This is a genomic window from Bradyrhizobium sp. Kon58 (assembly GCF_055807455.1).
Window position 1 is genome coordinate 1 of record NZ_JBVVOT010000034.1, and the last position, 57671, is coordinate 57671.

Annotated in this window: 48 protein-coding genes and 1 pseudogene (1 of these 49 running past the window's edge); 30 read left to right on the forward strand and 19 right to left on the reverse strand. The window is 59.7% G+C overall.

Features of this window, described 5'->3' with window-relative positions; all coding sequences use genetic code 11:
* A partial coding sequence (locus AC0L20_RS33960) for an ABC transporter substrate-binding protein (protein WP_473294835.1) occupies positions 1-968 on the reverse strand: 968 nt, incomplete at its 3' end.
* A 313-nt stretch (positions 969-1281) separates the two neighbouring features.
* On the opposite strand from AC0L20_RS33960, the gene AC0L20_RS33965 reads away from it, so the two are divergent.
* Genes AC0L20_RS33965 through AC0L20_RS33975 form a run of 3 tightly spaced genes read left to right on the forward strand, consistent with a single transcriptional unit; the run spans position 1282 to position 1938 of the window.
* Positions 1282-1491, forward strand: a complete 210-nt coding sequence (locus AC0L20_RS33965) for a hypothetical protein (protein ID WP_473294836.1) — start codon at positions 1282-1284, stop codon at positions 1489-1491.
* 60 nt (positions 1492-1551) lie between these two features.
* The gene (locus AC0L20_RS33970; RefSeq protein ID WP_473294837.1) at positions 1552-1785 is read left to right on the forward strand and encodes a hypothetical protein; all 234 of its coding nucleotides are present in this window, start codon (positions 1552-1554) and stop codon (positions 1783-1785) included.
* A 21-nt stretch (positions 1786-1806) separates the two neighbouring features.
* Positions 1807-1938, forward strand: coding sequence for a hypothetical protein (locus AC0L20_RS33975; protein WP_473294838.1), 132 nt, complete (start codon positions 1807-1809; stop codon positions 1936-1938).
* A gap of 507 nt (positions 1939-2445) precedes the next feature.
* On the opposite strand, the gene AC0L20_RS33980 is transcribed toward AC0L20_RS33975, so the two are convergent.
* Together AC0L20_RS33980 and AC0L20_RS33985 are read right to left on the reverse strand one after the other, a co-directional pair.
* Positions 2446-4065, reverse strand: a complete 1620-nt coding sequence (locus tag AC0L20_RS33980) for an MDR family MFS transporter (protein WP_473294888.1) — start codon at positions 4063-4065, stop codon at positions 2446-2448.
* Positions 4066-4108: 43 nt separating this feature from the next.
* Positions 4109-5245, reverse strand: coding sequence for an HlyD family secretion protein (locus tag AC0L20_RS33985; RefSeq protein ID WP_473294839.1), 1137 nt, complete (start codon positions 5243-5245; stop codon positions 4109-4111).
* 358 nt (positions 5246-5603) lie between these two features.
* Between AC0L20_RS33985 and AC0L20_RS33990 the strand changes: the two genes are divergently transcribed.
* Complete coding sequence (locus AC0L20_RS33990; RefSeq protein ID WP_473294840.1) at positions 5604-5912, forward strand: hypothetical protein; 309 nt, start codon at positions 5604-5606, stop codon at positions 5910-5912.
* A 274-nt stretch (positions 5913-6186) separates the two neighbouring features.
* On the opposite strand, the gene AC0L20_RS33995 is transcribed toward AC0L20_RS33990, so the two are convergent.
* Positions 6187-6579, reverse strand: a complete 393-nt coding sequence (locus tag AC0L20_RS33995; RefSeq protein ID WP_085350962.1) for a nuclear transport factor 2 family protein — start codon at positions 6577-6579, stop codon at positions 6187-6189.
* Positions 6580-6712: 133 nt separating this feature from the next.
* Between AC0L20_RS33995 and AC0L20_RS34000 the strand changes: the two genes are divergently transcribed.
* From AC0L20_RS34000 to AC0L20_RS34010, 3 genes are read left to right on the forward strand one after another with little or no spacing between them, the layout of a single operon-like run.
* The gene (locus AC0L20_RS34000) at positions 6713-7327 is read left to right on the forward strand and encodes a sugar dehydrogenase complex small subunit (RefSeq protein ID WP_473294841.1); all 615 of its coding nucleotides are present in this window, start codon (positions 6713-6715) and stop codon (positions 7325-7327) included.
* Positions 7328-7358: 31 nt separating this feature from the next.
* On the forward strand, positions 7359-9005 hold the full coding sequence (locus tag AC0L20_RS34005; RefSeq protein WP_473294842.1) for a GMC family oxidoreductase: 1647 nt from the start codon (positions 7359-7361) through the stop codon (positions 9003-9005).
* A 2-nt stretch (positions 9006-9007) separates the two neighbouring features.
* The gene (locus tag AC0L20_RS34010; protein WP_473294843.1) at positions 9008-10432 is read left to right on the forward strand and encodes a c-type cytochrome; all 1425 of its coding nucleotides are present in this window, start codon (positions 9008-9010) and stop codon (positions 10430-10432) included.
* Positions 10433-10686: 254 nt separating this feature from the next.
* On the opposite strand, the gene AC0L20_RS34015 is transcribed toward AC0L20_RS34010, so the two are convergent.
* Positions 10687-11310 (reverse strand): TetR/AcrR family transcriptional regulator, encoded by a 624-nt coding sequence (locus tag AC0L20_RS34015; protein ID WP_473294844.1) that lies wholly within the window; start codon positions 11308-11310, stop codon positions 10687-10689.
* Between the two features lie 248 nt (positions 11311-11558).
* On the opposite strand from AC0L20_RS34015, the gene AC0L20_RS34020 reads away from it, so the two are divergent.
* Genes AC0L20_RS34020 through AC0L20_RS34030 form a run of 3 tightly spaced genes read left to right on the forward strand, consistent with a single transcriptional unit; the run spans position 11559 to position 15137 of the window.
* The gene (locus tag AC0L20_RS34020; RefSeq protein WP_473294845.1) at positions 11559-12686 is read left to right on the forward strand and encodes an HlyD family secretion protein; all 1128 of its coding nucleotides are present in this window, start codon (positions 11559-11561) and stop codon (positions 12684-12686) included.
* Complete coding sequence (locus AC0L20_RS34025; RefSeq protein ID WP_473294846.1) at positions 12683-14167, forward strand: MFS transporter; 1485 nt, start codon at positions 12683-12685, stop codon at positions 14165-14167. Before AC0L20_RS34020 ends, AC0L20_RS34025 begins: the two co-directional genes overlap by 4 nt.
* Before the next feature lie 22 nt (positions 14168-14189).
* Positions 14190-15137 (forward strand): aldo/keto reductase, encoded by a 948-nt coding sequence (locus AC0L20_RS34030; RefSeq protein WP_473294847.1) that lies wholly within the window; start codon positions 14190-14192, stop codon positions 15135-15137.
* Between the two features lie 89 nt (positions 15138-15226).
* On the opposite strand, the gene AC0L20_RS34035 is transcribed toward AC0L20_RS34030, so the two are convergent.
* Both AC0L20_RS34035 and AC0L20_RS34040 read right to left on the reverse strand, forming a co-directional pair.
* The gene (locus AC0L20_RS34035) at positions 15227-15823 is read right to left on the reverse strand and encodes a redoxin domain-containing protein (protein ID WP_198959246.1); all 597 of its coding nucleotides are present in this window, start codon (positions 15821-15823) and stop codon (positions 15227-15229) included.
* A 49-nt stretch (positions 15824-15872) separates the two neighbouring features.
* Positions 15873-17633: an MOSC domain-containing protein gene (locus tag AC0L20_RS34040; protein WP_473294848.1), complete on the reverse strand. Its 1761-nt coding sequence runs from the start codon at positions 17631-17633 to the stop codon at positions 15873-15875.
* 230 nt (positions 17634-17863) lie between these two features.
* Here AC0L20_RS34040 and AC0L20_RS34045 point away from each other — a divergent pair, with 230 nt between their 5' ends.
* Complete coding sequence (locus AC0L20_RS34045) at positions 17864-18517, forward strand: VOC family protein (protein WP_473294849.1); 654 nt, start codon at positions 17864-17866, stop codon at positions 18515-18517.
* 39 nt (positions 18518-18556) lie between these two features.
* Positions 18557-19130, forward strand: a pseudogene (locus AC0L20_RS34050) (NADPH-dependent FMN reductase).
* A gap of 30 nt (positions 19131-19160) precedes the next feature.
* On the opposite strand, the gene AC0L20_RS34055 reads toward AC0L20_RS34050, so the two are convergent.
* The 5 genes from AC0L20_RS34055 to AC0L20_RS34075 all read right to left on the reverse strand — a co-directional run bounded on the left by AC0L20_RS34055 (position 19161) and on the right by AC0L20_RS34075 (position 23820).
* Positions 19161-20066, reverse strand: a complete 906-nt coding sequence (locus AC0L20_RS34055) for an alpha/beta fold hydrolase (RefSeq protein ID WP_473294850.1) — start codon at positions 20064-20066, stop codon at positions 19161-19163.
* 41 nt (positions 20067-20107) lie between these two features.
* Complete coding sequence (locus tag AC0L20_RS34060; RefSeq protein ID WP_085350973.1) at positions 20108-21040, reverse strand: heme-binding protein; 933 nt, start codon at positions 21038-21040, stop codon at positions 20108-20110.
* A gap of 47 nt (positions 21041-21087) precedes the next feature.
* Complete coding sequence (locus AC0L20_RS34065) at positions 21088-21957, reverse strand: enoyl-CoA hydratase/isomerase family protein (protein ID WP_473294851.1); 870 nt, start codon at positions 21955-21957, stop codon at positions 21088-21090.
* Positions 21929-22960, reverse strand: coding sequence for a DUF4331 family protein (locus AC0L20_RS34070; RefSeq protein ID WP_473294852.1), 1032 nt, complete (start codon positions 22958-22960; stop codon positions 21929-21931). Before AC0L20_RS34070 ends, AC0L20_RS34065 begins: the two co-directional genes overlap by 29 nt.
* 146 nt (positions 22961-23106) lie before the next feature.
* Positions 23107-23820, reverse strand: a complete 714-nt coding sequence (locus tag AC0L20_RS34075; protein WP_473294853.1) for a type 1 glutamine amidotransferase domain-containing protein — start codon at positions 23818-23820, stop codon at positions 23107-23109.
* Positions 23821-24132: 312 nt separating this feature from the next.
* Between AC0L20_RS34075 and AC0L20_RS34080 the strand changes: the two genes are divergently transcribed.
* The 8 genes from AC0L20_RS34080 to AC0L20_RS34115 all read left to right on the forward strand — a co-directional run bounded on the left by AC0L20_RS34080 (position 24133) and on the right by AC0L20_RS34115 (position 31720).
* Positions 24133-25188 (forward strand): alpha/beta fold hydrolase, encoded by a 1056-nt coding sequence (locus AC0L20_RS34080; RefSeq protein WP_473294854.1) that lies wholly within the window; start codon positions 24133-24135, stop codon positions 25186-25188.
* A gap of 29 nt (positions 25189-25217) precedes the next feature.
* Complete coding sequence (locus tag AC0L20_RS34085; protein WP_473294855.1) at positions 25218-26567, forward strand: epoxide hydrolase family protein; 1350 nt, start codon at positions 25218-25220, stop codon at positions 26565-26567.
* A 63-nt stretch (positions 26568-26630) separates the two neighbouring features.
* On the forward strand, positions 26631-27479 hold the full coding sequence (locus AC0L20_RS34090; protein ID WP_085350977.1) for an enoyl-CoA hydratase/isomerase family protein: 849 nt from the start codon (positions 26631-26633) through the stop codon (positions 27477-27479).
* 77 nt (positions 27480-27556) lie between these two features.
* Entirely contained in the window at positions 27557-28027 is a 471-nt protein-coding gene (locus AC0L20_RS34095) for a (2Fe-2S)-binding protein (protein ID WP_085350978.1), read from the forward strand.
* Between the two features lie 2 nt (positions 28028-28029).
* Positions 28030-30204, forward strand: a complete 2175-nt coding sequence (locus tag AC0L20_RS34100; RefSeq protein ID WP_473294856.1) for a xanthine dehydrogenase family protein molybdopterin-binding subunit — start codon at positions 28030-28032, stop codon at positions 30202-30204.
* Positions 30205-30238: 34 nt separating this feature from the next.
* Positions 30239-30664: an OsmC family protein gene (locus AC0L20_RS34105; protein ID WP_085350980.1), complete on the forward strand. Its 426-nt coding sequence runs from the start codon at positions 30239-30241 to the stop codon at positions 30662-30664.
* Positions 30665-30701: 37 nt separating this feature from the next.
* Positions 30702-31130, forward strand: a complete 429-nt coding sequence (locus AC0L20_RS34110) for a cupin domain-containing protein (RefSeq protein WP_473294857.1) — start codon at positions 30702-30704, stop codon at positions 31128-31130.
* Positions 31131-31198: 68 nt separating this feature from the next.
* Entirely contained in the window at positions 31199-31720 is a 522-nt protein-coding gene (locus tag AC0L20_RS34115; protein ID WP_473294858.1) for a Dps family protein, read from the forward strand.
* Between the two features lie 215 nt (positions 31721-31935).
* Here the strand turns inward: AC0L20_RS34115 and AC0L20_RS34120 are convergent, their stop codons facing one another.
* Positions 31936-37386 carry an AAA family ATPase gene (locus AC0L20_RS34120; RefSeq protein WP_473294859.1) on the reverse strand — a complete coding sequence of 1817 codons (5451 nt, stop codon included), beginning with the start codon at positions 37384-37386 and terminating at the stop codon, positions 31936-31938.
* 505 nt (positions 37387-37891) lie between these two features.
* On the opposite strand from AC0L20_RS34120, the gene AC0L20_RS34125 reads away from it, so the two are divergent.
* Genes AC0L20_RS34125 through AC0L20_RS34135 form a run of 3 tightly spaced genes read left to right on the forward strand, consistent with a single transcriptional unit; the run spans position 37892 to position 40708 of the window.
* Positions 37892-38950: an ABC transporter substrate-binding protein gene (locus AC0L20_RS34125; protein WP_473294860.1), complete on the forward strand. Its 1059-nt coding sequence runs from the start codon at positions 37892-37894 to the stop codon at positions 38948-38950.
* A gap of 5 nt (positions 38951-38955) precedes the next feature.
* Positions 38956-39891, forward strand: a complete 936-nt coding sequence (locus tag AC0L20_RS34130; protein ID WP_473294861.1) for an ABC transporter permease — start codon at positions 38956-38958, stop codon at positions 39889-39891.
* Complete coding sequence (locus tag AC0L20_RS34135; RefSeq protein WP_473294862.1) at positions 39884-40708, forward strand: ABC transporter ATP-binding protein; 825 nt, start codon at positions 39884-39886, stop codon at positions 40706-40708. The genes AC0L20_RS34130 and AC0L20_RS34135 overlap by 8 nt, the downstream gene beginning before the upstream one ends.
* Positions 40709-41038: 330 nt before the next feature.
* Here AC0L20_RS34135 and AC0L20_RS34140 read toward each other — a convergent pair whose 3' ends face one another.
* Positions 41039-42826 (reverse strand): PAS domain-containing sensor histidine kinase, encoded by a 1788-nt coding sequence (locus AC0L20_RS34140; RefSeq protein WP_473294863.1) that lies wholly within the window; start codon positions 42824-42826, stop codon positions 41039-41041.
* A gap of 45 nt (positions 42827-42871) precedes the next feature.
* On the opposite strand from AC0L20_RS34140, the gene AC0L20_RS34145 reads away from it, so the two are divergent.
* Positions 42872-43138, forward strand: a complete 267-nt coding sequence (locus AC0L20_RS34145) for a hypothetical protein (RefSeq protein WP_143275390.1) — start codon at positions 42872-42874, stop codon at positions 43136-43138.
* 11 nt (positions 43139-43149) lie between these two features.
* Here the strand turns inward: AC0L20_RS34145 and AC0L20_RS34150 are convergent, their stop codons facing one another.
* Both AC0L20_RS34150 and AC0L20_RS34155 read right to left on the reverse strand, forming a co-directional pair.
* Positions 43150-43791, reverse strand: a complete 642-nt coding sequence (locus AC0L20_RS34150) for a response regulator transcription factor (RefSeq protein ID WP_085394894.1) — start codon at positions 43789-43791, stop codon at positions 43150-43152.
* 128 nt (positions 43792-43919) lie between these two features.
* Positions 43920-44660, reverse strand: a complete 741-nt coding sequence (locus AC0L20_RS34155) for a sensor histidine kinase (RefSeq protein WP_085394893.1) — start codon at positions 44658-44660, stop codon at positions 43920-43922.
* A gap of 798 nt (positions 44661-45458) precedes the next feature.
* Between AC0L20_RS34155 and AC0L20_RS34160 the strand changes: the two genes are divergently transcribed.
* Together AC0L20_RS34160 and AC0L20_RS34165 are read left to right on the forward strand one after the other, a co-directional pair.
* Positions 45459-45827, forward strand: a complete 369-nt coding sequence (locus AC0L20_RS34160) for a response regulator transcription factor (RefSeq protein ID WP_473294864.1) — start codon at positions 45459-45461, stop codon at positions 45825-45827.
* Positions 45828-45998: 171 nt separating this feature from the next.
* Positions 45999-52040 carry an AAA family ATPase gene (locus tag AC0L20_RS34165; protein WP_473294865.1) on the forward strand — a complete coding sequence of 2014 codons (6042 nt, stop codon included), beginning with the start codon at positions 45999-46001 and terminating at the stop codon, positions 52038-52040.
* A 1280-nt stretch (positions 52041-53320) separates the two neighbouring features.
* Here AC0L20_RS34165 and AC0L20_RS34170 read toward each other — a convergent pair.
* Both AC0L20_RS34170 and AC0L20_RS34175 read right to left on the reverse strand, forming a co-directional pair.
* Positions 53321-53674: a VOC family protein gene (locus AC0L20_RS34170; protein ID WP_473294866.1), complete on the reverse strand. Its 354-nt coding sequence runs from the start codon at positions 53672-53674 to the stop codon at positions 53321-53323.
* 178 nt (positions 53675-53852) lie between these two features.
* A complete protein-coding gene (locus AC0L20_RS34175; RefSeq protein ID WP_473294867.1) occupies positions 53853-54224 on the reverse strand; it encodes a DUF488 domain-containing protein in 372 nt (123 codons plus the stop codon).
* A 191-nt stretch (positions 54225-54415) separates the two neighbouring features.
* On the opposite strand from AC0L20_RS34175, the gene AC0L20_RS34180 reads away from it, so the two are divergent.
* The 3 genes from AC0L20_RS34180 to AC0L20_RS34190 all read left to right on the forward strand — a co-directional run bounded on the left by AC0L20_RS34180 (position 54416) and on the right by AC0L20_RS34190 (position 55925).
* Positions 54416-54937 carry a DUF4142 domain-containing protein gene (locus AC0L20_RS34180; RefSeq protein WP_473294868.1) on the forward strand — a complete coding sequence of 174 codons (522 nt, stop codon included), beginning with the start codon at positions 54416-54418 and terminating at the stop codon, positions 54935-54937.
* Between the two features lie 8 nt (positions 54938-54945).
* The gene (locus AC0L20_RS34185) at positions 54946-55263 is read left to right on the forward strand and encodes a cupredoxin domain-containing protein (protein ID WP_473294869.1); all 318 of its coding nucleotides are present in this window, start codon (positions 54946-54948) and stop codon (positions 55261-55263) included.
* A gap of 86 nt (positions 55264-55349) precedes the next feature.
* Positions 55350-55925, forward strand: coding sequence for an FUSC family protein (locus AC0L20_RS34190; protein WP_473294870.1), 576 nt, complete (start codon positions 55350-55352; stop codon positions 55923-55925).
* Positions 55926-56036: 111 nt separating this feature from the next.
* Here AC0L20_RS34190 and AC0L20_RS34195 read toward each other — a convergent pair whose 3' ends face one another.
* The gene (locus AC0L20_RS34195) at positions 56037-56486 is read right to left on the reverse strand and encodes a hypothetical protein (RefSeq protein ID WP_473294871.1); all 450 of its coding nucleotides are present in this window, start codon (positions 56484-56486) and stop codon (positions 56037-56039) included.
* Between the two features lie 903 nt (positions 56487-57389).
* On the opposite strand from AC0L20_RS34195, the gene AC0L20_RS34200 reads away from it, so the two are divergent.
* A protein-coding gene (locus AC0L20_RS34200) for a catalase family protein (RefSeq protein WP_473294872.1) crosses the window boundary here: on the forward strand, positions 57390-57671 show its 5' portion. 846 nt of this gene lie beyond the right edge of the window; the window shows 282 of its 1128 coding nt (coding positions 1-282); it begins with the start codon at positions 57390-57392; the stop codon falls past the right edge of the window.

Genomic DNA, 57671 nt, shown 5'->3' on the forward strand with positions numbered 1-57671 from the left:
AGACCCGCGACGTTGTTGACGTCGGCATTGGGCAGGCGCTTCTTCATGAAGTCGATATAGGCCGTCATCGCCGGATCATCCTTCGGCACCTCGACGAACGGCTTGAGCGAGCCGAGCGAGAGCACGCCCTTGCCGGCATCGAGGCCAGCCGGCACCATCACGGTCGCCTTGTTGGCGCAGCCAGAGGCAAGGAAGCGCGTCGCCTGCCAGCCGACCTCATGCGCTTTCCGGATCGCCTGCGCGCAGGCCCGCGGCGTGACCGAATAGATCATGAACACGTCTGCCTTGGTGTTGGCGAGCGTCAGCACCTGGGAATCGACGGTGGGGTCGGCTACCTCGAAGCTCGACGCCATCGCGATCGCCTTGTCGGCGTCGGCACCAAGCGCCTCCTTGACGCCGCGCAGATATTCCTTGCCGGCGTCGTCGTTCTGATAGAGCACCGCGAAGCGCGCGTTCGGGTTCTTGGCGCGGGCATAGGCGACGTCGATCGCGGCCTCGCTGGTGTAGTTCGGCGCCCACGGCAGCGCCATCGACCACGGCATGTTGGCGGGGTCGTTCCACTTCGAGGCCGAGCTGATCAGAAACAGCTGCGGCACCTTGTTGCTGTTCAGATATTTTGCGATCGCCGAGCTCGGCGCGGTGCCCATGGTCGCGAAGATGAAGGCGACGCCATCGCCCTCGACCAGCCGGCGCGCCGCTTCCACGGTCTTCGGCGGCGAGAAGGCGTCGTCGAGCGACAAGAGATTGAGCTTGCGGCCGTTGACGCCGCCCTTCTCGTTGACCTCGTCGAAATAGGCCGAGATCACCCTGCCGGTGATGCCAAGCGGCGATGCGGGGCCGCTATAGGGCATAGTATTGCCGATCTTGATCTCGGTGTCGCTAACGCCGGGCCCATAGGATTTTTGCGCGGAGACGGGCGTGGACAGGCAAGCAGCCAGCGCTGCAGCCAGGACCAAAGCGGTTTTCATGGTTTCTCCCCGGTGATGCTCGCCGCGACTCGGAAGGCGCGGGGTGCTGCTTTTTGCCAGCATGTCAGATCAACGGAGTTCCGCAAGGCGATCTTGCGTCGATTTGCTGACGGCGCTTGCGGCCCGGGACCGGAATAGACCACCCCCTGGCCGGCAAGACAACGGTCGCGCCTGCCGCTTCGCTACAAGGCGTCATGTCAGAAAAGAGGTAGTGCTGTCCTGATCCGCAGGATGCCCTTCCCTTTGCGGAGCGATGCTCCATTGGCGAATAGTGACCAACAATCAGGCCGCTTGCAAGCAAGGAGATTGCGCCATGTCTGAGATCTTCGCCGGCATCCGCATGCCTGACAGTGCCATTGCGCGCCCCGCTACGCAGCTCGTGCGCGACAACAAGGAGGCCCTGCTCTACAACCACAGTTGCCCTGTCTTCGTTTGGGGCGCGCTTACCACCGAGCGCCACGTTGTGAAGTACGAGCCGGCGCTCCTTTACCTTTGGCGCGATGTTCCACGACTTGGCACATAGAGAAGTACCAGCCCCGACCTGCGCTTCGACGTCGACGGCATCAATGCCGCGCGCGATTTCATGAAAAGCAACGGCCTGCCGGAGCGTGAAATCGAGGGCGTCTGGACCGCCATGGCGCTCCACACCACCCGGGGTATTCCGGAGCATATGCGGGCCATGATCGCGCTGGTGACCGCTGGCGTTGAAATGGACGTGCTTGGCATCGCCTATCCCGACATTTCTGCGTTCATCATCCCGGGAGGAAAACATCAGCATCAAGAAGCCGCTCACGACGTTCGGCAACGTGAATGGTGACGTCCTCCGAGGACATGACCTATGTCCGCCAGAACTTTTGTCAACGGTGCCGTGCTCGAGGTCGACGGCGGGCTCACCGCCGCTTTCGTGACCCACCGTCACGGAGCCGACTTCGCGCGCGCCGGCGGCAATCCAGAAAACATGAAACCATGACAGAGCCTTCTGCCCAGCCGCCGCTTGCGCTCGTCACCGGGGCACTCGCGGCATCGGCAAGGGAATGGCGAGCCGGCTGGCTCGCGACGGATTCCAGGTGCTCGTCATCGACTTCGATCGCGCGGCGGCCGAGGCCTGTGCCAGCCAAATCTCGACGGCTACCGTGATGTCACGCGCGGCCGCCGTCGCTCTGCGTCAGCACGGGTTCGGGACGCCGGATTGGCAGGACCATCTAACCTTCCGGTCCTCTCCTCCACATCCACATTCATTGCTGGCGTTTGCACTTTTGTTCTCGGATGGTCACCTCTGGTCGACCATCCCATCCGTTCAGACCGATGCTTCAAATGACATGATTGCAGGGCCGCGATCCCCAGAAGGCCGCGATCTCCCCGCTGCAAAGAGAGCTCCAGACGACGGGCCGAAGAAGCGCCGTCCCGGCCGCCACGTTGTTGCGCCAAGGCGCGGATCCGGTTCTCGTCGTGCTCGTTGGGACAATGCTGCAAACCTCTAGTGTCCACTGTGGGCATCGAGGCGATCAGCCTTCTTGAGCAGCAGGCTCGCCACCATCGCAACTATCAGCGCCGCGCCCAGTGCGTAGAAGGTATCGCTGAAGGCAAGGATATACGCCTGCTTCTGCACAATATGACCGACCGCGACATATGCGCGGTGCGCTGCATCAACGCGATCAATGACGCCGTGGTTCATGAAATACTGCGTGAGCTCCTCGATCCGGGTGCGGATCGCCTGTTCCAGCACTGACACCGATTGCGACAATATATTGGAGTGATACTGCTCGCGTTTGGTCAGCAGTGTCTGCAGTCCGGCAATGCCAATTGCGCCGCCGAGCTGGCGCATCATATTGAACAACGCGGACGCGGACCCCGCATTGGCGGCCTCAATGCCCGCAGTTGCGACCGCCGAGAGCGGGGCGAACATCAGGGCCTGACCAACGGCACGGACGACGTTCGGCCAAAACAGCTGATCGGCGGCATAGTCGTTGCTCATGTAAATGTTCATGAAGTTGGAAACGGCGAATAACCCAAATCCAATGGCAATCATGATGCGCGGATCGATGCGGTTCATCAACCGTGGCACCAGCGGAATCAGCACAAGCTGCGGCAGCCCGGTCCAGGCCAGTACCGCGCCGATTTGCTCGGAATTGTAGCCCTGGACGCGCGAAAGATAGACGGGAAGAATGTAGACCGAACCGTACAAGGCAACGCCGAGCAGGAAGTTGGCGAGAACGCCGAAGCCGAAATTGCGACGAAACAGCAGGCGCAGGTTCAGCAGCGGTTTCTTGCTGGTCAGTTCGATGAGAACGAACAGCGGCAGCGTGATCCCCGCAATGACGGCGAAGCGCACGATGAAGGGCGAACCGAACCAGTCATCCTTGTTACCTTCTTCCAGCACGGTCTGCAGCGCGGCAAGTCCGATCGCCATGGTGACGATGCCCAGCCAGTCGCCGTCGCGCAGCAGCGACAGCTTCATCGGCGATGCTTCCAGCGAGAAATAGAGCATGCCGATCATGATCGCGCCCGGCACGATGTTGACGTAGAAAATGTATTGCCAGCCCCAGTTCTCGGTGAGATAGCCGCCGATCGTCGGCCCGATGGCCGGCGCGAACGTCGCGGAGATCGCAAACAGCGCCTGGCCGATCGGCTGCTTCGCCTTCGGCAACAATGTGATGATCAGCGTGAACGCCAATGGGATCAGCACGCCCCCGGTGAACCCCTGCACGGCACGTAACGCGATCATCTGCGGCAGGTTTTGGGCAAGTGCGCACGCCGCCGAGAACACCAGGAAGAGGATGGCGTTGGTCAGGAGGTAGATGCGGATAGAGAACACCTGGGCAAGCCAGCCGCTCAAGGGGATCACCACGATTTCGGCGATCAAATAGGAGGTCGAGATCCAGCCGCCATCATCGATCCCCGCGCCGATACCGCCCTGAATATTGGCAAGCGAAGCATTAACGATCTGGATGTTGAGCACTGCCATGAAGGCGCCAAGCGTGGCTCCGATCACTGCGAGCCAGGTCTTTGCTGAGACGGCAGGAGCGGCTGCAGGTACGACGGTTGCCTCACCCTCGCTGGCAGAACTTATGTCGACGGTAGTTTGCAGTGTGGTCATCATTGTCTGCTCGCGTCCGAGGGCGCATTCGTTCAGGTCTGGACTAGGGGCCGCCCGACGCGAGCCGCTTCTCGGCCTCGCGCTTGGCGACCGCGGCCGATTTGGTGTTGACAGTCGGCACAGCCGACATGCCCGGGCGCAGTAGGCCTTTCAGGCTCGGATCGTCGAGCACGATCTTGACTGGCACGCGCTGTACAATCTTCGTGAAGTTACCAGTCGCGTTGTCGGGCGGCAGCAGCGTAAATTCCAGGCCGCTCGCCGGCGCCAAGCTGTTGACATGGCCCTTCAGCCTCGTCGACTGGAAGCTATCGACGTACAGATCCACCGGTTGATCGTTGCGCATATGAGTGAGCTGGGTCTCCTTGAAATTGGCGACGACATAGACCGCATCCAGTGGCACAACCGCCATCAGCTGGGTTCCGGCCTGCACATATTGTCCCACCCGGAGGGAGCGCGCGCCGACCGTGCCGTCCACGGGCGCGGTCACCTGCGTATAAGACAAATTCAGGACCGCCTGCTGCTCGAGGGCGCGGGCATGGTCGAGCTGCGCAACCGCCCTCGCACGCTCAGTTGACAGTACTTCGACCTTTTTGTTGGCGGCGATCAGACCTGACCTCCCCTGCTGTAGTTGAGCGGACTGCGCACGCAAGGCGGCATCGGTCTGTTGCGCGCGCTGCACGGTGCCTGAACCCGACTTCATCAACCCGTCGTAACGGGTGCGTTCTTCCTGCGCGAACTTCAGATTGGCTTCGGACGCATCGACCTCGGCCGCCTGCTGCTGGATCAGCGGCTCCTGCAATTCGATCTGCGCGTCGAGGTTCTTCACCGCGGCTGCGGAGGCCGCAACGTCAGCCTTGGCCTGGTTCAGCGCGGTCTTGAAGTCGCGGTCGTCGATTCGGGCCAGAGGCTGGCCGGCCGCAACCTGCTCGTTGTCGGCAACAAGTACCTCGGAAATGTATCCGGAGATTTTCGGTGCGATGATTGTCGAGTCTGCTTTGACATAGGCGTCGTCGGTCGTTTCCAGATAACGGCCGGTGGTGAGGTAGTAGTGACCGAAATAAGCGGTTCCGGTGAGGCCGAGCACTACGGCAAGCGCGACCGCTGCCCGCCGGATCCCTTGCCGAGACGGGCGAAGGCTGGCTTTGGCGTTCTGTTCAGCAGCAAAGGAAAGGGTCGACATGGCATCCTCCGAAACCTGAAGGCGGGGCTTCAGCTCAATCTGAATAAAGGACATCTCTAAGGCGATTACATACGTCTTAGCGGACAGAGCGCGCGGGATTCACTCATACATTTAGCCCCGATCAGTCATACGTTGATGTGAGCGAGATCTTCCGATCGTCGGATGGACAGAAAGAAGCGGGCGTTCATTATTTCTGGAGTGCCGCGGTTGTCCTGACGTTGGTGGTTTGATGCGCGTCGCCGCGGCATTACCGAACGGGATGGGAGGGCCGGCGAAGTGAAGCAGAAGTGGCGCAACCGCGCGGGCAAAATGCCGGGAGGATTGTTCGATGAGGAGCATAGGAAGCAGGGACGGCAGCATGAATGAGCCGACTATGTCGGCGCGCCTGGGCGTTGCCTCATGGATCATTTTGATTGTGCTGGTATCGCTTTTGCTTGCCACCTGTGTTGTTGCCTATCTGGGCTGGAGGCTCGCAGATGGCGTCGATGTGCCAATCTCGGGCTATATCGCGATGGCAGTCGGAGTTGTTGTTTCTCTCGCCGTTGGTTTTGGCCTAATGGCACTTGTTTTCTACAGTAGCCGAAAAGGATACGATGAAGGTCCGGTACTAGTTGTTCCGGAGAATGATCCCAAAGAACACGGCTCTCCTTCGAACAAACTGGATTAGCCAGAGTTCTGGATCTCGATCCAGACGCATATCTAGTCTTGACGACGGTTTGAGCTACATGCGCGTGTGGTAATCGAAAGGACGTCACAGCGCGGCCCCATCTCGGGCGGTGCGGGGCTCGGAACGTCCGCCCACGAGCCGCACATTCGAGCGGACAATGAGTTGGCCCTTGGGAGACTGGGTTCAGCCTCGCACTCCCCACAATAGCGGGGGCAACGCAGTTCAGCGCTCTCGTAGATCGCTATCGATGCTCCGGGCTTAGGTCTTAGTGATCCTAAGGGTTTGTGGTGACGAATCGCTCAACAAGATGTGCACGCGAGGGGCCGGGGTCGAATCCGCCGGCGAAATATTGCGTTTCGTTGGCTACCAATCCGTCGCGAAATTCCATGATGCTCACCGCGTAGGATGGTATGCCGTCATAGGTAAGCACGAATTCAGTGACCCAGAGATCGCCGCCCCCGATCATTCGCCGGATTGTAAAACGCTTCTTATTTGGCTGGACGGTTCGGCTCTCCTGAATATTGTGCTGGCCGCGGATCCGCTCTCCCGATTGCGGATAAACAAGCACGGCATCGTCACGGTAGATTTCGTGTTCGACCTTGAAATCGCTGGCGTCCGAAGCCGCCCAATGACGCTCCAGCGCGATACGTACAGTTCGATCATCCATCTCATCCTCCGACCTTCGCTTCGCGCTACAATCCCTGGTACCTCGCACGTAGGGCGCTGTTATCGATCGCGCCAGTCGTCGCCTCATGATGTCCGCTCATACCTTGATATGATCGCACTCCGCTGAGGGTTGTATGGCCGAACACGCCAGTGGCTTGCAGGATCGAACAGCGCCATGGCTCTTAACAGCGAGGTGTACGGATATGCGCGACCGGTACCGCGACGATTCCCCTTCGGCATTCAGTCTCGCTCGCCGCGAGCTGCTGGTGGGTGGGCTGCTAGTCGTCGGGACTGCCGCGCTCCCAGCGGTGCCCGCCCTTGCGACGCCGACCTCGTCGCCCGATCAAGCTGCGGCGCGGTTCATGGAAATTTCGTCACTGCTGGTTCCGCACCGTCTCAACGCCGAGGTCGGGAAGCGCATGGCGGCCGCGATGGGCGCGCTGAATCTGTCGCTGTCACCGCAAATCGACGGGCTCCTTGCGATCGCACGAGAGAGGAACGCGCGAGTCGTTGAGGACTTCTTTGCCGATGTTCCGGACGGCCCGCTGAAAGATGCCGCGCTTTCGATCATTTCCGCTTGGTATCTCGGCGTCGTAACCGACGCTCCGGATGCCGAGGTGTTCGCTTACGAATATGCGCTCATGTATCAGCCGACCAGGGACATCATGACCATTCCGTCCTACGCGATCTCCGGACCGAATGGATGGACGGCTGAGGCGCCCCCACTGAGCAATATGCCTGAATTCTGAACGCGGCGCTCTCGAGAGAGGAATTATCCAGATGGCGAGCGAATACAGTGCAGACATCGTCGTCGTGGGAACCGGGGTTGTCGGTTGTCTGATCGCGCAACAGGCCCAAGACGCCGGCTTGTCCGTGCTGATGCTCGAAGCCGGTCCGCGCGTCGATCGCTGGCGAGTTGTCGAGAATTTCCGGAATCTGCCGCCAAGCCTGAGGCTGTTTCATTGGAATGCGCCGTATCCACCGAAGCCGTGGGCGCCGCATCTCGAAACGCGGACGGCCAAAGAGCACGAGCAATACCTTCAACTGGAAGGACCGAATGCCCGGGCGTATCTCCAGGGTTATGTCCGCTATGCGGGAGGCGCGACCTGGCACTGGGCCGGAATCTGCTGGCGTCTGACGCCCGAGGACATGCGTCTGAAAAGCCTATATGGGGTCGGCCGGGACTGGCCATTCAGCCACGAAAATATCGAGCCCTACTACACGCGCGCGGAATACGCGATCGGCGTGAGCGGTCCATTCGACCCGACGCTGCAATGGCCGCCAAATGGCAGGCGCTCAAAACCCTATCCGATGGGACCAATTCCCTTCGGTCCCGGTGAGCATCGTTTTACCGAGGCCGCCGCGAGAATTGGGATGATCAACCTGCCGGCGCCTCAGGCTCGCAATAGCGGCGTCTCGTATGACGGCCGGCCGGCGTGTTGCGGCAACAACAACTGTTTTCCGGTATGCCCGATCGCCGCCAAGTACGATGCGGCGACGGCTTTGCCAAAGATCGAGGCCAAGGGCGGCAAAATCCTGGCCAATGCGGTCGCTTATCGAATCGAGACAGGCGAGAAGAATTCGGTCGAGGCGGTTCACTATTTCGACCCGGACAAGCGCTCGCACAGGGTTACGGCCAAGATCTTCGTGATTGCCTGCAACGGTATTGAGACGCCAAAGCTGCTTTTGCTGTCAAAGAACGAGCGCAATCCTAACGGTGTCGCGAACAGCTCCGATCAGGTTGGTCGCAACATGATGGATCAGCCGAAGCTCACAGCGGAGTTGGAGCTCAAAGAACCGCTGTGGACAGGCGTCGGTCCGGTTCAGAGCAGTAGCATCCTCAATACCACGCAGGGCGAATTCCGCAGCCGCTACGCCGGAGCGATGTTCCGGATGGAGAATTTCGCCCGCAGCCCCCTCGGTGCGGCGGCCGCGCTGAAAAAAGGTCTGGTTGGCAAGGCTCTGGATAGCGAGATCCGGCGGCTTTCCGCTTGCACTGCAAGGTTGACCGTGGAGCATGAGATACTGCCTTCCGCAAACAACCGTTTGACGCTGTCCAGCAAGAAAGATTGGCTCGGCATCAACAAGCCGAATATTCATTACGACGTCGGCGATTACGTGCGCCTAAGCGCCAAAGAATACACCGTGCCGCGGCTGCAGCAATTGGCTGACGAACTCGGCGCTACCAAGTTCCAACTGTCGCCCGAGTTTCTCAACAGCGACCACATAATGGGCGGCTGCATCATGGGGGCGGAAGCGGCGACAGCGGTGGTGGATGCCGACTGCCGGGCGCACGATCACCCCAACCTGTTCCTGCCTGGCGGCGGCGCGATGCCCAGCGCAACGGCTTCGAACAGCACGCTGACCATGACGGCGCTGGCGCTGAAGGCGGCTGACGCGATCACCAATCAACTCAAGCATGGCTGATCATGGGCAACTCCAGTCGACACCCCGGCGCGCTGCTCATCTGTTTTGCCACGATCGCGGCGACCGGCATTTGTCAGGCGGCTGATTCGCCGGAGCAAGCGGCTGCTGCGATCAGACGCGGGCAATATCTGGCGGTTGCCGCTGACTGCGGCGCCTGCCACACGGTACCACGAGGCAAGCCTTTCGCTGGGGGGCTGGCCATCTCGACGCCGCTCGGAACCATTTACTCGACCAATATCACACCGTCGCTCGATTTCGGGATTGGCCACTACACCGAGGAAGAATTTTCGCGGGCGCTCCGTCGCGGAGTTCGACGCGATGGCGCCAACCTCTATCCTGCGATGCCGTACACGTCCTATACCAAGTTCACGGACGACGATGCGCATGCGCTTTACCTGTACTTCACACTGGCGGTGAAGCCCGTCGAACAGCGCTCGCCGCCGACCCAGTTGCCGCTTCCGATGAACGTCCGCGCGTCGATGATAGGCTGGAACCTACTGTTCCTGGGCACGGCAACCTTCGTGCCGGATCCGCATCAATCGGCGGAATGGAATCGGGGCGCCTATCTCGCGCAGGCCGCCGCGCATTGCAGCACCTGTCACACGCCACGCGGCTTTCTGATGCAGGAGGACGCGAGCCGCGCTTTTTCCGGCGCACAAGTCGGCGCCTGGTACGCGCCGAACATCACGTCGGACCCGATAAGCGGCATTGGAAGCTGGACCAAGGAAGATCTGGTGGTGTATCTGCGCACGGGACATCTATCCGGAAAAGCGCAGGCGGCCGGAAGTATGGCGGAAGCAGTCGAAAACAGCTTTCAGCACCTTGCGGCCACGGACCTCGATGCGATCGCGACCTATGTAAAGAGTATTCCGGCCGTCTCGGACCCTGCGGTCGACACTTCCCGCTTCGCGGCTGGAAAGATGTCCTCTGAGCTTGGACGGTTGCGCGGACGCACCGCCATCAGGTCCGATAGCGAATCCGCTGCCGGCGGCGCAGAGCTGTTTCGAGGCAATTGCACCTCCTGCCATTCGGCTGAAGGCCAAGGCAGCAAGGATGGCTACTATCCGAGCCTGTTCTGGAACTCGGCCACTGGCGCGAAGAACGCGACTAACCTGGTTGCGACGATTCTCTACGGCGTGAATCGGACGACGTCGGGAAGACGGGCCTTCATGCCCGGCTTCGGCGGGCGCACGACTGACGCCAATGCACTCAGCGATCTCAACATTGCGGCGCTAGGCAATTATGTGCTCGCCCAGTATGGGGCAGCCGATAACATCATCACTGAACAACAGGTCGCCGAGGCGCGCTGCGGCGGTCCTTCCTCTCCGCTGCTGGCACTCGCGCGTTTCGGCATGATAGCCGCAGCCACCCTCGCGTTTCTTGGCATTGCTTTTCTGATCTTCCTCAGACGAAGACGTGTCGCCTGATATGTCGCGCGCAACGCGCCGTGTGCGTGGCGCTCGGCGCTTGGTATTGTCATGCAAGCGGCTGACGCTTGCCAATCCGGTTCAGCAGCAGCGGCGTTCATACGTTGATATGACCGGCGTCCGCCGAGGGTTCTATAGCCGCGCACGCCCAGCGGCTTGCAGAATGCGTTGACCCTTCAGCGGAGGAAGAACGACAATGTACGAGCCATCCTCATCGCGTAACGGGCAACGGTTGCTCGACGCTTCACGGAATCTCATCCGCAGATTATGGTCACCGCCTTCCGGGCAACCTCACTCAGTTCGGCACGGCGAGCGCCGGCACGGGCGCGGATCGCGATGGTGTGCATTGTGGCTGATGCGAGGACCGCAAGTGCGGTGGGATCCGCATCGTGCTTCAGCTCACCTCTCTCAAGCGCCGTGCGGAAACGGGCTTCAAAATCGGCGTCGATGGTCCGCAGTCCCGCCGCAACAATGTTCCGGATCGCGGCGTCGTCGACGGCTTCGGTTAGCGCGGTCCCGATCACAAAGCAGCCCCGCGCGCTGCCCTTTCCAGAAAAATAGATCGACAACGCCGCCCCGAACGCAAGCATTAGACTTTCACCTAAGGGACGGTCTTGTGCGAGAGCCTCACGCGTGGCGGCGAGGCTCTCCTCCCAATAACGGGCGAGCGCCTCCAGATACAGCGCGTGCTTGTTGCCGAATGCCGCATAGAGGCTCGGTGGATTCATGCCGGTTGCGGCAGCGATGCTGTCGAGGGAAGTGCCGGAGTAGCCGGTCTTCCAGAAGGTTTCCGTTGCCTGCTTGAGGGCTGCCTGTGTGTCGTAGGCCCGGGGCCGCCCCCGGCGAACTGGTGCCGTTTCGCTCTTTTTACGTGCCATATCGCAAAACACCCCGGTCGATGCCAGTAGGTCTCATATTTATATAAGTCGTTACAAAATTCAATGGCAAGGACCCTTGATTGCTGCTCCGTGGTACAATATTTGTAATGAACGCTACAAATATATTGAGGTGAGGGCTTTCGATGCAGCTAAGTCTTGCGCCAGTTGCCGGCGGGATGGGCGACCGGAAGGAGGTCCGCGAGGTTGCGGACATTCGTGTTGGCTCTACGTCCGCGGGACACGCAGCGGTGGAGACGCAATTCGATCGAGTTATCGATGACGTCGCACCGGTCCCCGTGGCGAAACCGCCCGAAAGAAGCCTCAGGAAGCGGCTGCGCCGGCCGCTAATGCTTATCGTGCCGATCGTGGTGGCCGGTATCGGCGCCGCGGTGTACCTCGCTGCCGAGCCTTACGTCTCGACCGACAACGCGTTCGTTCGCGCAGCGAAAGTGACCGTCAACGCGCGGGTTGCCGGACAGGCGGTTGAAATCGCCGTCGAGGACAATCAGCGAGTCCGGCAGGGCCAGGTCCTGTTCCGGATCGATCCGGAGGCCTACCAGATTGCGATCGATCAAGCCGACGCGCATCTCGGCAGCGCGCGCCTTCAGATCGAAGCGCTGAAGGCTACCTATCGCCAGCAGCAGGCCGAACTACAGTCGGCCAGGGATTCGGCGGCTTTCGACGAGCGCGAGTATGACCGCAAGAAAGCGCTGGTCGCGTCCGATTTCACCCCGCGCGCGGTCTACGAGCGCGCCGAGACCAATCTCAAGGTCGCCCGTCAGCACATTTCGTCGATCGAACAGCAGATCGCCAGCACCGTCGTTGCGTTGAATGGCGATCCGGACATCGATATCGACCGCCATCCGACGGTTCGCGCCGCCAAGGCGCAGCTCGACCGCGCCCGGCTTGATCTGTCCTATGCGACGGTGAGGGCGCCCGACGACGGCATCGTGACCAAGGTCGACGATTTGCAGGTTGGCGGCTTCGTCAATGCGGGGGCGCCCGTGTTCTCGCTGCTGTCGAGCCGGCGCGTCTGGATCGAGGCGAATTTCCGCGAAACCGGCCTCACTCACATGCGTCCAGGCCAGGAGGCGACGATCGACGTCGATGTTTATCCGGATCGCACGTTCAGGGCTCATATCGTCAGCATGAGTCCGGGCACCGGCTCTGATTTCGCGGTGCTGCCGCCCGAGAATGCGACCGGCAACTGGGTCAAGGTCGTGCAGCGTCTGCCGGTGCGCCTCGAGCTTGATGAAGTCGATCCGAACCGGCCGTTGTTCTCCGGCATCAGCGTGACGGCGCGGGTCGACACCGGCCATCGCCGTACCTGGCGCCATCCGCTCCAGCTCGTGCTCGCGACGGAGGCGGGCAGATGAGTGCGTCGCTCGTAGCGAGCACTGCAACCGGGACCATCACAGTGGCGGCCCTGATGGCGACCTACATGGAGGCGGTGAACATCTCGCTGCCGAATGCGGCGCTGCCGCACATCCAGGGCACGCTGTCGATGGGCAACGACGAGGTCGGCTGGGTATTTACGGCCTATATGGCGGCAGGCGCCGCCGTCATGCCAATGGCGCGCTGGCTCGCGGGGCGCTATGGCCGCAAGACGGTCTATCAGGTGGCACTCGCTGTCTTCGTGGTCGGCCTCATCCTCAACACGCTGGCGACGACGTCCCTCCAGTTCGTGTTCGCCCGGATGGTCCAGGGAGCCGCGAGTGGCGCATTCGCGCCTTTGTCTCTGGCTACCCTGCTGGATGTTCTGCCGCAGCCGCGTCATGCCCGGATCACGTTGGTGTGGTCGGTGTGCATCGTGCTCGGCATCAGCAGCGGCGCCAGCATCGGCGGCTGGCTCAGTGAATATCACGGCTGGCACTCGATCTTCTATTTCAGCCTGCCGATGGCAGCATTCATCTCGCTGACAGTGGCACTGTTCCTTCCCGAGAAAAGAGCGGAGCAGAACCCGCGCTTCGATTTCTTCGGCCTGGCGACCTTATCGATTGGCATGATCGGCCTCCAGATGGTGCTTGACCGCGGCGAACGCCTTGAATGGTTTGCCTCGGCGGAAATCTGGACCGAAGCCGCGGTCTCGATGCTGGGATTCTATCTTTTCATCGTGCACGTCATGACGACGGACGTGCATTTTCTCAACAAGGCGCTGTTCAGGGATCGCAACTTCATTCTTTCGACGATCATGTTCTTTGCCGTCGGCTTCGTCCTGCTGCCGACCCTGGCGTTGACCTCGCCGATGCTGGAGGAGTTGCTGGAATATCCGGTTGATACCACCGGGTACATGACTCTCGCACGCGGTGTCACGCTCGTGGGCACGGTGACGCTGATGGGCTTCGCCCCGGCACGAATCGACAACCGGCTATTCATATTCGGCGGCATGGCGGCGGTGATCTATGCCAATTCGCTGATGCTCGGCTATTCACCTGTGATGGATCAGCGACTGGTGGTCGCAGCGACTCTGCTTCAGGGTACCGGTCTCGGCATGTTGCTTCCGTCGCTCGGCAAGGTGGCGTTCAGCGCGCTCGATCCGAAATTCCGCCCCGAAGGCACTGCCCTGTTGAGCCTGTCGCGGGTCTATGGAAGCACGATCGGCATCGCGGTCGTCCAGATATTCTTCTACGATAACACCCAGGCCATGCATTTGGCGCTGGCCAAGAACCTCACGCCTTACCGCGCCGCAGCCCATGTCGCCGGTTCAATCGCCAAGTCAGATCTTGCCGCGCTCAATGGCATGATCACCCAGCAGGCGGCTGTTGTGGCGGTCATCGACCAGTTCAAGATCCTGATGTTCGCCATGCTGATCGTCAGTCCGCTCGTTCTGTTTCTCCACAAGCCGCCAGCCAATTAGCGTCAAATGAAGGAGTATTCCCATGACAACACCTGACACGCTTCAAGACACGCGTATTCGCCTCAACCATGGATCTGTTTTAATGCCCGCTGCGGGGTTTGGCACCCTGATCCCTGACCCGCTCGTGACCAGGCAGGCTACCAAGACGGCATTGGAAACCGGATTTCGCCATTTCGACTGTGCGGAACGCTATCGCAATGAAGAAGCAGTTGGCGAGGCGATGCAGGAAGTGTTCAAGGCGGGGACTGCCCGGCGCGAGGACGTGTTCGTTACCACGAAGCTTTGGAACACCAACCATCGTCCGGAGCGGGTCAAGCCTGCCTTCGATGGCAGCCGCCGGCGGCTAGGAGTCGACCATATCGATTGCTACATTGTCCACACCCCCTTTGCCTTCAAACCGGGCGACGAGCAGGATCCAAGGGACGAGCAGGGGCGGGTGATCTATGATTCCGACGTTACGTTGCTGGAGACATGGGGAGCGCTGGAGCGCCTCGTGGACGAGGGGCACGCCAGGTCGATCGGCCTGTCGGATATTACCTTGGAGAAGTTGCGGGAGATCGTTTCGGCGGCGCGAATCAAGCCGTCGGTCGTGCAGGTGGAGTCCCATCCGTATCTGCCGGAATGGGAGCTGCTCGACTTCTGCCGGGAGCATGGGATTGTGCTCCAGGCGTTTGCTGCGGTCGGACATGCCATGGAACCGAATCTGCTGGCCGATCCGGTGATTACCGCCATCGCGCAGCGCGTGCATAAGACGCCGGCTCAAGTGGCGCTGGCCTGGGCCGTACAGCGCGGCACCGCTTTCCTGACTACCTCGACCAAATCTTGGCGCATCCAGGAGAACTTTGACATCTCGACCCTGCCTGAAGACGCCATGCAGGAGATTCGGAACCGCATCACCACCAATATCCGGTTCAACTCGGTGGTGAAGACCGGCGTCCCCGGATTTATCCCGCGGGCCGCGGCGAGCTGAATTGCGTGGCGCGCAGCCGCGAGGCAAAGATGGCAATTTCCACGTTCCGTTCGGAGGCGAGAGAGGTAGAGCAGACAGAGCGTCTGCTCTTAGCCTTGCTCGCCAAGAGTTTGCGCAAAGCTCTTGCCGTAGGGATAGAAGCGTTCCTTACGGCCCTGCTGCCACGCAGATTTAAGCTCGGGCGCGGTGATGTCCCAGTCCGGCCGGCATTTTTGGCTGACGGCGCGCAGGTCTTGGCGAAGCTCTTCGATCGTAGGCCGCCCGAAGAACCAGTAGCCATTGTAGATCCTATAAATGACAAGGCCGGGCTCCAGCACGATCACGTGTGGGATCATAGGATTGTTGGCGGGATCGGTGTATTCGGCGATGTCGAGATCCTTCTGAACGACGCGCCGCGGATCGGAGAGAAACGGCCAGTGCGCGCCGATGCCGCTGCGGTTTTCGTTGGTCTGGGTGATGTTGTCGGTGCTGATCGTGACCAGCCGGCAATAGCCGACCTCCATCTCTCGATGGAGTTGCAGCAAGCCTTCGGCCTGACGGCGGTCCTTCGGGCAAAAGGCGCCGCGGCTAAGAACGAGCACCATCGGGTCCTGTCCCTGTAGCTCGGAGAGCTTTCGATGTTTTGCGGTATGATCGCTTAGCTCGTAGTCGGGGAAAACAGCTCCGGGCACCATGTCGGGTCGCATCTGAAGTCCTCCATCGTTTGGTAAGCGTGAGCGTGCAGGCCGCACGCCCTTACAAATCGATCACGACGTCGCCCTCAGGCTGCGCGCAGCAGATCAGCACAATGCCGTCCGCCGGGGCGTCGACCGGGTCAGGACGGTAGCCGATATTTCCTGCCACAAGGCCGCTCTCGCAGGTGTGGCAGACCCCGGTTCGACACGCATACCGCACGGGTACGTCGCAGGCCTCGGCCAGCTCGAGCAGATTGGGGAACGATGGCCCCCAGCGGACATTGAGACCGCTGCGGGCAAACGAAACCATTGGTCCCGAGCCGGGAGCGCCTGCCGGCAAATGCGGCGGCCGATGCGGCCCAGCCGCAATACCCGGGGTAATGGACGGACCGGCACCGAATATCTCGGTGTGGATGCGATCTGCCGTGACGCCCAATTTCTTGAGCCCGGCAGTCAGATCGCCCATGAAGCTCGACGGTCCGCAGATATAGAAGTCGGCATTGCGGGGCACGTTGAGTTCACCGAGGATCCGCGCGTTCAGATGCCCAGGCGTGTCGAAATCAACGTTGACCCGATCCTGCGGATCCGGCGAGCTGTAGCAGATATGTGTGTGGTGGTGGGCAAGTGATTTGAGAAGTCCACGCACCTCCTCGGCAAATGGATGTTCGCGGCGGTTACGGGTCCCGTACAGCCACCAGATTTCTCGCCTCGGTGCATCGGTCGCCAGCGCATGAAGCATCGCGAGCACCGGTGTCACGCCGATGCCCGCGCTCAACAACACCACAGGCGTGTCGCCTGGCCGTAATGTGAAATCGCCGCGTGCAGCACTTGCCTGCACGATGTCGCCAACTTGCAGCCAGTCGTCGATATAGGCACTCGCCGCGCCGTGGCGTTCCCGCTTGACGCTCACGCGATAGCTCGTGGCACCTGGCGCTCCCGACAGCGAATAGCTGCGCATCAGCTCGGGCGCCGACGGCGGGTCAAGCCGCAGCACGACAAACTGCCCGGGGAGGGGCGCGGCGACAGGTCCTCCGTCGGTGGGCTCGAGCACCAGGGAGGTCACGCTCCCGCTCTCTTGCACTTTGCGCAAGATGCGAAGCGGGCGAAAACCGCGCCACGCCGGCGGCGGGCCGGACACTGCACCGAGTCCGGCGTTTCCAGTCGTCGCGCTGCCTTCGCGCTGCTGGGTGAGCAACGCCTCGAGGGAGCGACGCCAGCCAACGCTCAACACCGGGATGCGCAGCGCGCGCTCCAGCTGGTTGCGGGGATGGCCGGGCTTGTAAAGCAGCGCATCGATCTCGGACACGCTCATGCGCTCGGGCCCGGAGGCGACCTGTTCGATCTCGTTGCCGGCCTCCACTTCGCCTTCCTCCAGCACACGGAAATAGAACCCAGGTCTGCCGTGCTTGACCACCAGCGCGGCCATTTCCGGCTCGTTCATGCGGATACCCAGCCGGTAACAGGTCACGCGCGGCTGCGTCACCTCGAACAGGGCGCCGCCGATCCGATAGCGGTCTCCGATACAGACCTCGGTATCCGATAGGCCGTCGACGGAAAAATTCTCTCCGAACTGCCCATAAATGAAGTCGCTTCGTCCCAGATGGCTCTGCCAATACCGATAGGAATCCATCTGATAGACGAATACAGCGCGGCGTTCGCCGCCATGGCCATTCAGGTCACCCTGTCCGTCGCCGTCGATGTTGAGCCGACGCACCATGCGCGGGCCTTCAACGGCCGTCTTCCAGATGCCGGTATGGACGGTCTTGCCCTGCCAGGCGATGTCGCGTGGTAGGCCCACATTTACTGAAAGTAAGCGTCCCATCACGTTTCCCAACGATCATCGCCGGCGCAAGCCATGGCTGCGTCCTTTGCCAGCCATCGTACTTCATTTCACCTCGATTGGCCTGGCAAGTACGCCTACGCTGCTGATGTTAAGTGTGTTTTTCCATTCGACCTTCGGAAGAAGACAGTCATATCAATGTATGAGTGGCCAGTTACAGATTCTGTGTTCACGTCACATTGAATTTCGACCGGCATCAGGGAGACAACGTGATGACCCCCTCTCAAATGCGGGTGCTCGACATGAAGCTCGAGATCGTTGTCATCCCCGTTTCGAACGTCGATCGTGCCGAGCAGTTCTACGGTGACCTGGGCTGGAGGCTCGACGCCGATTTCGCTGCTGCTGACGGCTATCGCGTGATTCAGTTCACGCCGCCAGGATCCGGCGCGTCGGTTATCTTCGGTGCGAATGTCACTGCGGCGGCACCCGGTTCCGCGACAGGGCTGTACTTGATCGTCTCCGATATTGAGGCTGCGTGCATAGATCTGCGTGGCCGCGGGGTGAAGGTCACCGGGCCGTTTCATGGCGGCGGCGACGTGCACAACGGAGCCGATGAGCCGCATTTGTTCGGCAATGTTCGCCTCGACGGCCCGGATCCGGAACGCCGCAGCTATTCCTCGCTGGCCTCGTTCAGCGATCCCGATGGCAACGGCTGGTTCCTCCAGGAAATTACCACGCGGCTTCCCGGCCGTGTGGAGGCTGACACGACCTTCGCTTCGGCAGCCGAACTCGCCGCGACGCTGCGACGTGCCGCGGTCGCGCATGGCGAGCATGAGAAACGAAGGGGCGGACATGACGAAAACTGGGCGGACTGGTACGCCGAGTACATCGTCCGCGAGCAGGCGGGCGAGCCATTGCCAAGTTGAACCAGCGGCTGCGTGTGCTGTGATCTGCTGAGGGCTGCAATGAGCAACCAAATCCTGGTGTTTTACGGCTCCTACCGTTCCGACCGGATGGGGATCCGCCTCGCCGAATTCCTGGTCCAATGATTACAGCGCCGGGGCGATGCCGTCGAACTGATCGACGCCAAGGCGGTCAATCTTCCGATGCTCGACACAGCAGGGTGCCGCTCCCGAGCCTCTGGAGGAATTGGCCGGCAAGAGTCGTAACGCCGATGGCTTTGTCTTCGTCACCGGCGAATATAATTGGGGTGTGCAGCCAGGACTGAAAAACCCGATCGATCATTTTCTCGAGGAATGGTTCTGGCGTCCCGCGGCGATCGCGAGCTATTCGGCAGGACGCTTCTCCAGCGCACGGGCCGCGACGGCCTGGCACGGCACACTTTCCGAGATGGGAATGGTGGTGGTTTCAAGCACGATTGCCGTTGGTCCGATTGCACAGACCCTCGCGGCTGATGGTGCTCCGACGGGTCAGGGCGGCGAGGCTCTCGAAAAAGCGTTTCCACGCTTTGTAGACGATCTGACGTGGTGGGTTGAAGCGGCAAAGATGCAGTGTCGGCGCAAGAAGCCGCCGTATTGATGGCCAATAACGCGCGTTCGGCCGCGTTCCTTACTTGCGCGCCAGGCGTTCGAGGAAGTCACGGACAAGCGATGCGATCTGGCCGGTCCCTTCGTCAAGCGCGAAATGTCCCGCATCGAGAATGTGTATTTCGGCCTTCGGCACATCGTCGGCATAGGCCATCGCGCCGGCGACGGTGAAGGACGGGTCGTATTTGCCCCAAACCACGAGAGTCGGCGGCTGCACCTCGCGAAGCCAATTTTGCCAGCGCGGATAGGAGGCGACGTTGGTCCGGTAATCCAGAAACAGCGTGGTCTGAATGTCGGCCTGGCCCGAACGGTTGAGAAAGGCGTACTCGTTGGTCCATGTATCCGGATCGTAATGGTCGGAATGGGGGCTTGATCCGATATGGCGCTGCCGCGTCGCCTCAAAGGATGTGAAGTTAGCCTTGAGGTTGGCGAGCTCGTGGGCCGGATCCGCCCAATATTTTCTGCGTGCCTCCCAAAGAGGGCTCAGGCCTTGCTCGTGAGAGACTGCGTTCTGGATGACGAGGGCGCGGACGCGTTCCGGATGGGCGAGCGCCATTCGAAAGCCAACGGGTCCGCCGTAGTCTTGCATTAACAGAACATAGCTCGTGATGCCGAGCTTCGTTGTGAGTTCATCCATCACGCCCGCGAGATTGTCGAACGTGTATTCGAAGGTCGACGGGGAGGGCGCGCTGCTATGGCCGAAACCGGGGTAGTCGGGGGCAATGAGATGAAATTTGTCGCTCAGGAGGGGAAGTAATGGTTCCCACATCCGCGACGAGGAGGGAAAGCCGTGCAGCAGCAGCACGGTCGGCGCATCGGCCGGCCCGGCTTCCCGGTAGAAGATATCAAGGCCCTGGATCTTGACGGTATGATAGGAAATCGATTGTCGGCGAGATAACATGTGTTGCGCCGGTGCGTTGGTGTTCATGCAGGTAAGTCCTGCTGAGAGGACAAGCAGGGCCGGATTATTCACAGCGTCGTTCCATTGCCGGCTGCCGCATGTCGAACCACACTCGCGAGTTCGGGCGTGAAGCTGGTGTCGCCGTCCTCGATTTGTCCCGTCAATCGCGCCGTGATCTCCTGCAACACCCACGTGTTGCCGTCGGGATCGCTGAACGAGGCGTAGGAGGCGTAGCTCTTTCGTTGCGGATTTGGGCCGGAGAGCAGGCTTTTTCCTTCGGCATGGTGGAATACGCCGCCGGCGTCGTGGAATGGCTCGCTGACCGCGATGCCACGAGAAAGCAGGTCCTCGCAGGTGGCCTGGATGTCGAACACGATTAGGTGCAGCCCCTTCGCCGAGCCGGGCGCAGCCCTGCTCATGTTGTTGCCGAACATGATCGAGCAACCGGAGCCCGGCGGCGTGAACTGGATCACCCGATAATTGTCGCCGGCGGAATAGTCGATGTCGAGCCGCCAACCCAGATCGCCATAGAAACGCTTGGCGCGATCGGCGTCCGCGACGGGGATCACGACGACCTCGAGCTTCATGTCGGTCTTGCGCATGACCGGAGGTTCCCGGAGTGCGGCTTCAAGAATCGCGACGTCCTGCTCAACGGTGCCACCGCTAACGCCGACGCCCGCGACCAACTGGCCTTCGCGGGTAAGCGGCGCGCCGCCGCCCATCGAACAATACCTTCCGCCGGAGAGGCCCATCAGCGGGAAGAGATCCTTCCCGGGCTGCACCAGGGGAGACAGATCGGCCGTTCGCAGTCCCACCAGCGCGGACGTGTAGGCTTTCCGCTCCGATATCTCGATCGAGAACACCGGCGCGCTGCTCATGCGGTGCTGGAGAAGCATGTTGCCGTGAATGTCGATGATAGTAACGGCAACCGGAACTCTCGCGCGGGCCGACTGCGCTTCGACGCGATCGGCGATGTCCTTTGCAAGGGCGAGTAAGTCCATGACGGTGTTCTTTCTGAGAGGGGCGCGCGGAAGGGGAAAACTGCGTGCTACGATCGCATCAGCCTCCGTGGGCGAGTTGCCCCAGATAGGGTTCCTAGGCGATCTTCTGCGTCTCCGGGCTTATGAAATCCCTGCTCGAACAGCGCCTTGATCCTCCCCTGCGCAGCCGGTCGGGGGATCGAGGCCATGCACGTTTCCCAGCCGGCCACGATCTCGACATCCGGCGGCAGGCTGGCGGCATTCGTCAGGCGCTTGGTGTTTGCGATCGCCCATTTGTCAAAGGAGGCGATGCGCCGTGCCAGCGCGTCGACGAAGCCATCGAGCTCCCCGTCCGGCAGCGACCGGTTCACATAGCCATAAACTTCAGCCAGATCGCCGCCGATGTCATTGGAGCTCAGCAGCACCTCCAGGGCCCTTTGTCTGCCCATCTGTCGCGGCAGACGCGCCATCGGCCCGCCGCCCGCGACCAACCCAACGCCCACTTCCCACTGCGACAACAGCGCCTTCTCGCGGCTTGCAAAGCTCATGTCGCAAGCGAGAGCAAGCTCGCTTCCGTTTCCGGTCGCGCGACCGCGGATCAAGGCGATCGACACCACGGGAAGGTGCGTGATGCGGACGAGGACGTCCGGCCACGCCTCCAGTCCCGTCGGCCCTTGCGGCATGCCGGCCAGTTCCTTGAAGTCGGCGTTGAAATCGCTGTGATTGAGGAAAAATCCGTCAACTGCACTTTCGAGCACCAGCACTCTAACGTCCTTGTCGGCTTCGACCGTGGTGATGATTTCCCTAAACTCGCGAACCAACTGCGGCCCCATGACGTTCAACGGAGGATTATCGAACGTCACCCGCCAACAATTGGGCGACGAGCGGGTGAGCCGGATCTGCGCTTGCTCAGTCCTTGCGTGCATCGAACCCTCCATGCAGTGCTTCGTACGCGTTGAATCGTTCGGCGGCAGCCGTGTGCGGCGGGCCCAGATACGGAAAATCGGTAAGCAAATCCCGATGCGGGCCCACACCGTCAGATTTCACTCTTCCGTTGGTCAGGAGGAAAAGGAAGTGATCGAGGACGTCGTCGGTCAACGCCCGACCGTTGCCCGGGTACGAGGCGGGGAGCGCGGGATCGAAATGCAGGATATCGGGCAGCAGCGTTGCTGCCAGGCGCCGCGCATCGACCGGAGCGTAGCCTCCCGTGTGCTCCAGCGAATGTGCAAAAATCGGGATGAAGCGACTGTCGCCGGCAGGCTCCGACGCCTGATAGTCGGCACTGGCGTCGCCGGTCAGGAAAATAGACTGCGACGGCTTGGCACCGCGGTCGGCTTGAACCCAGCCGCCGTTGGCGCGATCAACCGTCCGCGCCCAGACACCGAACGGTTTGCTTCCGAGAGCCGAGCCCGGCAACTCGACGGCGATGCTGCACACGTCCTTGTCGATAAAATTGTCTCTGCCGCTGAAGTGGAGGTCGTTCATGGCGCCGATCGGATCAAAGAAGAACGGATCGCTCCGCCAGCCGGCAAAGAAACGATGGTCTTCGGCTTCCACCACGAGCGCCTCTCGACCCATCGAGACCGGCCACTCCTGAATGAGCCGGCCCTCGTTGCCGGTCTCGGCGGCCTCGGCGCCCTCGACTCGGCGCAACACCGCCGTTTGCCTTCCGTTCGCAAATGCCGAGAAACATACGCGGTACGCAATATCCGCGACCGCATCCCCGTTGGTGTCGATCTTGAATTCATAGATCGCGTCAGCGGCGAAAGGCTCGGGCGTCGTCGGCTCCGGCGAAAGCAGGCTGAAGGAAGGATGGACGTTCATGATGAGGACTGATCTGCTCGCATCCGCAGGCGAGGGGAATGCGTACAGGTCGGTCAAGTCCAGGCGCGCGTCCCCACGAGGGAACCCGACATTCGGTCCGGAATAATGGTGCGACATCGAACGTATCCCTCGTAGCCTCAGACTCTCTGACGGAGCCGCGGGCGAGCCGAGCCGCTCCAGGTCCACTAGTCGCGTGGCGGGCGCCGTGATGAGGCTCCAACCAAAGGCGTCGCTGGCAGGCGACCCGTCACTACGATCGATTGTTACGAAGCGCGCGCCGTGACCCCTGGCCTGGTCCTTTGCTTCACCGCCGCCATCAGCGTATTCGCCGCCGGACCGGACGAATGCGGGTTTTGTCCCGTGATCAGCAAACCGTCGCTGACGACGTGTGGTGCCCAGTTCACCTTCTTCGAAAAAATAGCGCCGAGGTTCAACATCTCGTCTTCGACAAGGAAGGGAACGATCTTGGTGAGGCCGACCCCTTCCTCCTCGCCATTGGTGAAGCCGGTAACTTCCTTGTCCTGCACCAGAAGCTTGCCGTCCGGCGTCTTGACGTGACGCAGTGCCCCGGTGGAATGACATACGACGGCAATTATCTTGCCGGCCGCAAGGAAGGACTCGATCAGTTTGATGGAGTTCTGGTCATCGGCGAGATCCCACATCGGCCCGTGGCCGCCCGGGTAGAAGACGGTGTCGAAGTCTTCTTGCCTCACGCTGTCGAGGCGAACGGTTTTGTCGAGATCGGCTTGCGCGTCTTCGTCCTGTTCGAACCGGAGCGTCAGCTCGGTGCGGCTTTCCGGTTCATTGCTCTTCGGGTCAAGCGGCGGCCGGCCGCCCTTTGGGGATGCGAGCGTTACCTCGACTCCGGCGTCCTTGAAAACGTAGTAGGGGGCAGCGAGTTCTTCGAGCCAGAAGCCAGTTTTTCGCCCCGTGTTACCCAGTTGGTCGTGTGAGGTGATCACCATCAGCACTTTCATCACTGTCTCCTTGGTTTGCGGTCATGAATGAAACGCCACTTGGCACCGAAGGATGCTCAGGCGCATCTCGCCCCTTCGCAGGTCATTTGCCGTCTCGAAAACTCGCGAGAACGAGTGACGTTGTCCTTAGCGGATCGACGGCGCGGAACTCACTCATACACTGAGCGCCAATCACTCATACATTGATATGAGCGGCATCTTCCCAACGTTGAATGGTTCGGAACGGGGCGGGCGGACATCGTTTGTGGAGCGCCGGTCGGATCTAACGCGAGTTGGTGCGATACCAAGGGGCCAAAAGATAGGGTGATGCACATGTCTGAAAAAGCCCGCTTGAATTTCTTCGGCCGGCGGCGATTTCTTGAGGTGGCCACGGGCGCGTTGGCGGCGACGCAATTTATCCCAGTTCAAGTTGCCGATGCGGGGCTGGTGCTCGACGCGCCAATCCAGTTCGCCCAATTCGAGGGGACAGGTTCCTTTACTTCGCTAAAGCAGATCTATGCTGGCGTGCTTGACGTCGGATACGTTGAGGCGGGTCCTGTCGACGGACCGCCGGTGATTCTGCTGCATGGCTGGCCTTATGACATCCACAGCTTCGGTGAGGTAACGCCGCGGCTGGCCGCAGCTGGTTTTCATGTCATTGTTCCCTATGCGCGTGGCTACGGCTCGACGACCTTCCTGTCGAGCGCAACTCCGAGGTCGGGGCAGCCGTCCGCCCTGGCCGTCGACACAATTGCCTTGATGGACGCACTCAATATCAAGAAGGCGACCATCGCCGGCTTCGATTGGGGCGCCCGTACCGCCGATATCGTTGCCGCATTGTGGCCCGATCGCGTCAAGGGCCTGGTGTCCGTGAGCGGCTATCTCATTGGAAGCCAGCAGGCGGGGAAGACGCCGCTGCCTCCGAAGGCGGAGCTTCAGTGGTGGTATCAGTACTATTTTGCGACGGAGCGCGGTCGCGAGGGGTACAATAAATACCGGCGCGAGTTCGCCGAGTTGATCTGGAAGCTGGCATCTCCGAAGTGGCAGTTTGATGATGCGACATTCGCTCGCAGCGCGGCGGCTTTCGACAATTCGGATCACGTCGATATCGTGATCCATAACTATCGATGGCGCCTCGGATTGGCGCAAGGCGATCCAAGCCTGGACGAGCTTGAAGCGAAACTGGCGGCCGCGCCGCAGGTCGGCGTACCGACCATTACGCTCGAGGGTGACGAGAACGGCGCGCCGCATCCGGACCCCGTGGCTTACGCCAAAAAGTTCTCCGGCAAGTATGCACATCGCCTCGTGAAGGGTGGGGTCGGTCACAATCTGCCTCAGGAGTCCCCGGCCGCCTTTGCGCAAGCTGTCATCGACGTCAGCAGGAGCTGATCACTCGATTCGCATCAGGAGTAAGTGACATGGTACATCTTCCCGATCCCCCGAGCCAGGCGACCGTACATTTCGTGCGTTACCAGGATCGTCGTCAGTTCCTCGGCACCGCCGCAATGGGCATGGTGTCAGCGAGTGCGGCGAGCCTGTTCTCGCCGCATTCGGCTCCGGCAGCGAAAAGTGGCGCTGTTCGCGCGTTCGACATCGACGTCCCCAAAGACGCGCTCGCGAACCTGCGCGAACGGGTGACGATGGCCCGGTGGCCGGACCGCGAAACGGTTACCGATCCGTCCCAAGGCGTGCAATTGAGGACGATTCAGCAAGTCGCGCAGCATTGGCGAACGGATTACGACTGGCGGAAGGTGGAAGCACGGCTCAAGGCCTTGCCGCAGTTCGTGACGGAAATCGACGGGCTTGATATTCATTTCATTCACGTCCGCTCGAAACATGACAATGCGCTGCCGATGATCGTGACTCACGGCTGGCCGGGCTCGATTATCGAGCAGATGAAGATCATCGATCCGTTGACCAATCCCACATCGCACGGCGCGAGCGCGTCGGACGCGTTCCATCTGGTCATCCCCTCGCTGCCCGGCCACGGCTTCTCGGGTAAGCCGACTGCGCCCGGATGGACACCCGTCAGCATCGCTCGTGCGTGGGCGACCTTGATGGAACGGCTTGGCTACACACGTTACGTGGCGCAGGGCGGGGATTGGGGGAATGCCGTCTCGGAGATCATGGCGCTGCAGCAGCCCACGGGATTGTTGGGCATTCACACCAATATGGCGGCTACGGTTCCAGCCGATGTTTCAAAGGCTCTTTCGGCTGGAGGCCCGCCGCCTGCCGGCCTCTCGGCTGACGAAAAGCAGGCCTGGGATCAACTCGATGATTTCTACAAGCATGGCCTGGCCTACGCCCAGGAAATGTCCAATCGGCCGCAGACGCTTTACGGAATCGCGGATTCGCCGATCGGTCTCGCCGCGTGGATGCTGGATCACGATATCCGCAGTTACGGTATGATCTCACGCGTCTTCGATGGAATGCCGGAAGGGCTGACCAGGGACGACATCCTCGACAACATCACGCTCTACTGGTTGACGAACACCGCGATCTCCTCGGCTCGGCTCTACTGGGACACCGCGAAAATTTCGACGGGAGGAGGCTTCTTTGACGTTCGGGGGGTCACGATCCCTGTCGCTGTGAGCGCCTTCCCGGATGAAATCTATGCGGCCCCGAGAAGCTGGGCAGAGCGGGCGTACCCCAACCTCATCCATTACAACAAGCTCGACAAGGGCGGGCACTTCGCGGCCTGGGAACAGCCTGAGCTGTTTTGCGCCGAGATGCGCACGGCCTTCAAGCCGCTACGTCAATCGATCTGAGTCGAACGGACCTCTGCGTAAGCGCGTGTCCTTTCCTCCAAACAGACAACAGGAGTGCATATCATGAACCGACCCGAACGAACTTTTACCACCGGGAAAATTCAACTGGAGCGCCGTCTGCCGTCATACTGGCGGGTTACCTTCGACATGCCGCCGGTGAATATCTTCGGCCCGAAGCATCTTCCGCTACTCAACGACGTCATCACCACGATCGAGGCCGATCCGGAGGTCAAGGTCGTCGTGTTCGACAGTGCCGTCGATGGTTTCTTCATCACGCATTACGACTTTCTCGCGCCCCTTGAAGAGTCAATGAGCATCCCGCCGGGACCAACCGGGCTCCAGGCGCTCCCTGACATGCTTGTCCGTCTCAGCCGTGCGCCGGTCGTATCCATCGCCTCGATCCGGGGCCGCGCCACCGGGGTCGGCAGTGAGCTTGCGTTGGCGAGCGACATGCGCTTCGCGAGCCGCGAGAAGGCGATCCTATCGCAATGGGAGGTCGGTGCCGGCCTTGTGCCCGGCGGCGGCCCGATGGCCCGATTGCCGCGTCTGATGGGCAGAGGCCGCGCACTCGAAGTGTTGCTTGGCGCCGATGATATCCCCGGCGACCTCGCCGAACGGTACGGCTACGTCAATCGGTCGTTGCCGGACGCCGAACTCGACGCGTTCGTCGAAGCGCTCGCGATGCGGATTGCGTCGTTCGATAAAGAGGCGATCGCTGAGACCAAGCGTCTCGTCGACGTCGCAAGCCTGCCGGCGGACCTGGAAATTCGGCCTGAGTGGGACGCGTTCTTGGCCTCCCTCGGCCGTCCCGCGAGCCAGAGCAGGATCAAGGCGCTGATGGCACGCGGCTTCCACCGTGCCGGCGACGTCGAGAATCGACTGGGCTTCCACGTCGGGCAACTCGGCGGCTGAGTGGATCGCCGCGGGGTTCGACGAACCAGCGTCGATGTCGGAGCGGCGGTCGTGTCCGGAACACAAGGAGCGGCATCATGGGTTTTACGATCAACATTAACGGAACTCCGCAGAGCGTCGACGTTGATGGTGACACGCCGCTACTGTGGGTTCTGCGCGACGTGCTCGGCATGACCGGCACGAAGTTCGGCTGCGGCATGGCGCTGTGCGGCGCCTGCACCGTGCATCTCGACGGCTCCGCCGTCCGCTCCTGCATCACGACGATCGACAGCGTTGGTGACTCCAAGATCACAACGATTGAGGCGATAGGTGCGACAGTGGTCGGTGCGAAGATCCAGAAGGCCTGGCTCGACCATGAGGTCGCGCAGTGCGGATACTGCCAGTCCGGCCAGATCATGTCGGCCTCGGCACTGCTCACCGACAAGCGACATCCAACGGATACGGACATCGACGACGCCATGAGCGGCAATATCTGCCGCTGCGGCACCTATGTCCGGATCCGCGAGGCGATCAAGCTCGCCGCGCAATCGCAGACGAAGGAGGGTTGAAGATGGCTTTCGATCGCAGCGCGTCGCGCACGTACGCCGACCTATCTCGTCGCAACTTCCTGATCAACAGCGCCGTTGCCGGCAGCGGCCTGGTGCTTAGCGTGAGCCTGCCATTCGGCCAAGGCAAGGCCGTCGGTAACGATAGCTTCGCACCAAACGCCTTCATCCGTATCGGCACCGACGGGGAGATCGTGCTGACCATGCCCTATGTCGAGATGGGGCAGGGGACCTACACCTCGATCCCGATGCTGATCGCGGAGGAGCTTGAAGTCGGCCTTAAGCAGGTTCGGATAGAACACGCTCCGCCGAACGAAAAGCTCTACGCCAATCCGTTGTTGGGCGTGCAGGCGACCGGCAATTCGAACGCGATTCGTGGCGCGTGGAAGCCGCTCCGCGAAGCGGGCGCGGCTGCACGGATCATGCTGATCGCGACCGCCGCAGGGCGCTGGGGCGTCGATGCCGGTTCCTGCCATGCCGAAACAGGCGAGGTGGTCCACACGCCGAGCGGGCGGCGCCTGAAATATGGCGAGCTCGCCGCAGATGCCGCGCACATCGCGGTGCCGACCAATGTGGTGCTGAAGAAGCCCGAAGAGTTCAAGCTGATCGGCACGCCGGCGAAACGTCTGGACGCCTCGGGCAAGGTCAACGGCTCCGTCCTTTACGGCATTGATGCTCGCCCGCCCGGTGTGAAAATCGCGACGCTGGCCCAATCGCCCGTCTTTGGCGGCCGGTTGAGGAGCCTGGATGACTCCGCCGCCAAGGCGGTCAAAGGGGTGCGCCAGATCGTTCGGCTCGAGGATGCCGTTGCCGTCGTGGCTGATCATATGGGTGCTGCGAAAAAGGGCCTGGAAGCGCTCAAGATCGAATGGGATGAGGGCGCCCATAGCGGGCTGAGTACCCAGGACGTCGCACGCGACCTCGAGCAGGCGATCCTTAGGCCGGGTTCGGTCGCGCAAAGTATTGGTAATGCCGATCAAGCCATTGCGAATGCCGCAACCAGGGTCGAGGCGAGCTATCAGTTGCCTTTCCTGGCCCACGCAACGATGGAGCCGATGAATTGCACGGTTCATTTTCGAGGCAGTGAATGTGAGATCTGGGTCGGCACCCAGGCGATTGCACGGGTCCAGGCGATGGCGGCGAAGGCCGCCGGTCTGCCGGTCGAGAAGGTGATCGTCCACAATCATCTCATCGGCGGCGGCTTCGGTCGGCGCCTCGAAGCCGACGGCGCGGTTCGCGCCGTCGAGATTGCCAAGCAGGTCGATGGTCCCGTGAAGGTGGTGTGGACGCGCGAGGAAGACATCCAGCAGGACATGTACCGGCCCTATTGGGTCGACCGCATCGCGGCCGGTCTCGACAAGGATGGCAAGCCGATCGCCTGGCGCAATCGCTTCGCAGGTTCTTCCGTGATCGCCCGGTGGCTGCCGCCGGCCTTCAAGGATGGCCTCGATCCCGATACGACGGAGGGCGCGATCGATCTGGTCTATGCGCTTCCGAACTTCCATGTCGAATATGTGCGCGCCGAGCCGCCGGGCATCCGGACCGCGTTCTGGCGCAGCGTCGGTCCTTCGCACAACGTCTTCGTCAGCGAGAGCTTCATCGATGAATTGGCGGCAGCCGCGAGGCAGGATGCGGTGACCTATCGTCGTATGTTGCTCGACCACAATCCGCGAGCGAAGGCCGTGCTTGATCTGGCAGCAGAGAAAGCCGGCTGGGGCTCGGTATTGCCCAAGGGGCATGGACGCGGCATTGCCCTGCAACACGTGTTCGGCAGCTACCTCGCCCAGGTGGCTGAGGTCGAGGTTGCAAAGGACGGCTCGGTTCGGGTCCATCGTGTGGTCTGTGCGATGGATTGCGGCACCGTGGTCAATCCCGACACGGTCCAGGCGCAGATCCAGAGCGGCGTGAATTTTGGCGTGACCGCGGCGCTCTATGGCGAGATCACGCTCAAGAACGGCCGTGTCGAACAGACGAATTTCGGCACATACCAGATATTGCGCATCAACGAGGCGCCCGCGATCGAGGTACACGTCGTCAAGAGCGCTGAACCGCCGGGTGGAATGGGCGAGGCCGGCACTTCAGGCATCGTTCCTGCAATCGCGAATGCGATCTTTGCCGCCACGGGAAAGCGGCTGCGCAAAATGCCGATCGATGTCAACGCGCTCAAGCAACCGGTTTGAGGCAAACCAGTCAGAACAAGCAAGGAGGAGCGACGTGATTCGCAAAGCAAAAGCGGTTTGGAGCGGGAGCGGCCGTGCCGGAAGGGGCTACTTATCCAGCGAATCCGGAGTGCTGGCCGAGACGGCCTATTCCTTCAAGACACGTTTCGAGAACGAGAAGGGGACGAACCCGGAGGAGCTTATCGCAGCAGCACATGCCGGGTGCTTCACGATGTCGTTGGCATTCGTGCTGCAGAGCGCTGGCTTCACGCCGACGGAACTCAGCACCGAAGCAGCGGTGACGCTCGAGGCGGACGGTAAGGGGTTCCGCATCAGTCGATCCGCGCTGACATTGCGGGGCAATGTGCCAAATCTCGATGACGCTGCGTTTGCGCGGCTCGCGGGCGAGGCGGAGAAGAGCTGTCCGGTGTCCAAGGTTCTCAACGCGGCGATCACACTGGATACGAAATTGATCCAGTGACTGCAGGCTTTCGGTCGTCACGGAAAGGAGAGCGGCGATGACCCTGAAACATCAGCCTGATCAGGCCAAGTTCAAGGCGATCTTGCCCGAGGATATCGACTGGAAGCCGTTCCCGGCGTTTCCGGCCGGAGCTCGTTTGGCGATCATGGTTGGCCACCCGGCGGATCCCGGTCCTTATGTGGTCAGAGTGAAGTTGCCGACCGACACAAAGCTGATGCCGCACAAGCACCCGGAAGATCGAATCTACACGGTTATGTCCGGTGTTTTCTATATCGGGCTCGGTGAGATCTTCGACACCGAAAACGTGCAAGCCTATCCGCCGGGAAGCGTCGTCGTTCTGCCGGGAGAAACCTGGCATTTCCATTGGGCGAAGTCCGGCGAATACGTCACGCAGGTAGCGGCGATCGGCCCGCTTGGTCTTGAATATCACGACTTGCGCGACGATCCGCGGCATCGCCACGCCTGAGGGCAAGGTCCTGGAATTGATCCTGATCCTGAGGTCATCAGGAACTATCGGCTAAAGGGAGGAAGTCAATGAGTATTCGAGAAGCCCAAGCGCGAAAGACCGCTTTGCTCAAGACACCTACAGATCTGACGCCGGATGCGATCCGAGATATCTCGGGTGCCTTGAACATCCTGCTTGCCGATGTGTTCGGCTTGTATCTGAAGACCAAGAATTTTCATTGGCACGTGTCCGGACCGCACTTTCGCGATCGTCACCTTCTCCTCGACGAGCAGGGTGACCAGATCTTCGCTACGACCGACGCCATCGCCGAACGCGTGCGCAAGGTCGGAGGGACGACATTGCGTTCGATCGGGCATATCGGCCGCTTGCAACGTATCCTGGACAACGACGCAGGTTTCGTTACCCCGATGGACATGCTCGCCGAGCTCCGAGACGACAACAGACAGATCACCGCAGCCATGAGAGAAACACACGGCGTGTGCGACGAGTACGGCGACGCGGCTACCACGAGTCTACTGGAAAATTGGATCGATGAAGCCGAGCGACGCACCTGGTTCCTGTTTGAGGCCACGCGGCACGGGGACGGTTGAAATTGTCATAACCGCCGTCTATGAAATCGTGGAAGAGAGCTGACTTCCCTGTTGTGCCGCCGGCGGCAGGGGCCTGCGAGCCGAGTGGCTCGACTGTAGGATCGCGCATTCTTGCGGGCGCTAATGAATAACTTCGATCCGGCCGAAAGAGCGAGTGCGTTGAGTTGTGCAGGGGGTAGATTTGGCAGGATCCTATCCGCCTAGCTTCTCAATGATTATTCCCCGATGGGCAGCATCATGTAGAAGACTGCGCCGCGCGGTTCGTTCGGCATTGCCCAGAGCCGGCCGCCATGCGCTTCGATAATCGAGCGGCAGATCGGCAATCCCATGCCCAAGCCGCTGGGCTTGGTTGTAAAAAACGGATCGAACATTCGCTCAGGATTGGTTTGAGACAGCCCCGGTCCCGTATCGCTTACCGCGACAAGCACGCCCCCCGATTTGACCTCATCGGTCTTGATCAGCAACTCGCGTCTCCCCTCCGTCACCTCGCTCATCGCTTCAATAGCGTTCATGACCAAGTTGAGGACCACCTGCTGCAGTTGAACCTTGTCCCCCAAAGTGTGCGGCAGCGTCTCTGACAGCTGCATCTCAGCCGAAACGCTGTGCTCTGACATCGCGGCACGGGTCAGTCTCATAATTTCCAGAATCGCCTCATTAATTTCTAGATTACCCTTTTGCGCCGGCGCTTTTTTGGAAAAATCACGAATTCGGCTCACAATGTCAGCGGTTCGCTTGCCGTCGCTGACAATGCGGTCGATCAACGGCTTGGCCTTTTCCAAATTGGGCGGTTGATGGGCGAGCCAGCGCAGAGCGGTTTCAGCATTCGTAAGCAGTGCAGCGACAGGTTGGTTGACCTCGTGGGCGATCGAGGCCGTAAGTTGGCCCATTGTCGCGACGCGGTTCGCGTGCGCCAGCTCTGCCTCGGCGCGCTTTCGTTCGGTTAGGTCGACAACGAAAGCGACGCCCTGGTGTCGGCGTTCGCCGTACGTCGCTCCGGCCACAAGCACCGGCACGCGGCTGCCGTCTTCTCGAAACAAATCTTTCTCGTAGGGTCGGCAGGTACCGGTGGAGGCCAACTCTGCCAAGATCCGTTCGTCGGTCCCGGCCCATTCGGGAGGTGTCAAGCCAGGAAAGCTCAGACGGCCGGAAATGACGTCATCGCGGCTATATCCCACGATACTAAGAAACGCGTCGTTGGCTTCCACGATGCGGCGGTCAACATCGAAAATGCATATCCCGACGATATTGGAATCGACGAGGCGTCGGACCTTCGCCTCCCGCTCTTGAAGATCGCTATAAAGGCGCGTGTTCTCCAGCGAGATCGCTGCTTGCGCCGCCAGCAATTCCAGGACCGCGATCCGAGCCGGTGTGAACGCGTGGGACGTCAGCGCGTTTTCGAGGAGGAGAATCCCGGCTAACTCCTGCTGCTTGATCAGCGGCAGGCAGAGGATCGATTTCGATTGTCCGTCGCGTAGATAGTCGTCGCCGGAGAACAGGTTGGATTTGGAGGCATCATTGAGAATTATGCTTTCCCGCGTGCGGATCACGTAGCGGACCAGGGATTCGGGACACGCAATCCCGGTGATCGGCTCCTGGCGCATTGTGACTTCAACCTGATCGCTGGTCGTTCGCGCCTCGGCCTGGATCAGATATTCATCGCCTGTGGCCAGTATTAAAAGGCCGCGATCCGCGCCGGCATTCTCGAGCGCGATCGTCATTAGCCGCTCGATCAGCTTCGGCAACTCAATCTCGCTGGACACCGCCTGAGACGCCTTGACGATGCTTGCGACATCCAGCTGCTGGCTTGGGGGGGCAATGATCGGGACGGGACGCTGCTCCTCCGGAGCGGCCAAATGTGGATAGAATCTATCGAGCTGTCGCACCTTGCCCTCGGCCCCCCAGCGAAAATAGCAGTCCCTGGCCTTGCGAAGATAGGAGTCCGCGAATGTCCCGAAACCGCGCGCGCTGCAGAAGCGGGCAGCCACCTCATAGGCCAGAGCTTCATTTTGTACGAGCCCATGCTCGCGGGCCGAGCGAATGGCTTGCTCGTACAGGCGCATGGCATCGGCGTCTCGCCCATCGATCCGGGCCACCTCGGCTCCGACGAGTGCCGCCCGGTTGGCAAAATTCTCGGGGCAATGGATTCCCCAGGTGTCGAGCTTCTCCAGGTGATCCGTCAGCCTCCCGCGATGATATTTGCGGTCGTCAGAGGAAGCGGATTCATAAACTGCCGCATGGCAAAGCGCATCGTAGAAGTGGTACTCAACGACCTCCAAAAGAGACAGGGTGCCCCCGACCAGCGGCTGCGCCCTTGAGGCCGCCTGCAATGCGTCCAGATATTCGCCCGCGAGGAAACGTGCTTGCAGCTTGCGGATGTAGTACCAACATTCTGGCAGTGCGAGAGCCGGCTTGCCGGCCAGATCATACTCAAGATCACTTTCACGGAACACAGCGTCGTCAAACGAGCCAAGACGGGTAGTCAGTCCCCGCAGGCTCCGGATGAGACCAAGTTGACCGAGAATCCAGCCTTCGATCGTTCCGAAGCCGACTTTGCGGATAAAGGCGAGCCCATGTTCAGCCTGCTCCTGGGCTTCGATCAAAGGGTCGCCAGCCATCAGATAGTTTGTAGTGAGCTGGCCGCAAGCGTATCCTGCAAAGCTGATTTCACCTGTCCGGCTGGCGAGGTCGAAGCCACGTATCAGTAACTCGCGCCCCTTTCGGACATGTTGGGTCCAGGGCACGCCGAAGCCGAATGTCTCGAATGTCCTGGCTTGAAATCGCTGCAATCCCGGTCGCTCAACCAACTCGCACCCCAACCATCCGAAACGGTAACCAGCGTCGAACTGGCCGAAGTAGGTTGCCAAAGTGCCCAGCTGCGCGTAGGCGATACAAGATGCATCACTGTGACCTCGCTCGAGTCCTATGCTAACAGCCGTGCAAACAGCCAATGCGAACAGGTGCCAGGAGTCAAAGTAATGCCCGGGGATCGCAACTCTGGTCAAAAGATCCACAGCGGCCAGCGAATCGGGATCGCTCATGAGTGGCAGATTGATGAGATCCTCGATCGCACGGGCGCCTAACCGGGTCCAGATTCCATCGTAGGCGCGTCGCGCATCAGCTTCCGTCGGACGTTCCGGCAAGTCGACGCCCAGCTGTCGTAACGAACGCAAACCTACGGCGACCGCCTCATCGCTACGATCGATTCCCTGGTAAAGATCGACTTGCAGGCAGGCCACCGCTACGCGCTCTGCTGTCGTGACGGCACGAATGGAAAGACTGCGCAAGCGCTTTTCGGCTTCGGCGATCGTTCCGGACGCGAACTCGCAATGCGCCCTGGCCAGCTCTAGACCAAAGCTGAGTTCGCGACGATCCTGCCGGCCGTCCCCGGACAGTAACGCGGCGCCGATGGTCAGGTAATTCAATGCAGATGCATAGGCGCAGGAGGCCTGGGCGCGCTTGCCGGCCATGAGATTGAACTCAGCCAGCTGCTCGCGCTCTTCCGGTGCCGTCACCAACGACGACGCCCGGTTGAGTTGGTTGACAATTTCGAAGACGGCCTCGTCCAGCTTGCCTGGAGGCGTATGCGCGACCAACATCCTGCCGATCCTTAGGTGTGCGGCGGCGCGCCGCTCAATCGGGATCAGCGCATAAGCAGCCTCGTGGACGCGATCGTGGGCAAACCGGTAGGAACTCTCGAGAAAATCGACCAAATCCTGCCGACGTGCCTCGACGAGACTGGCGTGCAGCTCCTGCTCGGTGGCGTCGTGAACGATAGCTAACATGGCGGTAGTTGCGATGTTACCGAGACAGGCCAGTTGTTGGAGCGCCAGCTGGGTTGCAATAGGAAGCCGGACGAGTTTTCCGATCATCAAGTCAGCGACATTGTCCGTGTAACCCTTCTCCCGGATCCGCTTGAGGTCCCACGACCAGCGCGAATGCACCGAATCGAATGCGATCAGACCTTCATCCGTTAACGTCGACAGAAACTGATTGATGAAAAACGGATTGCCATCGGTTTTTTGCAGAATAAGCTGAGCTAAATTCGCCACCCGATCCGTCTCACAGCGCAGCGCCTCAGCGATCAACCGCGAAACATGCTGAGCATCGAGCGCGCCTAGCGTGATTTCCTCGATGGACGACGTGCCGGCCGCCTTGATCGAGCCGAGTTTACGTATCAGCGGATGGGAGGCATCGATCTCGTTGTCGCGATAGGCGCCGATGAGAAGCAGGTGCGGGACGCTCTCCTGGGTAAGGAGATCCTCGAGCAGGTCCAAAGTTGCCGTATCGAGCCATTGGAGGTCGTCGAGAAACAGGGCGAGCGGATGTTCGGGGCGCGCGAATACACCGATGAAGCGCCGCAACACTAAATGAAAGCGTCGCCGGGCGTCGGGCGCCGGCAGCTCAGCGATCGGCTCCTGCTCCCCAATGATCAGTTTCAACTCCGGAACGAGGTCGACGATGAGGTCGCCGTGGGGCTGAAGTGCATGGAGTAAAGTCTCCCGCCAGCGGCCGAGTTCTGCTTCGCTCTTGGCGAGGATCTTGCGAACCAGGGCCTGGAAGGCCTGTGCCAGTGTCGCGTATGGGATATCGCGCTTGTATTGGTCGAACTTGCCTGCCGCGAAAAGTCCGCGCGGCGCGACAAGGACCTTATGCAGCTCGTTTACCAGCGAGGATTTTCCGACGCCGGCATAGCCGGATATCAATACGAGTTCTGGCGCCCCTTGGGCCACGACCCGATCAAACGAGGCGAGTAGGGTAGCGATCTCGCGCTCGCGGCCGTAGAGCTGCTCTGGAATGAGCAATTGGTCCGACGTGTCGTGCGCGGCCAGTGCGAATGGTTCTATCACGCCGTATAGCTGCCATTCCCTAAGACACCGACGCAGGTCGCTCTCGATGCCCCCCGCGGTCTGATAACGTTCCTCCGCAGTCTTCGCGAGAAGCTTCATCACGATCGACGAAAGCACATCAGGAATTCCGGTTGCTCGTTCACTCGGCGCACGAGCCTGTCGTGCAATATGGCAATGTATCCATTCCATCGGATCGGAGGCCGTAAAGGGAAGACTCCCGGTCAGCATCTCGTAGAGTGTCACTCCGAGCGAGTATATGTCAGTGCGCGAATCGATCGAGCGATTCATCCTGCCTGTTTGCTCTGGCGCCATGTAGGCAAGTGTTCCGCCAATGAACTCTGGCGGTTGGACCGATTGTCTCTCGCGCGTAAGTCGCGACGCGATTCCGAATCCGGTAAGCCGTACCTCGTCACTTGCAGTGTTCACCAGAATGTTGGCAGGCTTGATGTCTTTGTGGATGAGGCGGTGCTGGTGCACCTTGCCGAGGGCTGCGGCCACGCCAACTGCGAGGCGCAGGAAGAGTCCTACCTCCATTGGCGTGCCGAGGAGCCCACCGAGCAACTCGCCGCCAGGATCCTCGAGCACCAGAATGATCTTGCCGCCGCGATCTCGCGTGAGCTCGAGCGGCCGTACGGCCCACGTGCTGTCAAGCTCATCCTTGAAGGAGTATTCGTGGACAATGCGATCGAGAATAGTCTGCGTTGGTTGTTCCGAGGCCGGGAGTACGATCAGTACATCCTTCCCACCTCCTTCGCCCTCCCGCCACCCTCGCGCGAGGACGAGTTCGCCATCCTCCCATAAAATCTCAAGGCTACCCATTCCGTTCGCGCTGAACCGAGAAGATGATCCCACTCGCAGGCCTCGCCTTTCAGCCGGCAGCGGCGCCCAGCTATGCACGACAGATCACCGCAGACAGTACGGACGTCATCTTGGCTCGCCGACGCCTCTTTGCATCGGTCCTCGGTAGGCTCAAGGTTAGCACTGTCGCATGCGCGCTTGGAAGCTATGTGCGTCGTAGGGGCCGAACTCAAATTCGGAGTTGCGAAACGTGCAGCAGCCAGTCGTGCCAGCAGCCATCTCCGGCTTCGCCGCTAACCAAGTGTTCTATAAAGGTTATTCGCTTCGGAGCCAGCTTCGCTATGAGGGTTACTGGTCTGATTGGAGCACGCGTAGCCCATTTGACTTTCGAAGTGGCTTGTCCTGAATTATGTTCTAGACTGAACAACGGTTTCGGCCGGAAGCCGCCGCAGCAGGACACTCTGCCGTTTGATAGCGCCTCCAACCGGCGTCACGCGTGAGGGTGAACTGCAAAAGGAGAGGCTTCATGTGTGATTGTCATGGCGGCCTAGGCCTGGCAATTCCCGCGATGACCGCGTTGAACCGACGATCGTTCCTGAAAGCGAGCGCGCTGGGAACAATCACGATGGCGGGTGGGATGATGGGCCTTCCCAGATCGGCCCGTGCAGCCGCGACCGTCAAGGCGGCCCACGGCGACGGCTTTTGCAACGTCGCGTTCTTTATCGCGCATGCACGCCAACTTGCAAGGGACGATGGACTGACGCTCCAATTCGTCAATAGCCCTTCCTTCGCCGAGCAGGTTACGTTCCTCGGCACGGGGCAGGTAGACGTCAGCGTGCTGCCCTACACAAACTTCATGGCTCTCTATGACGCCGGTGCGCCGGTTACGATCGTTGCCGGCGGCGGCGTCCAAGGCATCTACCTCGTCGCTCAGCCGGGGCTCGACATGCCCGCCAAACTCAAGGGCAAGACGCTCGGAACCTTCCAGAACAACACGCTCGAAGTGCTGCCCTACGATTGGCTGAAGAAGAACGGCGTCGCATACAAGGACGTGACGGTCCGCTATATGGACTCGATCGGTGACATGGTCGCCGCATTCAAGGCCGGTTCGATCGATATCGCCTCTACCATCGAGCCCTATGGCTCGGCCCTCCTCAGCGACGTGAAGGGTTCGGTCCTGCTGTCCGATGGCGTCGACATCTATGGGCCACAATATACGGACTGCGTGCTCGCCGCGAGCAACGCTCTACTTGCGAAGGACCCCAAGAGCGTCCAGGCGCTGATCAAGGCGTTGCTGAAGGCGCAGCTGCTCTGGGAGCAGGATCGCGAGGGACTGCTCGCGGAGCTCGTCGGCACCTACTACAAGACCTCGCTCGAAAATGCCCGGATCGGTGGAAAGGCTCAGCTGGCGAAGGTCGATCAGAGAGCACAGACGGACTTCATCCTGAACCGTGTAGATTCGGTCATGGCGCTGGGCTACATCAAGAAGAAGCCGGGCAAAGATGCGATCGACTGGAGCTATCTTGAGGCAGCAATCGCCGAAGTTCCCGACGTCTACGCCAAGCTCAAATACAAATCGGCTTGAGCTGCATGACAGTGGGCAGCGTCAAGAACGGCGGCGACCCGAAAGTGGCCGACGCTCCGGGCTTCGCCACTTCCTTGTTCGGTCAGACGTTCGAATTCATCGGTCAGCATGGGCCAAAATTGGGTTGGGGCCTGCTATCGGTCGGGCTGTTCGCCGGTTTATGGGAACTCCTGTGGTATATCGGCCTCGTCGATCAGCGCTTGCTGCCGCCTCCGCACATCTTCCTCGGCGACTTCGCCGGGCAAGCGAAAAATTTCAACACCGCCAAACGTTGGGAGATCGGCGTTGATCCCAATTCTGGGCCGACGCCCCAGATGGCCGTCATCATCACCATCGCGTCGTCGACGCTGCGGGTGCTCGCGGGCCTCGCCATCGCGGCGATCACGAGCCTCTGCGTGGGGATCTTGATCCGCTATCATGGCCTCATCGGCAAGCTGGTGCTGCCGATGGTGACGCTTCTCGCTCCGGTCTCTCCGGTCGCCTGGTTGCCGGTGGCGATCTTCCTGTTCGGCATCGGCAACGGACCGGCGATTTTCATGGTGTTCATTGCCCTGTTCTTCACGATGACGCTCGCCACCATCACGCAGATCGATTCGGTCAATCGTAACTATATCGATGTCGCGCGCACGATGGGCGCCAGCAAGCGGCAGATCTACACACGCGTGATTCTCCCGGCGATCCTACCAGGCTTGCTCGTGGTGCTTCGTCTCAATTTGTTCGCCGCCTGGATGGTGGTGCTGGTCGCCGAGGCAATCGGCGTCGGTTACGGGCTCGGGCAGATCATCTCGATGGCGCGCAACACGTTCAACCCGGGTCTCGTCTACTTGACCATGGTCATCATCGGTTTGCTCGGCTTCACCTTCGACTTTGGCCTGCGGCTGCTGCAGCGGCGTGTGCTGTTTTGGGTTCCGAAGGGGCACGGAGGGTTGGGCAGTGGCTGACGCGCCTCGACTGAATGGCTTAGCCAGCGCCGTGAGCTGCGTCGGCGTCGGCAAGATTTGGAATGCGGGAAGCAAGCGGGCCCAGGAGGCGTTGATCGACATTGATCTCGAGATCGAAACCGGCGAATTCGTGGTTCTACTGGGCCCCTCCGGTTGTGGCAAAAGCACGCTGCTCTATCTCATCGCCGGGCTTGAGAAGCCGACTTCGGGGGTAATCAATTCGCACAGCGAACCCGTCAACGGACCTGCGCCAGAGCGCAGTCTGATCTTTCAGGAGACATCTCTCTTCCCTTGGTTAAATGTTTGGCAGAACGTCAGTTTCGGTCTTTCCCTGTGTGGCGTGCCGACCGAAACACGTAAAGAGACAGCCCGTCAGGTGCTGGAGCGGGTGGGGCTTTCCGATGCGTTCGAAAAGCGTCCCGACGAACTCTCTGGCGGAATGCGTCAGCGCGTCGCCGTGGCGCGCGCGCTCGCTATGCAGCCCAAAGTCCTCCTGATGGACGAACCGTTCGCTGCCCTCGACGTCCAGACCCGCGTCAAGATGCAGGGTTTCCTGCTCGATGTTTGGGATGTCAGCAAGGCCTCTGTTTTGTTTGTCACCCATCATATCGATGAGGCTATCGCGCTCGCCGACCGGGTCGTCGTATTTACCGCGCGCCCCGGCCGCATCAAAGCGGTTGTGTCGATCGATTTGCCGCGACCGCGGGATCTGACGTCGCCGGCCCTGCTTGCGTTGCGCGTCGAATTGACCTCGCTGTTGCGCGACGAGGTTGATCGCGCATTCGCCGAGCAGGAGAGCCTGTCCGTGACCCGCTGACGGAACGTTTATTGCGGCCACGCAGTTTCGATAGAGGATATCGGTCGCTTGCAAGATCCAGGAGAACGACGCAGAGTTCATTACCCTGATGGACATGCTCGCCGAACTCCGAGATGAAAGCAGACATGTCATGGTAGCGATGCGCGGAACACAAGGCGTCGGCGACAAATACGGCCATGTGGTCTACTGCAAAACCGGATCGATGAAGCGGAGCGTCGCACTTGGTTCCCGTTTGAGGCCATGCGGCACGGGCGGGTTGAAACAATGCGATGAAATTGTCGAGTACGTGTCTCAGGTCGTTGTTGGCGGCGCCCGGACTTGGCAGGATAGCTATCCACCGAGGTTCTCAAGCGATTGTTCCCCGATCGGCAGCATCATGCAGAAGACTGCGCCGTGAGGTTCGTTCGGGGTTGCCCAGAGCCGGCCGCCATGCGCTTCGACGATCGAGCGGCAGATCGACAACCCCATCCCCAAACCGCTGGATTTGGTCGTGTAGAAGGCCTCGAAGATACGTGCGAAGCCCGCTGGAGGCAGTCCCGGACCGGAGTCGCGTATCGCGACGAGTACGCCATCCGCCTCAGTGCTCGTGCTGATCGACAACTCGCGTGACCCCGTCGCGAGCTCGGTCATTGCTTCGATCGCGTTCATAATCAAGTTCAGAACCACCTGTTGCAATTGGATTCTGTCCCCCAGAATGCGTGGGAGTTCCTTTGCCAGTTGCGTCTTCGCCAAAACGCCGTTGTCTGACATCGCGGCATGCGTCAGCCCCATAACATCCAAGATTGCTTCGTTGACTTGCACGCTTTCCATCCGCACCGGCGCCTTCTTGGAAAAATCCCGAATTCGACTCAAAGTATCGGCGGCCCGTTTGCCGTCGCTGATAGCACGTTCGATCGACGGCTTGGCCTTTTCCAAATTGGGTGGCTCGTAGGAAAGCCAGCGCAGCGCGGTTTCGGCATTCGTAAGCAGGGCGGCGAGAGGTTGGTTGAGCTCGTGGGCGATCGACGCCGTGAACTGGCCCATGGTGGCCACGCGGCTCGCGTGCGCCAGCTCCATTTGAGCCTCGCGAAATCGCCGCTCGCTCTCGATCAGTTCGTTCTCGGCCCGTTTGCGGTCTTCGATGTCGTAGGTTGCGGCATACCAGGCGATAACCTCTCCGTTCCTCCGCAATGGCACACGGCGTGTAACGAACCAGCGGTATTCGCCATCGGCTCTTCGAAGGCGAAGTTCCGACTCGAAAGGTTCACCTGTGACAAGCGCGACATCCCAGGCAGCTTCGAGTCGTGGAACGTCATCAGGATGAGTAATGATGCTGGTGCGAGTGGTCCACTTCGTTGTTGTCAGTCCGCTGTATGTGCGTCCGACTGCATTGACATAATCGATTATACCGTCAGCCCGGTGGCGAAGTACCAATACAGGCACGGTGTCGATGATCAATTGAAGCTCATGTCTGGCTTTGGCCAGGTCAGCTTCGCTCTCGCGCAGCGCGTCCTCGGTTCGCTTTCTTTCGTCGACATCGAATGCGATAGCATACCATTTGATCACCTCACCCGTCTCGCTCCGTAGCGGTACGCGGCGAACCCGGTACCACCTGTACTCTCCATCGGCTCTTCGCAGCCGTTGCTCCAGCTCAAACGGTTCTCCTGTCGCGATGTGTTCGCGCCACTCGCGTGCGACCATCTCTTCATCATCCGGATGTAGCGCGCTACCCCAACGGCGGCCTTCGGAATTGTCCTGCGAAAGGCCCGTAAACTCCCGCCAGTTCTTGTTGCGGAAATCCATGAATCCGTCGGCGCGATACCGCGCGATCAGTGCCGGCACCGCATCGACGGTCTGCCGGATCTCCTGTTCAGCTCCTTGCGCCTTTATTGCCGCCTCGCTGCGTTCAGTCTTTTCGACGCGCAGCCTTTCGTTTTGCTGTTGTAGTTCCCGGATCATCAACTGCTGCTCGTTGAGCAGCAGTTGAAGCGAGGGCGAAGTGCTTCTCCGGGCGGCAGACAGCACCACAAACATCGACGCTACGATAAACAGTCCGAGTCCGAGGATCTCGCCGGACTGAAGAACAACGGGATTGCCTGATGAGAGAAGAGGATATTGGAGAGAAAGCAACGTCAGCACGGAAGCGAGCCCCCCGGACCTGGGCCTGCTGCCAGGGCCACAAACGTGACCGTGCAGAGAAACAACAAGAGCGCAAGATCGCAGCTCGACGAGGGCAATACCGTAAGAGCTACCACGGCTGATATTGCCGCCGAGCCAATCGCAATCGCGTATTTTACGATCATTGGCCACTTCAGGATCCGCGAAAGGGCGGACGTCGTCGTGATCATTTTCCACCGCCTGCTCACCACCAATTCGGCCTGCGGAGATGCACCGAAGCCGATCTACAATACGTGCGAACGAAACGCTCGTATTCTCGGAGAAGTGGACTGACTGGGATACGGCTATCGGCCGCGTTTCCGGAGGATTGGTTTAAGAGCATCGGCCATCCGAACCAGCTCGGCATAAGTTCGTGCGCGCATTTTATGCATGGCGGCACCTCGATGAATTTTGACCGTAATTTCGCTGATCCCGAGGTCGCCGGCTACCTGCTTGTTCATCTTGCCGGTCGTAACAAGCAGCATCACTTCCTGTTCCCGCGGGGATAGCGTTTCGAAGCGCTCTTTCAGTTGCGAACCATCGTTCTCGACGACGCGTCGCTCTCGATCGCGCTCGATGGCGGCCAGGACGGCATCGAGCATGTCCTGATCGCGAAACGGCTTGGGAAGGAAATCTACAGCGCCATGCTTCATGGCGTGGACAGACATCGGAATGTCCCCGTATCCGGTCATCATCACGACCGGAATTCCTACGCCGATCTGGACCAGCCGGGTTTGAAACTCAAGCCCGTTCATGTCTGGCAGCCTGACATCTAGCACAATGCAGCCAGGCCTGTCCGAGAGGTTTGCCGCAAGGAAATCCTTCGCTGTGGCGTAGGTTTGGGTCTGAAGTCCGACCGAGTCAAAGAGACCCTCAAGCGCGCCGCGCATGGAAGCATCGTCATCGACGACGTGTACAAGGGGCTTCTCGTTGATGGCGGTCCGCATACCGTTTGTTTTGCACCGTATTTGCACGGGTTGTTAGCACAAACGGTAACGGACAGGGGATCACACCTATGTATAGGTCGCGGAGCGTCCTCCTCTGCTGCTCTCAAAAGCTTAATTGCGGCGGGCCTTTAGCTTGCGGCCATCGCTGCAGCGGGCGCGTAGATTGAGAATAACGACCCTTCCCCCACCATCGATCGGACTTCGATTCGGTGGCCAAGCACCTCGATCGCACGGCGGACGATAGAGAGCCCTATGCCCAACCCGTTGCTACGTTCGGGCGCAAGACGCGTGAAGGATTCGAAGATTCGGGGCAGTTGCTCGTCCGGAATCCCGATACCTGTGTCGTATACGTCGATCCTAATTTCGGACCCTTTGCGGCGGCAGCCGATCAAAATGCGTCCTCCAGGTTCGGTGTATCTTGTTGCGTTAGTCAGCAGATTTTGGAGGATGCAATCGAGCAGCACCGGATTGCTCATTACATGGGCATTCGTTGCGACTGCCCGAAGATCGATGCCTGCTTGAATTGCGGCATCTTCGTTTTCGTGCCGGAGCCGCCAGAACAGGGGCCCAAGTCCGACAGAGGAGACCGCCAGGGCGTTCGTGCGCTCGGCGAGATAAAAGGCATCGACCAGACAATTGAGCTGTTCGGTCAGCTTTTTAACAGCCCGTTCCCCCCGGTCCAGCCACGCTTGCTGCGGCACTTGCTCCAAGCGCGAGCGCAGCAGGGAATACGTGCTCTCTATTACCTGCAAGGATTGCCGAAGGTCATGTCCCATCATGCCGACAATCGTCGTCTGAAACTCCTGCGCGACCACGCTTTTAGGCTTCTGATCCTGCATGTTCGGCGCGAAGCTTTCGATCGTTCTCATCTTTTTCCCCCATTTGGCTCTGCATGCCACGAGCCCATCAAAAGCCGGTCAACAGGATCTTTGCCATCCTACGTTTCGGTGTCGCGGATCAGCTTATCGTATGATGATGGTGGGTGAGGTTCGCTGGCATGCAACGGGGCACGACAGGCAGGGATGGTGCCGTCGCATGACCCTTCGGTATGACCCAGTCAACGCCTCAGTCTGATTCTCTCGATCCGCGGTTTCCGAAGATGGTCGCTTGGGTAACGGAGCCGGGATGGTTGGTCATCGCGGCGCGACGCCAGTTGGGGTGGACGTGCGTGCCAGGCCAGGGAAAATGCCTACCGGAGCCCGTCGCGAAGATTTTTCGGTGCGACGAACGTACATTCCCGGTCATCGCGCCGGTTTATACCGGGCTGTCTCGGTCGCGGCCGGACGACGATTCGGGTTTGCCGCCGGGATGACGCACGTGAACAGAAGGGCGGCCTGGTCCGAAACGCTGCAGAAGTTGGCTGGAGGCCCGGTGCCGGTCCGGAACAGCGAGTATGTCGTGGAGGCGTACCACAGACACATACCGCCCGCTCGGCGGATTGGAGGTTTCTCCGAACGTTCAGTAGTTCGTCGATCCGGGCGGGGCGAGCCAGAACAGGCATGTCGTCGTATTCGGCGTGCAAACGGTGGCCAATATCTGACCTGTCGACCGTGCCTGCATCACCACGTCGCAGGCTATAACACTCTTGTATAATTTCTGGGCATCCGGGGCCCGTGCAAAGTTTCATTTCCCCCGCTTTTTCAGTCAATTGGGGGCATGGGTGCTGTGTGGCAAGACATCTCGAAATCGCGGTCATCGACGATGACGAGTCATTCCGAGTAGCGCTCGTGGAATCGCTGTCCTCGCTCGGGTATCGGTCCAGCGGGTACGCCTCCGCCGAGGACTATATTCGTGTGATTGGGGGCGATTCTTTCGATTGCGTCGTTTCGGACATTCACATGCCCGGCATGAGCGGGCTGGATCTGATGAAACACCTCGCCGCTCGGGGATCAAGGACGCCTGTCATTTTGATCACGGCACGTTCAGACGCAAACCTGCAGGCCAAGGCCTCCGTTGCGGGTGCCGTGTGCCTGCTCAGAAAGCCTTTTGAAATAGACGAGCTGACCACGTGCATTGAAGGAGCCGTGAAGGACTGAAGCGCAATTGTGACCATACGCGCACCGGTTCGCGCTTTGCGAATTCTGGGGCAGCTGCCGTATGATACCTTTCACCGGCAGCGATTTTGTCGTGAAAATCGTGGTTCGGGGCATTTGCGTTTCGCTGCAAGCACGGTCCAATGAGCAGAACAAGCGGGCGAAACGGTGTGGTTGAATGAGGCCGAAGATGGCAGCGCAGCGCAGATATTGTCGCACGAAGGCGGCATTCTTCTGCGCAGAATCCAGCGTCGGGACGCCGATGGTGATTCCAATTCGTCAACCGCAATGTTGGTTGCCCGCGATCGGGCAGCCCACGACAAGCTGAGCAGGCTTTTCCACGAATTCGAACTCACGGAATGCCTCGACCCCAATTGGGCCCTTCGCCCGCTGGAGTTCGTTCAGGAACACGGCCAAACTATTCTGGTGTTCGAAGACCCCGGAGGCGAGCTGCTTAGCGGGCTGTTGGATGCGCCTCTGGGAATTGAGACGTTCCTGCGGCTTGCCATCGATATCACTGCAGCCGTTGGCAAGATGCACCAGCGAGGTCTGGTCCACAAAGACATAAAGCCTTCCAATTTTCTAGTGAACAACCGTGATGGAGCGACCCGGCTCAAGGGCTTTGGAATAGCTTCGCGCATCCCACGCGAACGGCAGGCCCCCGGACCCCCGGAGTTCATCGCCGGGACCCTTGCCTATATGGCCCCGGAGCAAACCGGGAGGATGAATCGTTCGGTCGACTCGCGCAGCGATCTCTACGCGCTGGGCGTCACCTTCTATCAAATGTTGACGGGAAGTCTGCCGTTCGACGCCATCGATGCAATGGAATGGGTTCATTGCCATATCGCAAGGCAGGCGCGTGCGCCTAATGAAAGGACGAGCGGAATTCCCGATGTGCTTTCGTCAATCGTGATGAAGCTCCTCGCTAAGACTGCAGAGGGACGCTATCAGACGGCGGGGGGTGTGGAGGCGGACCTGCGTCGCTGTCTGATGGAATGGCAGCGCCATGGTCTCATCGAACCATTCCCGCTGGCTGCGCACGATACATCGAACCAATTGCTGATCCCGGAGCATCTCTATGGTCGGGAGTTCGAGATCGCGTCTCTGCTGGCATCCTTCGAGCGTGTGGTGGCGGGAGGCAGGCCGGAACTCGTTCTTGTTTCCGGCTACTCGGGTGTTGGCAAATCCTCCGTTGTCAATGAACTCCATAAACCGCTCGTCCCGCCCCGAGGCCGTTTTGCATCAGGCAAGTTCGACCAGTACAAGCGAGACATCCCCTATGCGACTCTCGCACAAGCCTTCCAGAGCCTGATCCGTCCAATTCTCGCGACGAAAGAAGAAGAGCTGGGCCGTTGGCGCGATGGCATCCGCGAGGCACTGGGTCCGAATGGCCAGCTTATGGTGGATCTCGTCCCGGAGTTAAAGCTCATCATCGGGGACCAACTGCCCGTTCCGGAACTTCCGCCGAAAGATGCGCAGAGCCGCTTCCAACTTGTCTTCCGTCGGTTCATCGGCGCATTCACGCGGGAGCATCCGCTCGCCCTGTTCCTCGACGATCTGCAATGGCTTGACGCGGCGACGCTCGATCTAGTGGCAGATTTATTGACGCACCCGGACGTCAATAATTTGCTGTTAATCGGGGCCTATCGTGACAACGAAGTGGCTGCCGCGCATCCGCTGATGCGCAGGCTCGACGCGATGCATCAGGCCGGAGCGACGCTACAGAGCATCGTACTCGCGCCTCTGACGCGTGAGAACCTGGAGCAGTTGATCGCGGATTCGCTTCGCTGTGAACCAGGACATGCTTGCCCGTTGGCGGGACTCGTCAAGGAAAAGACGACCGGCAATCCGTTTTTCGCCATTCAATTTCTATCTGCGCTCTTCGAAGAGGGATTGCTCATCTTCGATCAAATCGAAGGACAGTGGCATTGGGATCTAAATCGCATTCACGCCAAGGGTTATACCGATAACGTCGTGGACCTTATGGTGGGGAAGTTGAATCGGCTGCCCACCGAGACCCAGAAGGCGCTACAGCAGCTCGCGTGCCTCGGCAACAGCGCCGATTTTGCGATGCTACGCATGGTTTACCAGGAGTCGAGCGAGGAGATGCATGGGCAGCTGTGGGAAGCCGTCCGAACGGGCCTCATTTTCCGAACAGAAGATTCTTACACGTTTCTCCACGATCGTGTGCAGGAAGCCGCGTACTCTTTGATCCCGCAAGAATTGCGAGCAGCGGCGCATTTGCGCATCGGCATGCAGATGGCCTCACACACACCTCCAGACAAACTTGAGGAAGAGATCTTCGAGATCGCGAATCAACTCAACCGTGGCTCTCATCTGATCACGTCGATTGCGGAGCGCGAACGTATTGTGGAATTGAATCTGATCGCGGGCAGGCGCGCAAAGATTTCAACGGCTTACGCGTCGGCACTTAGGTATCTTCATGCCGGTCGCGGACTATTGATGGACGATGCTTGGAATCGCAACTACGACCTGGTCTTCTCGATTGAGTATCTGCTGGCAGAATGCGAATTGCTGACGGCTGATATGTCGAGCGCAGAAAGTCGGCTCTCCGTGTTAGTCGAACGGGCGAAAAGCGCTCATGATATTGCTCTTGTCACGCGCTTGCGACTAACGCTGTATGATTTTTTGGGTCGTAGCGATCGCGGCGTAGAGGTGTTCATCGAGTATGAGCGAGGTCACGGCAATCACTGGTCGCCACATCCCACCGACGAGGAGGTATCACGGGAATACGATCAAATCTGGTCTTTGGTGGGAACCCGGAAAATCGAACAACTCGCTGACCTACCCTTGATCACCAATCCGGATGTGCTCGATGTCCTAGATGTTTTTAATGCGATTGTGATGCCAGCGATGTTCACCGATGAGAACCTTCACGCTCTCGTGGTTTGTCGGATGGTCAGACTCAGCCTTGAGCATGGCAACAGTGATGCATCCTGCTTCGCGTATGTATCGCTAAGTATGCTCGCGGGGCCCCATTTCGGGGACTATGAGGCCGGATTCCAGCTCGGCAAGCTGGGCTACGATCTGGTGGAAAAGCACGGATTGCATCGCGCTCAAGCTCGTGTCTATTTGCGTTTTGGGAATTGTATCATGCCGTGGAGGCAGCACGTCAAAACAGGGCGCCAGCTTTTGCGACGGGCTTTCGACGCCGCGAGCGGGATAGGAGACCTCACCTTTGCTGCGTATAGCTACCACTACATGCTTACAAATCTTCTTGCGAGCGGAGATCCCCTGGCCGACGTGCAGCGCGAAGCTGAGACTGGCCTCGAGTTCGCAAGTAAAGTCGTGTTCGGTATCGTCATACATGTCCTCACTGCGCAGCTCGCGTTCGTTCGGACACTTCGAGGCCTGACAACAAAGTTCGGTTCGTTGAGTGATGGTCACTTTGACGAGATTCAGTTCGAGCTTCAATCATCGCGTAATCCGATGTGGGCGCTGGCGGAATGCCGGTATTGGATCCGAAAGTTACAAGCGCGGTTCCTTGCGGGAGATTGCTCCTCTGCAATCGAGGCATCGTTGAACGCTGAGCGGCTGCTCTGGACATCGCACTCCTTCTTTGAAGTGGCGGAGTATCACTTTTACGGCGCTCTCGCTCGCGCTGCGGCTTTTGATTCTGCAAGCGAGGGCTCGCGACAGCAACACTTTAAGGCGCTGGCCGATCACCACCGACAGCTTGCAATATGGGCTGACAACTGTCCCGAGAATTTCGAAAACCGTGCCGCACTGGTAGGTGCGGAAATAGCCCGGATCGAAGGGCGCGAACTCGACGCCATGCGCCTCTACGAACAGGCCATCCGTTCGGCCGGCGACCACGGTTTCGTTCACAACGAAGCGGTAGCCTATGAGGCGGCCGCCCGGTTCTACCATGCGGGCGGCTCCGAGACATCCGCCGGCGCCCATCTGCGCAAGGCGAGGGATTGTTATCTCCGATGGGGAGCCGAGGGCAAGGTACGGCAGCTCGATCAGCTTTACCCGAAGTTGGCTGGTCCAGAGGCACAACATCCCGTCGCGATTTTCGGTTCCCCGATCCAGCATCTGGACGTCGCGAGCGTCGTCAAGGCGTCGCAAGCCTTGTCCAGTGAGATCGTGTTGCCCAGGTTGATCGAGCGGTTGATGGAGATCGCAATCGAGAACGCAGGCGCCGATCGCGGCGTTCTGATACTGCCCTCAGGGGATGAATATAGGATCCAAGCGGAGGCGCGAGCGAGAGGTGATCAGATCGAAGTCACGATGCGCCAGGAGCCAATCACCGGGATAAATTGCCCCGAGTCCCTCGTGCGTTACGTCATCCGCACGCTGGAAAGCGTGATTCTCGATGATGCTTCCAAGCCAAATTTATTCTCCGGCGACGACTACTTGCGAGACCGGCAATCGAAGTCCATTCTATGCCTTCCCTTGATGAAACAGCGAGAACTGATCGGGATTCTCCTCCTTGAAAACGCGCTGATTTCACACGCGTTCACACCGGCTCGCATCGCGGTTCTGGAGTCGCTGGCGGGACAAGCAGCGATCTCGCTCGAAAACACCCGTCTCTATGGCGATCTTGCGCAAGCCGCCGAGCACCGGAAGCAGTCGGAGATCTATCTCGCAGGCGAGAAGCACGTGTTAGAGATGATCGCCTCGGGGCAGCCTCTTCGAGAAGTGCTCGCCGCAATATGCAGGTTTTTTGAAGAATCCGCGCCGGAATGCCATTGCGGCATTTACCCGATCGACGGTCGTAACAAGATATTCGAATTCGGCGTCGCGCCCTCTCTTGCCGCGAGCTACACCAATCCAATCCGAGGGGCGTCGGTTGCTTCCGATGATTCTCCACGCGGCCGGTCAATCAGCGAAAGAACGCAAGTGATCGCCGAAGATATTGGATCCGACCCACGTTGGATGGACGCCCCGTGCCGGGCTCATGTTCTGGAACACGACTTGAGGGCGGTTTGGAGTACGCCGATTTTCTCACGGGAAGGAGCCGTCATCGGCACCGTATGCGTCTACCAGCGAGACCCCGGCAGTCCGTCCTCGCATCATCAGGAAACCATCGCACACGTCGCCCATCTCGCCAGCATCGCGATAGAGCGTTCGCAGGCTGAGGCCGGGCTCAAGCGAAGTGAATTCTACCTCACGGAAGGCCAGAGGGTAAGCTTGACCGGTACTTTCGCGTGGGATCTGGCTACTGATGAGATCTCATTTTCAGACCAACTCAAGCGCATCTGGGAGTTCGAGCCATTTACCGAGGTCACCTATGATATGCTTAGTGAACGCACCCATCCGGACGACCTTGCAAGGCTGTATCACTACAGGCAGCGGATGCGTGCGGGACTTACCAATCCGGACTACGAATTGCGGCTGCGGATGCCGGATGGTCGGATCAAGTATCTCTGGGTGAGCGCGCGCGCGATGAGTCACGAGGGTGGGCGACTGGAATGTCTCGGTGCTGCTCAGGACATTACACGACGCCGGCTTGCGGAAGATGCGCGTGACAAGGTTCGATCGGAGCTGGCGCATGTAAGCAGGGTTGTCAGCCTCGGAGCATTGACGGCGTCTATTGCGCACGAGGTAAACCAGCCGCTGGCGTCCATCCTGACGAGCGGTGAGACTGCACTACGCTGGCTGAACCAACCGGAACCCAATTTCGAGAAGGTGCAGCAGGTCCTGAAGCGTGTCGTCAATGATGCGCGCCGTGCAGCTGACGTCATCGACCGTGTTCGTACGATGGCAAGCAAGGGGGCGTCGAGGCGGTCGGAGACCGCGCTCGCTGACATCATCAAGGAATGCACGGCTTTATTGCATCAGGAATTCCAATCGAAGAATGTGTCGAATTCGCTCGATTTAGCGCCCGACTTGCCGAAGGTGATGGTGGACCGTACTCAGTTGCAGCAGGTTATCGTGAACCTTGTCGTCAATGCGGTACAAGCCATCACGATCTCGGAAGTGGCGCGCAGGGATATTGCCATTCGTACACAGCAGATCGATTCCGAAACGGTCTGCTGTATTGTGGAAGACAGCGGCCCTGGCATCGACGCCGAGCATCTGCCGCGCCTATTCGACAGTTTTTTTACGACTAAGGCGACGGGAATGGGGCTGGGCTTGCCGATCGCGCGGTCGATCATCGAAGCACACAATGGGACCATTCGAGCCGACAACAGCTCGAGCCTTGGCGGAGCCAGGCTCATCATTGAACTGCCTGCAAGCTTCGCGTGAGCCGTTGCCCGCGCCACGAATGTCACACTAGTGTCTAGGACGAGATTCATGGCGTCGATCGACGCCGGTTAAGCCCCTATTGTTTATAAAAGTTCAGAGTTGCGGTCCGAGAGGATATTGATGCCTTCGCACGCGCAAGACCTGGTTCTTTCGAATCTGCCGCCGAGCAGGACCTAGCAGAAGCTCGCCCTCAGCGTCGCGCTCCTGATAGTGCGGGCGGCGTTCCTCATAACGGCGACAGGAGAGCAGCAGGTCAAACTGGCGGCCGTGGACGCTTTGGTGCCTCTTTCTGGCATGGGAATGTTCGTGAGCGACTCGATCACCGCAGTGCTCCTATTCACGAAATTCTCTACAGTTCGCTCGTGCATTGCTGATCATCTCAGGGATGGCGTGTTTCAAATGATATTGCACGCGAATACGACAACAGCGCCTGCATCTATCTGACGGAAGCGTACTCATGCTTCACTTTCGATGTGTTCAGCGACGGGAGCGTCACCTTGATTTCGACGTCCGGATACACGCCCCACCACCGGTCGATGTCATTCATTTGGAAGAGTATTTCAAGAGCGACGTGGTCCCGTCTCTCGATACCGACCGCGACATACCACGCGACCCTGTTCATCAATCATAACAAAATGCAAACCGACCAGCTTAAGCAGATCCCGGCATTCAACGAATGACGTTTGCTGAAACTGGTGAGAGCGAATTCGGGTAGACGCTCGCGCCGTGGCTCTTGCGGACCAGACCGACAGCGTCAGTCTCGCGCAGCCAACGTTGTTCGACCGCAATCGTTTCCGGTGTACGCTCCAGACGTAGGTCTATCGGTGGGCTCGGCAAATCGGAAAGTCATAACATCACCCCTGAGGTTCAGCTTCGGACGCTCCGTCTTCCCCAATGTCAGGTCCGTTTTCTTGCGACCGGAATTCGAACCGGGCGTCGAGACTGCGACGTCGTCGGTGCCGCCGTTGAGATTGCGGATCACTGGCTTTACCGGGACGCCCTTGTTTGCAAGGTCGAGGCGGAGGCGGAGGCGGAGGCGAGGCGATAGCACATGCCGCCGTCTCGGCGGTATCGATGAAGCGTTCAAGCAGTCGGTGCGCCGCATCCCAGGTTCGCCGAACGGATCGGAAGGCGGCGGACGATCCGAAGGCAGATTGCAGGCGTTATCGCCCAGGGTACGTTAGCCGTAAGGGAAATCCGGCTCGCTTTGCCCGACCTCTATGATGTAGCCATCCGGATCTCGAATGTAGCAGCGCGTCTCATCATACTTGCCTTTTGGTTCAGTGATAAATTGCGCTCCACTTTCGCCACTGTTCGTAGCAGGCTTGAATATCCGCGACGCGAATGTTCAAGAAGCTGCTGACTGAATTGAGATCGGCTGGAACGTCGAGCGTCACAAGTGGTTTGTCGGATGTCGGGCCGCCCCCGACGTTGACAATCAGCCACGTATTAGCAATCTGAATATATCCAGGCGCCCCGTTGCTGTCGCCTCTGCTCAAGATGCGAGCTCCAAAGACCTTCTCGTAGAATAGCGCGGATCGTTCAATGTTGGTGACGGTAAGAAAGTGCGCAACTGTGATACCCTCATCTGGCGGCATTTTGTAGCGCTTCTGCTCGACCTGTACCTGGTTCATCAAGGGCTCCCAACTCGGGTGGTGTCCTATGCTCAGAAAATAGTGACTGCGCAAAAGTTACGGCGCGATCCTAAAATCGTGTCGCTCGTTGCTTGCGCTATGGGGAAGCCCCTTCCTTCCGCAAGCATCCGGTATTCTCGCCTGCCTCGAACGGCACACGGCCGGCGCCGGGCGCATTTCACTTTCGCCGTGGCCCTCTTGCCGCGGACTTCTTCAGGAATTCCGCAAGAACTACCGCGTGATTAACGGCTGTGTCACGGGCGGCATACAGCAACGTCGCCTTGCGGTCTCCAATTGCCTCAAGGATCTCCGTTACTGCAGGGTTCAACTTGAGCTCCTCTCGGTAGCGCCGCTTGAACTCGGTGAAACGGTCCGCACGATGACCGAACCACGTCCTCAGCAACGGTGTCGGTGCGATGTCCTTTTCCCAGCGGTCGATGGCGACGTCCCTCTTCCGCAGGCCGCGCGGCCATAATCGATCTACCAGAATCCTTTCACCGTCGCCGCGAGAGCAAGGTTCGTAAACTCTCTTGATCTCGATCGATCCCATGTTCGTTCCTTGATCGGCTCCGCCATCAGGGCGAAAACTGGAGGGCGCGTGACGAATCAATTGAAGCACGCGTTCGCGTTCCGCTCGATCATACCTAGATATGACCTGCCTTTCCGAAGGCGCGGTAGATGCCCGCATTGGCGTCGCTGATATTCAAGGAATAGAGAGCCAATGGACAGGAGTATCGCATCGTGATTACCCGCAGAAGCGCAGGGATATTAGCGTTCAGCATATGGGTTAGCGCCGCTTTCGCGCAAAGCGGGAAGCTGAATGATCCGCAGATTGCGCATATCGCTTATACGGCAGGCGTTATTGATGTTGCGGCTGCAAGGCAGGCTTTGAGCCAGTCGACCAATACGGACGTGAGAGCGTTCGCTGAAAATATGTTGCGTGACCATGAGACCGTGAACAACCTGGCTTTGGATCTGCTCCAGAAGCTCAAGGTCACGCCGGAAGATAACGACAGGAGCCGCAGCCTTTCTAAATCTGCTGCGGGCGAGTTGCTTGAGCTCGGAAAGCTAAAGGGTGCGGAATTTGACAAGGCTTACGTGTCGAACGAGGTTGCCTATCACAAGGCGGTTGATGACGCTCTTGAATCGACATTGATCCCGGGCGCGACCAATCCTGAACTGAAGAGCCTGCTCCAAACCGGTCTGAGGATCTTTCAAGGACACGCGCAGCATGCAGAGCATCTTGCGGCAAGCCTGAAATAGGACGGCGCATGGCTTCGAAATCGGTCTTGCCGGTTCTCTACCTCGCATTGTTGCTTGGTGCAGGATCTGCCAATGCGGAAGTCATCGTGGTCACGATGGATAATATGGCGATTTCGCCCCTGGAAGTTTCGGCTAAAGTCGGGGATAGAATTCAGTGGATCAATAAGGACGTGTTCGATCACACCGCCACTGCCAAAAACGGAGACTGGGACGTGGCGATTCCGGCAAAGACGACGGTTACGACGGTTCTGAAGAAGAGCGGGCCGGTCGCTTATTATTGCCGTTTTCATCCGAACATGACGGCGATTATCCGGATTGAGCCATGAGCCTCGGGCTGCCGAATGTTCGATCGATCGCTCGGCGGCGATGACGAGAACCATTCAAATTAGGTTTTAATTCCGCGAAGTGAAAGATGAAGAAGATCACGTTATCGGAATTGGCGTATGCGATCATGATGGCCGTCGCTTGCGCTGTTTCCTATCTTGTCACAAGCCGCGTGATCGGGCCGTTCATCGATCGGGGCGACAGTTTGTTGGGAGGAATGTGGGCCGCGGTCGCGACTGCCTTTGTGTTCCGAGAAACGCGCGTCGGGAGCCTAGCTGCCGGCGTCTCGCGGCTTGTAGCGACTTGCGTCAGCTTCGCCCTCTGTTCGATTTACATTGCTCTGCTTCCCGTCAACGCCGGAGGTATTGTCCTCTTGATCGGAGCGGGCGCAATCGTCATGCAGTCCTTTCGGCGACCGGAGGACATCATTACCACGTCGATCACGAGCATCGTGCTGATGGGTGTTGCGGCGATTGATCCGGAGCATGCTTTTGAGCAACCAGTGCTGCGTCTCTTCGATACCGTTACGGGCATCGGCATCGGTGTGCCGCTCAGGTGGGGCATATCTTGCGCGATGGCTCGCCCCGGCATTGTCCCGGGCTCGAAGGAGGGGATCATATCTTCCGCCGAGCGGAAGATCAGCGTACGACGCTCAAGCTTTTAGGTGCGGCGGATGTCAACTCGCTGGGTGGTAAACGGCTAACATGAGCGCTGTCGATCGGCGTATTGAGGCGTGAGCCTAGGGAAAGTACTTTGGTAGATCGCGTGGAACGCTTCAGTTTGATTGCCTCAATACATTTGAAAACGCATCTACGAAAGCGGGCGAAAGGCGTTCCTCGCTGAAGCAGACATAATACCCTTCGTCAACAACGTAGCTAGACAATGGCGGCTCGATTCTTCCTGACAGTCCCATTGAGGCGATCTGTCTCGTCCCTGTGGAAAGGTTTATGCACGCGTAATCGAAACGCGCGGCGGCCAGCGTCCTTAAACTGGCGAGACCATCTTCGTCGCAAACGAGTTCTGGGTGCGACAGCCATGGGTACACGTTGATGTCTTGTTTCGCCGAAACGTTAGTTTGGCGCTGCTCGCGCTCCTGTCTACGCGCTCGTATCGTCGTCCATGGTATTACGCCGGCCGCGGCCATCGCCCTGTTGAGCGCAATCGCGATCGTCCCGCTCTGGATAACGCGGAAGTCATTGCTTGATTCATGGCGGATAGTGGTCATGCTCGTATTCATGACCGAAGCCCTTATCAGCAGCTTCCCGGTCTCGGCGCGCTTCAACCTCGGTTGGTATGCCGTCACGACCTGCAGCTGGTTCCGGCAGCCTCATTCTGTTCGTCTTGCTCTATGAAATCTCTGTTGTTTTATGCGCGTCTGATTGGAGCCGTAAGAGCCCAGAGCCGCGAACGCGATGCGCCTTAATCACTGGCGGCGCGGTCGCTGCTACGATTGCGCATGAGATCAAGAGCCTCTGTCCGCAATCATCATGTCGGCCGAGACCAGCTTGCGCTGGATTGACCGCGCGTTGCCCGACCCGATAGACCGAACGAGCATTCTCGTAGATTGCGACAGACGGTCGTCGTGCGGGCGCAGTGATGGAGGGTATTCGGGTAAACTCCAAGGAGGAGAATCGAATCGTAACCTGGTTCGACGTCAATGTTCTTATCGATGAGACGCTGCCCTCGTGCACACCGATCTGCAGCAGCATCGCATATCGGTTCGTGCGGAATCGAAAATGCAGCTTCCGCAGATCAGGGGAGACCGAATTCAGCTCCAGCAAGTACTCTTGAATCTGATCACAAATGCCATTGAGTCGATGGCAGTGAGGCGGCGGTCCGCGAATTCTTATTCAGTCACACGATGGAAGCTTGCTGGTGTATCCGAACTCACCGCATGGTGCCATTTTCCGGATGATCTTGCATGTCGACAAGGCTGGATCGCCCGCCTCTGCGTGACCTGCCTCGTACTTTCGCCCCCGCGTCTGTGCAAGCATTGGTTTTGCTTGCAAAGCACCGCGGCCATAGAGTCCTAACACGAACGTATGGGCACGACGACACGTGTGGTGAATGGAGCTTCGTGGCCACGTGCCTTAGGAAACCAGGAGGCTGAAACAAGCGAGAGGTTCCGATGAACGCGCCTTTGAGTTTCCCGCGCAAGGCGGCTGATGCACCGATTCGTTTCAGTCCATCCGTGGAACGACTGGACCCTGACGAGGCAGCGACGATTGAAGGCCTGATTGCCACCATGCGATACGTCAACGAAAGGACGTTCGCCGATGGGAGGCACGCCATCCGTTCGGTTCACGCCAAAACCCAGGGCATTCTGGAGGGCTACCTGGAGGTCGATGCCGGCCTTCCGATCGAGTTGGCCCAGGGATTGTTCGCAAAGCCCGGCCGTTATCCGGTGGTG

What these genes read in the sequence shown, in the direction of transcription:
- AC0L20_RS33965 (WP_473294836.1), top strand. Translation starts at nt 1,282, where the DNA reads ATGTCTGAGATCTTCGCCGGCATCCGCATGCCTGACAGTGCCATTGCG.
- AC0L20_RS33970 (WP_473294837.1), top strand. Translation starts at nt 1,552, where the DNA reads ATGAAAAGCAACGGCCTGCCGGAGCGTGAAATCGAGGGCGTCTGGACC.
- AC0L20_RS33975 (WP_473294838.1), top strand. Translation starts at nt 1,807, where the DNA reads ATGTCCGCCAGAACTTTTGTCAACGGTGCCGTGCTCGAGGTCGACGGC.
- AC0L20_RS33980 (WP_473294888.1), bottom strand. Translation starts at nt 4,065, where the DNA reads ATGACCACACTGCAAACTACCGTCGACATAAGTTCTGCCAGCGAGGGT.
- AC0L20_RS33985 (WP_473294839.1), bottom strand. Translation starts at nt 5,245, where the DNA reads ATGTCGACCCTTTCCTTTGCTGCTGAACAGAACGCCAAAGCCAGCCTT.
- AC0L20_RS33990 (WP_473294840.1), top strand. Translation starts at nt 5,604, where the DNA reads ATGAATGAGCCGACTATGTCGGCGCGCCTGGGCGTTGCCTCATGGATC.
- AC0L20_RS33995 (WP_085350962.1), bottom strand. Translation starts at nt 6,579, where the DNA reads ATGGATGATCGAACTGTACGTATCGCGCTGGAGCGTCATTGGGCGGCT.
- AC0L20_RS34000 (WP_473294841.1), top strand. Translation starts at nt 6,713, where the DNA reads ATGGCCGAACACGCCAGTGGCTTGCAGGATCGAACAGCGCCATGGCTC.
- AC0L20_RS34005 (WP_473294842.1), top strand. Translation starts at nt 7,359, where the DNA reads ATGGCGAGCGAATACAGTGCAGACATCGTCGTCGTGGGAACCGGGGTT.
- AC0L20_RS34010 (WP_473294843.1), top strand. Translation starts at nt 9,008, where the DNA reads ATGGGCAACTCCAGTCGACACCCCGGCGCGCTGCTCATCTGTTTTGCC.
- AC0L20_RS34015 (WP_473294844.1), bottom strand. Translation starts at nt 11,310, where the DNA reads ATGGCACGTAAAAAGAGCGAAACGGCACCAGTTCGCCGGGGGCGGCCC.
- AC0L20_RS34025 (WP_473294846.1), top strand. Translation starts at nt 12,683, where the DNA reads ATGAGTGCGTCGCTCGTAGCGAGCACTGCAACCGGGACCATCACAGTG.
- AC0L20_RS34030 (WP_473294847.1), top strand. Translation starts at nt 14,190, where the DNA reads ATGACAACACCTGACACGCTTCAAGACACGCGTATTCGCCTCAACCAT.
- AC0L20_RS34035 (WP_198959246.1), bottom strand. Translation starts at nt 15,823, where the DNA reads ATGCGACCCGACATGGTGCCCGGAGCTGTTTTCCCCGACTACGAGCTA.
- AC0L20_RS34040 (WP_473294848.1), bottom strand. Translation starts at nt 17,633, where the DNA reads ATGGGACGCTTACTTTCAGTAAATGTGGGCCTACCACGCGACATCGCC.
- AC0L20_RS34045 (WP_473294849.1), top strand. Translation starts at nt 17,864, where the DNA reads ATGACCCCCTCTCAAATGCGGGTGCTCGACATGAAGCTCGAGATCGTT.
- AC0L20_RS34055 (WP_473294850.1), bottom strand. Translation starts at nt 20,066, where the DNA reads ATGAACACCAACGCACCGGCGCAACACATGTTATCTCGCCGACAATCG.
- AC0L20_RS34060 (WP_085350973.1), bottom strand. Translation starts at nt 21,040, where the DNA reads ATGGACTTACTCGCCCTTGCAAAGGACATCGCCGATCGCGTCGAAGCG.
- AC0L20_RS34065 (WP_473294851.1), bottom strand. Translation starts at nt 21,957, where the DNA reads ATGGAGGGTTCGATGCACGCAAGGACTGAGCAAGCGCAGATCCGGCTC.
- AC0L20_RS34070 (WP_473294852.1), bottom strand. Translation starts at nt 22,960, where the DNA reads ATGTCGCACCATTATTCCGGACCGAATGTCGGGTTCCCTCGTGGGGAC.
- AC0L20_RS34075 (WP_473294853.1), bottom strand. Translation starts at nt 23,820, where the DNA reads ATGAAAGTGCTGATGGTGATCACCTCACACGACCAACTGGGTAACACG.
- AC0L20_RS34080 (WP_473294854.1), top strand. Translation starts at nt 24,133, where the DNA reads ATGTCTGAAAAAGCCCGCTTGAATTTCTTCGGCCGGCGGCGATTTCTT.
- AC0L20_RS34085 (WP_473294855.1), top strand. Translation starts at nt 25,218, where the DNA reads ATGGTACATCTTCCCGATCCCCCGAGCCAGGCGACCGTACATTTCGTG.
- AC0L20_RS34090 (WP_085350977.1), top strand. Translation starts at nt 26,631, where the DNA reads ATGAACCGACCCGAACGAACTTTTACCACCGGGAAAATTCAACTGGAG.
- AC0L20_RS34095 (WP_085350978.1), top strand. Translation starts at nt 27,557, where the DNA reads ATGGGTTTTACGATCAACATTAACGGAACTCCGCAGAGCGTCGACGTT.
- AC0L20_RS34100 (WP_473294856.1), top strand. Translation starts at nt 28,030, where the DNA reads ATGGCTTTCGATCGCAGCGCGTCGCGCACGTACGCCGACCTATCTCGT.
- AC0L20_RS34110 (WP_473294857.1), top strand. Translation starts at nt 30,702, where the DNA reads ATGACCCTGAAACATCAGCCTGATCAGGCCAAGTTCAAGGCGATCTTG.
- AC0L20_RS34115 (WP_473294858.1), top strand. Translation starts at nt 31,199, where the DNA reads ATGAGTATTCGAGAAGCCCAAGCGCGAAAGACCGCTTTGCTCAAGACA.
- AC0L20_RS34120 (WP_473294859.1), bottom strand. Translation starts at nt 37,386, where the DNA reads ATGGGTAGCCTTGAGATTTTATGGGAGGATGGCGAACTCGTCCTCGCG.
- AC0L20_RS34125 (WP_473294860.1), top strand. Translation starts at nt 37,892, where the DNA reads ATGTGTGATTGTCATGGCGGCCTAGGCCTGGCAATTCCCGCGATGACC.
- AC0L20_RS34130 (WP_473294861.1), top strand. Translation starts at nt 38,956, where the DNA reads ATGACAGTGGGCAGCGTCAAGAACGGCGGCGACCCGAAAGTGGCCGAC.
- AC0L20_RS34150 (WP_085394894.1), bottom strand. Translation starts at nt 43,791, where the DNA reads ATGCGGACCGCCATCAACGAGAAGCCCCTTGTACACGTCGTCGATGAC.
- AC0L20_RS34155 (WP_085394893.1), bottom strand. Translation starts at nt 44,660, where the DNA reads ATGAGAACGATCGAAAGCTTCGCGCCGAACATGCAGGATCAGAAGCCT.
- AC0L20_RS34170 (WP_473294866.1), bottom strand. Translation starts at nt 53,674, where the DNA reads ATGAACCAGGTACAGGTCGAGCAGAAGCGCTACAAAATGCCGCCAGAT.
- AC0L20_RS34175 (WP_473294867.1), bottom strand. Translation starts at nt 54,224, where the DNA reads ATGGGATCGATCGAGATCAAGAGAGTTTACGAACCTTGCTCTCGCGGC.
- AC0L20_RS34185 (WP_473294869.1), top strand. Translation starts at nt 54,946, where the DNA reads ATGGCTTCGAAATCGGTCTTGCCGGTTCTCTACCTCGCATTGTTGCTT.
- AC0L20_RS34190 (WP_473294870.1), top strand. Translation starts at nt 55,350, where the DNA reads ATGAAGAAGATCACGTTATCGGAATTGGCGTATGCGATCATGATGGCC.
- AC0L20_RS34195 (WP_473294871.1), bottom strand. Translation starts at nt 56,486, where the DNA reads ATGACCACTATCCGCCATGAATCAAGCAATGACTTCCGCGTTATCCAG.